Consider the following 57,671-nt stretch of genomic DNA (forward strand, 5'->3'; position numbering starts at 1 on the left):
GTGCGCTGGCTGATCAACCAGTGTTATGGCACCACGTGGGAGATCTTCCGCGAGTTTCCGGTCAGCGTGACGATGCGCGAATCGGTTGGACCAGCGCCAATGCAGAAGAAAAATACGCGTGGCTCGACGCGGTAGAAGGATTTGCCTAATCGTGGCGGTGCGATGTCTGGCGCGCGGATGCGCGCCGTCTCGGCTGTGTTATGCCGGCGCCGGGTCGAACTTGCGAACGAAATGGGGACGCGGCTACCAGCCATACGCGGCGGGGCTTTCCTCATAGTCGAACGGATATTTCTTCGAGTTTTTTTTCACGAGCGCCATCACGCGCTTGTTCGCGCTTTCACTTACGGATGTGGCAATCTTTTTAAGGTCGCCGTAATCCTTCGCAATACTGCTTTGCGGTTTTCCCTCATTAAACTTGCGTCAAATTTCTCTAAACTCCCTTGTAACAAGTTGTTACGGGGTGAGTGTGATGTTGGCCATTTTTCTGATCGCCTGTCCGATCGGCATCGCTGCGCTGTTTGGCTTCGCGCGCCATGTCGATCCGCAGACGGGACGTTTCAAACGATAGATTTTCGTCGCGCGTTCTTTCCGCGGCTGCGCCGTGGAGATTTTCGATTTGCGATTAACGTTCGCTAGTTTGTCGTTAATTCGAAAGGAGCAACCGTTTGCGTCCTTTCGGTTTGCTTTCCCTTTTTGTTTCCGTCAATAGCCCGCTTTACCTTTCAGTAAGTCTTGCCTTGGCGTGCCGGTTCGCGGCACGATGCGCGATTACCTCCGTTTTGGGTCGGCATCGCGTATGCAAGATTCTCTGCAGAAAATGGCGGCACGTGCCAGCGTGCTGAAGGGCGTTCTTCCTTTGAGCCGGATTGCGGCGGCGCGTGATGCGCTGGCCGGTGTGCAGCTTGCGTCGATGGGTATACCGCAGGTGCTCGGCTATGCGCGCATTGCCGGCATGCCGGCGGTCACCGGGCTCTATACGGTCTTCCTGCCGCTCGTCGCGTTCGCGTTTTTCGGCGCGTCGCGGCATCTGGTCGTCGCCGCCGATTCGGCCACCGCGACGATCTTCGCGAGCCGTCTGGAGACGATGGCGCCCGCGTCGAGTGCCGAATACGCGGCGCTCGCGGCGATGGTCGCGCTGCTGACGGCCGGGCTGCTGCTCGTCGCGCGCATCTTCAAGCTCGGTTTTCTCGCCGACTTCCTGTCGCGTACGGTGCTGGTCGGCTTTCTCGCCGGCGTCGGCGTGCAGGTCGGCATCGCGATGCTCGGCGACATGCTCGGCGTGCCCGGACATGCGACGCGCAGCGTGGATCAACTGCTGCTCGTCGTGAGCAAGGCCACGCAGATCAATCGGCCGACGCTGGCGATTTCGCTCTTCGTGGTGGCCGCGATTCTCGTCTGCAAGCGCTTCTGGCCGCGCCTGCCGGTGCCATTGATCGCGGTCGTCGGGGGCATTGCCGCGAGCGACGTGTTCGGATTCGCCGCGCACGGCATCTCGATCCTCGGACCGGTGGAGGGCGGATTGCCGCCGCTGCGGTTTCCGTCGGTGACGTGGCAGCAGATGCTCGATCTCGTGCCGGTCGCGGCGTCGTGCTTCGTGATGATCGTCGCGCAAAGCGCCGCCGCAAGCCGCGTGTTCGCCGAGCGCTATCACGAGCCGGTCGATACCAACGCGGACCTGCTCGGCATCGCGGCCGCCAACGCGGCGGCGGCGTTCTCCGGCGCGTTCGTGGTCAACGGCAGCCCGACGCAGACCGCGATGGCCGATCGGGCCGGCACGCGCAGCCAGTTCGCGCAGCTCGTGTTCGCGGCGGTCGTGGTGGCCGTGCTGCTGTTTTTCAGCCGCTATCTGCAGTATCTGCCGCACTGCATTCTCGCAAGCATCGTGTTTACGATCGCGGTCGGCCTGATTAATGTGCAGTCGCTCTTTTCGATTCGCCGCGAAAGTCCCGGCGAATTCGCGCTAGCGTTGTTCACGGCGGCGGCGGTCGTGCTGATCGGCGTCGAGCACGGCATCCTGGTCGCGGTCGCGTTGTCGTTGCTGCGTCACGTGCGACACAGCTACCGCCCGCACACGATGATGCTCGCGCCCAACGGCGACGGCATGTGGGTGCCGGTGCCGGCGGTGCCCGGCATAGAGACCGCGCCGGGGTTGATCGTCTATCGCTTCGGCGCCGATCTGTTCTACGCGAACGATCATTTCTTCGTCGACGATACGCGCCGCCTGATCGAGCACGCACCGAACGCGGTGCGCTGGTTCGTCGTCGATGCGAGCGCGATTACGGATGTCGATTATTCGGCGGCGCGCTCGGTGGGCGAGTTGTGCTCGGCGCTCAAGCGCGATGGGATCGAGGTGGTGTTTGCGCGGGTGAATCGCTATTTGCGCTCGGACATGGATCGGCATGGCATCACGCCGATCGTCGAGGAGCGCTGTATTTTCGGCACGCTGCATGAGGCGCTGAGCATGGCGGGAGTGGAGAAGCCGCATGAGCAGGTGAAGGGGGCGCCATAACGGGGAGGGGTGTCGTGCGGGATCGGGACGAACCAAAAAATGACGGCAAACGTTGTCTGCGCCTCATTTTTCGTTTCTTGCGTCGATTAAGCTGATGTTCCGCTGCGACTAGCAGATATCGATTACAAAAGCATGAACAGCTTCGATTCGACCATCGAAACTTATCTGTCCAGCATACACTTCGGTCATTTCGCGACCCAATCGATACAAGCCATCGCCGACCTGTACACCTTTAAAGGCCTGGTATTGATTGCCGTGCTGTGGTGGATCTGGTTTCAACAAGACGAACGCGCCGAACGGCGGCGCGAAATAGTGCTCGCGACGCTTCTCAGCGGTGTCGTAGCGCTCTTCGTCGGAAGGCTGCTGGCGCACTGGTTGCCATTTAGAGTGCGTCCCATCTATAGCACCGAACTTCATCTGCAGTTCGCAAGCGGCGCGACCAAGGCTGCGCAGTTGTCGGATTGGAGTTCGTTCCCAAGCGATCACGCCATGCTATGGATGGCCATCGCCACCGGCATTTTCCTCGTGTGGCGGGGCATCGGCGTGCTGGCGCTTCTCTATACCGCGGTGTTCATTTGCCTTCCGCGCGCCTATCTCGGCTTTCACTATCCGACCGATTTGCTGGTGGGCGCCGCGGTGGGAATCGCGATCACGTTGATCCTGACGCGCGAGGCGATCCGCACGCGCTACGCGACCCCGATGCTGCGATGGATCGAACGCCACCCGGGGCCCGCGGCGATGTTGGCCTTCATTCTGTGCCTCCAACTCGTCACGCAATTCGAAGAACTGCGCGCTCTGGCGTGCGGAGTGTTCAGACATCTGTGACCCGCCTGGCGCCTGCCTTCCCGTGAGCTGAGATTAGCGAGGCCCCTCTATTGCCATCTCATGCAATATTCTGTCTAATGAAATCAGAATAAAACGTCCGATTTATTCGGCTCGCTGACACAGTCGACGGGGGTTCACCTCATGTACTCTCTGCTGCCGCTCAAGGCCCAGGTGCGTCGTCACGCGCGAACGCTCGCCGGGTATTTTCCAGATCGATTTACGCGCGACGAATCGAGCGGTGTCGACATCCTCGGTGTGATGACGCCCAGGCTCCTGAACGGGAGCACACTGCTGAACCTCAACTACGGCGATGTGGATCGCTTCACCGACAAAACCCGCGCGACGGGCACCTTATTCGTCGCGATAGGCGACGACTTCGTGCGCGTCGCCACCTCGGTCAAAAGGCAAACCGGCGAGCGGGCCGTGGGCACGGTACTCGACCGCTCGCATCCCGGCTATCGGATGCTGCGCAGCGGGCAGCCCTACACCGGTTATGCGACGCTATTCGGCAAGCAATACATGACACGGTACGAGCCGATCCGGGACGGTTCCGGCGACGTGATCGGCGCGCTGTATGTCGGGCTCGACGTCAGCGAGGTGTGGAACCTGTCGATTGGAGGCAGGCTCGCGCTGCTGACTCTGGCCGCGAATACCGCACTCCTGTTGGGCTATGGTCGGCTGCTGCAGGCTGTAATCCTCCCGGACCAAGCGAGCCCCGCAGGGACGTCGCCCCCTTTCCTGCCGGCCGGGGTGATCGGCTTCGGGCTGCTCGGCGCGCTGCTGGTCAGCGCGCTGGTCTTCGTGACGACCCGGCGCGGTCTCGGCATGCAACTGCTCGAAGCGAAGGCCGCCGCGGAAAAACTGGCGGCTGGCGACTTGACCGCGCAAGTGCATGTCAGCCGGCGCGACGAACTCGGCCAGTTGATGCAGGCGATGAACGGCATCAGTGTCGGCTTGGCCTCGGTGGTCGGCAACGTGCGACGCGCGTCCGATATGATCGCGCTCGGCGCGCGCGAGATTGCGGCCGGCAACGCGGAACTGTCGTCCCGCACCGAGGCACAGGCCGGCTCGCTCGAGGAAACCGCTTCGACGATGGAACAACTGACTGCAACGGTCCGCGCCAATGCCGAACGCGCTTCGCACGCCAACCAACACATCGCGTCGGCCTCCGACCTCGCGGTCAAAGGCGGTACCGTGGTGGGCCATGTGGTAACCACCATGTCGTTGATCCGCGGCAGTTCACACAAGATCGTCGACATCATCAGCATGATCGACTCGATCGCCTTTCAGACCAACATTCTGGCTTTGAACGCGGCCGTCGAGGCGGCGCGCGCCGGCGATCAGGGACGCGGCTTTGCGGTCGTCGCCGCCGAGGTGCGCAGCCTGGCCCAACGCAGCGCGACGGCCGCCAGGGAAATCAAGGCGCTGATCACCGACTCGGTCGGCAACGTCAATGCGGGCGGCGAACTGGTCGACCAGGCTGGCCGGGACATGACCGAAATCGTCACGGCCGTCGACAGTGTGGTCACCTTGATGGGTGAGATTACGCACGCGAGCAACGAGCAAAGTACCGGTATCGGCGAAATCAATCGCGCGATCGGACACATGGACGAGATGACCCAGCAAAACGTTGCTCTGGTCGAGCAGGTGGCAGCCGCGGCGGCCAGCATGCAAGAACAGGCGTCCACGCTGGAAGATGCGGTGCAGGTTTTTCGGCTGGTAGGTGACGGGCCAAACTGAGATTCGCGGTCAGTGCCGCACTCAGCGGTGCATCCAATTGAACGGCGACGCGCGACGCGTACGCAGACGTTTCCCGCACTTTCCTGCACTAGAATGGGTTATTGCCGACGTCATAGACGTATCTGGTCAGCAACGACGTGCCGGCTTCTCGTTGGAGGAATGCCATGCCGACTTACCGGTACAGGTGTGAGAAGTGCGGTGAGATGTTCGAACATGCCGAGCATCTTGCTGAACATGAAAATGCTCATCCCGCTTGCCCGAAGTGCGGAAGCGAGAAGGTCCAGCACATACCCACGCCATTCGTGCCGAAAACGTCCCGAAAAAGCTGAACTCTGTCCTCGCGGTTCTCGCGGACCCTCGAACGTCGGTTCTGCCCCTGCCGACGGATCTGCGCTTGCCCACTCTCGCCGTCGCCCGTGCGATGACGTTTTCTGTAGGTTCTTACCGCTCCTGCCGCGCGGCCTCCGTGGCTGCCCCCAAGGTGCAAGTCGGGAGCGAGCGACTCTTCAAACCCGGCGAACCGTTGAAATAGCCCACGAATTGCCGAGAGCCGAAAAAAGTTCTGCACGAAAGACCAACGGACGAAAAGAAATCACTTTCGCACGGCCGACCTTCTGCACGGGTCTGGGCCGACGTATGCTGGAATCCAGATGACTCGACATTGATGCTCGCCATGGACCCGCGAGATGCGTTTGATATATCGCTGAGCGAAGTCGACTCGGCGTTCGAGGCCTTAGAACTTGCCCGTTCCACCTCGGGCGAGGATTCACTCGCGTACACCGAGGCGTGCGAGCGGTATCGCATGACGATTCTCAGATGGAAGTCAATTTACGCGTTACTGGTTGCCGACGGAGCGCGAACCATGATGCCAAACCTTGGTAACGGACGGCGCCTGCTCGTCCTCCGCAGAGGACATGAGCCGATCGCTGAATCCATCTTCGTTATCGCCCGGGTGCGAGGCTTCGCGTCCACGCTTGAGACGTGCGCTGATGCGGTACGAGGTCAAATCGCGAGCAATGCGCAATTGGCGGTCCTTGACGGCGACTGCCATCTTGCATCCAAGTTAAAAGCCATCGAGTTGATCAACAAGCACTGCCCGCAATGTCGCGTCGCGGTTCTGTCCAGTACGCTGTGTCCTTTCGCGGGGTGGCCAGGTGTCGATGCGGTCATCGACCGTTGCGCACCGCCAAAGCAGATGCTCGAGTGTTTCTGCCAACTGATTGATTCCCAACTCGACGAAAGCGCTATTCTTGCGGCCCCCCCCCCGATATTGGCCTATGGTCGGCATGACTCATAGCGCGCGCCGAAAGCCGACGGTAGGCGTAACAATGGTTCACGCTCAGCACGTTGAGCGTATTCTATGAAGCCTCGTGACGAATTCGTCGGCAGGCCGCGAGGGTCTCATGGATACGACAGAGCGGATCATCAAGTGGCGCGATCTACGGCATAGAGACAGCGTCGTCAGCGAACCGCGCAATCCGTTGCCCGCGGTGTGCGACGTATCGGTGACGAACGTGTGCAACGCCGCATGCGACTTCTGCGGGTTCTCTCGCGAGAAGAATCTGGCGGGGCCACGTCGCTATCTCGACCCTGATGAGTTCGCGCGCGCACTGCCGATCCTGCGCAGACGCCGGATTCGTTACATGACGCTGCAAGGCGGCGAGCCGCTGGTTCATCCCCAGATCGCATCGCTGGTGGCTTCGGCCACCAAGGCCGGCATTCAGTGCGGCGTGATCACGAACGGCTGGTTTCTTCCGCGCCACATCAAGCAACTGGCGGCGGCTGGCCTCAAGCGTCTGCTGATTTCCATCGATAGCGCGGACATGCGCGAGCATGAGCATAATCGCGGCCTGCGCGGTCTCGAGGCCCGCATCCGCGAGGGCATCACTCAGGCGCATAGCTTCGGCATCGAGGTGTGCGCATCGATTACGGTGAGCCGTCTGGTTCGTTACGAATCGCTTCCGGAGACGCTCAATCGGCTCGGCTTCGATGCGGTCGTTTTTTCCTATCCCCGGCGCGAGGCGTTTGGGTCGTCATCGCTCGTGTACGACGAAGACTCGAAACTCGTCGACCTGAACACCGACGAGTTACTCGACGCGTTGAACGCAATCGCGCGCCTGAAGAAGCACTTCCGCGTGATGGACCCGAGCGCTGCGCTGGACGAGGTCGCGCGGTTCGTGCGCGGTGAACGGCAACTGGTTCCATGTATCGGTGGCAGCAAGTACTTTTATATCGACTGGAACCTCGATGTCTGGCGTTGCGAGGCGTGGTCCGAGCCGATGGGCTCCGTGTTCGACCTCGACCGCCTGCCCGATCAACGGGAACCCTGCAATGCCTGCATGATGGGATGCTATCGGCATGCCAGCATTCTGATGCACGGTGCGATCGCCGTGACTGATTCGATGTACGCGCTGGGCCACGGTCAGCTTCGGACCGCTGTCAGTTTGTTGTTCCAGCGCAGCGTCGCGTATTCGCTGTGGGCGCTTTCAGTTGAAGAATTACCGCGCGCGTCGCTTATGTCGTTCGCGAGACGGATGGGCGGACGCCGTTCCACGCCGCAAACTGGATAGGTTCGATTCGCGCGATGCCACCGACGCGCGGCACGCGATTTGCGAAGGCCACCGGCAGCGAGAAAACCGTCAATGGGCCGATTCGATTGCCTAAGATCAAGTTACGCGCTCCGCGAGCAAGGCACCGCGGGTCGCGAACGTCTTTATCGTCGCGCAGCCCTTTTCCCGCGCGACTTTTCCACAAGGAGGTCACGATGAAATCAGACGACAAGGGCGACGTGCGCGCTTTCGTGCAAACGGCCGAGCAGGGTGGCGAGCATGTCTGGGTAATCACGCTGGTCGACTTCGCGGCCCGTGAGGTCAGACGCTCGCTCGTTTCGGACGAGACCTATGCGACCGCCGCCGCTGCCAGAGATGCGGGGCAGGCCCATCTAAAGGGCTTGGAGCAGGACCGCTAGGCCCACTCACCGCCGCCTTGTTTTCGCCCACGGAAGTACTAACGTTTGACTATAAGTAAACCGGCGGTAAAGGGGCGCAAGAGGGCAAAGCTCATGGCCAGTACGCAAGGAAGCACCGGATCGCCATTTTCGGCGTCCGTCGAAGCGGGCAGCTATCGCGTCACGCGACCGCAAAACGCAAGCGATGTGATCGATCTGCTGCAAAAGCGCGATATTCAGATCGTCGATCTGAAATTCACTGATTTGCCGGGCCTCTGGCAGCATTTCTCGATCACGCTTCCCGAAGTTCACGACGACCTGTTCAGCGCCGGCATCGGTTTCGACGGTTCATCGATCCGCGGCTTTCAGGAGATCCACGAGTCCGACATGCTGCTGCGGCCCGACCCGGCAACAGCCTTCGTCGACCCGGCTTGCGGTACGCCGACGCTGTCGATCATTTGCGACGTAGTCGATCCAGTGCTGCGACAGCCCTATTCGCGCGATCCGCGCTACGTGGCGAAAAAGGCGGAGAACTACCTGCGGCAGACGGGCATCGCGACGACGTGCTATTTCGGGCCGGAGCTCGAGTTCTTCATCTTCGACTCGATCCGCTTCGGCCAGGATCAGCACTGCGGCTACTACTACGTCGAGTCGGCCGAGGGCGACTGGACCACCGGTCGCGACGAGGGCGCATACGGCGGCGGCAACCTTGGCTACAAGCAGCACTATAAGGAAGGCTATTTTCCGGTGCCTCCTCATGACACGCTGCAGGAAATCCGCTCGGAAATCGCGCTGACGCTCCAGCAGGCCGGCGTGCAGATCGAAGTGCATCACCATGAAGTTGCGACCGCCGGACAGAACGAGATCGACATGCGCTTTGCGACGCTGACCCGCATGGCCGACAACGTGATGATCTACAAGTACATCTGCAAGAACGTCGCGCGTCGGCACGGCAAGGTTGCAACCTTCATGCCGAAGCCGCTGTTCGCCGACAACGCGAGCGGCATGCATTGTCACCAGAGCCTGTGGAATGACAAACAGAACCTCTTTTACGACGCGGGCGGCTGGGCGCTGACTTCCGACATGTGCCGCTGGTACATCGGCGGATTGCTTCAGCACGCGCCCGCGCTGATGGCCTTTTGCGCGCCGACGACGAATTCCTACAAGCGCCTCGTGCCGGGATATGAGGCGCCCGTCAATCTGGCGATGTCGCAGCGCAACCGCTCGGCCGCGGCGCGCATTCCGATGTATTCGGATTCGCCGAACGCGCGGCGCGTCGAGTTTCGCTGTCCGGACCCGTCGGCCAATGCGTATCTCGCTTTCGCGGCGATGCTGATGGCCGGCCTCGACGGCATCGAAAACAAGACTGATCCCGGCGAGCCGCTCGATCGCAACATCTATGATTTGCCGCCCGAAGAAGCGCGCAATATCCGGCAGGTGCCCGGCTCGCTCGAAGCGGCGTTGGCGGCGCTCGAAACGGACAACACGTTTCTGCGCAAAGGCGATGTGTTTACCGACGACGTGATTCAGACCTGGATCGACTACAAGCGCAGCCGCGAGATCGACACGATCAAATTGCGCCCACATCCATGGGAGTTTTACCTTTACTTCGATATCTAGAAGAACAAGCCTCGAACCTCAAAGCAGGATCGGCGCGCAAATCAGAAGAAATACCGCGATATAAATGACGCCAAAAATCAGCCCGAGTCTCCAGAAATCACCCGCAGGCAGATACCCGCTGCCGAAGTACACGGGACTCGGCCCCGTTCCGTACGGCGTCAGGATGCCCATGATCCCCAAAGTCAGCGACAGCATCAGCGCGAACGCTTCCATCGGCATGCCGGGAATAGTCGAGCCCACCGCCAGCATGACCGGCAGCATCGCCGTCGCGTGGGCGGTGACGCTCGCGAACATGTAATGCGTGAAGAAAAAGATCAGCACGAGGACGATCGCCGCCTCCGTCGGGGGAAAGCCTGCCATGTGGGTCGATATCGTCCCGGCGAACCATTTGACGAAGCCAGTCCTGCTGAGCCCGTCTGCGAGGGCGACGAGCGTCGCGAACCACACGAGGGTATTCCACGCCTGCTTGTTGCCGAGCATGTCGTCCCAGCTCACCACCTGGGTGACCAGCATCAGCGCGATCACCATCAGCGCGGCGGTCGTGGGATTGACGTAGTCGTCCGCAAAGACCCATAGCGCGAGGGCGATCAGTACCAGCACGGCGAGCATGATTTCCCGTCTGGTGAGCGGCCCCATTTCCTTCAGTTGCTGGGCAGCCCAGGCCGGCACTTCGGCGCTGTGCTTCACATGCGGCGGATAAAGCACGTAGGTCAGCAGCGGGATGGCCAGCAGCAGCAAGATGCCCGCGGGCGCGAAGGCCAGAAACCACTGTGCCCATTCGAGATCGACGTCGACCGTTTTCTTGACGAGTTCCGCGGCGAGCAGATTGGGTGCGAGCGCGGTGAGGAACATCGAGCTCGTCACGCAGGTCGTGGCGATAGCGGTCCACATGATGTAGGAACCGATGCGCCGCGCTGACGGATCGTTCGGCTTCGAGTCGTAAAGCGGCGGCAAACTGCGAATCACCGGAAAGATCGTCCCGCCGCTGCGCGCCGTATTCGAAGGGGTAAATGGCGCGATCACGGCGTCCGCCACCATCACCGCATAGCCGAGCGTGAGTGTCCGTCGACCCAGTGCCCGCACCAGCATCAATGCAATGCGCTTGCCGAGCCCGGTCTTCTCGTATCCGAGGGCGAACATGAAGGCGCCGAAGATCAGCCACACGGTGCCGTTCGAGAAACCGGAAAGCGCCCAACTGAGCCCCGCGTTCGCGACATTGAAACCAGGCTTGGCGAGTTGTGCGGGACTGAAGAACACCCACTCGCTGAATACCGCGACCAGCGTCACCGCGATAAGACCGATTGCGGCGCCCGGAATAGGCTCCAGCATCAGCCCGACGATCACGCCCGCGAAAATCCCGAAGTAATACCACGCGTGCTGCGCGAGACCGGGGGGCGCGGGAATCAGTCCGATCACGATCGCCACGATCAGAGGAGCGACGGCCTTCCAGAAAGTTTTCATGCCATGCCCCATTCTCATAACCGTCCTTGTGCTAAGGTTTATATGACCTTTTTTGCGCGTTCGCCAGTGAAGTGTTCACGGCATGCAAGGAGAGTGCGAGGCCATGGTTCGCGTGAGTATCGAAGGGCGCGAGATTCAGGCGCCGGACAATTGCTCGATTCTGCAGGCCATGGGGCATGCGGGGCAGACTCTCGTCGAGGGCGTCGGCTGCATGTCCCAGGGCGTGTGCGGCTCGTGCCGTGTAATGGTGCGACGCAGCGGCGAGCAGGAAGTCAAAACCGCGCTCGCCTGCGAGACCCTCGTCGAAGAGGGCATGCAGGTCGCCTTCCTCGATTACTTCACCGAATCGGAACGTCACCAGTATCGAATGGAAGAGATCGGCGACAGCTGGCAGGCGCTCGGCAAGATCGCCGAGATCTTCCCCGAAGCGGCGCATTGCCGTCATTGCAGCGGCTGTGACCGCGCCTGTCCGAAGGGGCTGGACGTGCAGCGAGGCGTGAACCTGGCGGTCGAGGGCAAGCTGCCCGCATCGAGCCAGGTGTTCGACGAATGCGTGATGTGCAACCTGTGCACGCTCGCATGCCCCGAGCATATCCGGCCCAACCATCTGGGCGTGTTCGTGCGCCGGATGATCGCGTCGCTTTCGCTGCGTCCGGCCAATCTGATGCGACGGCTGCAGCAGATCGAGAGCGGCGAGATGAAGATCGACTTCGATGCGCCTGGCGCGCAACCGCCGCGCTGACCGGAGCGAAATCATCATGTCCGCCGGCATACCCTACGAAAACGCGCGGCAGCGCTACCGCCCCGGGATGGCGGCCACGCTTCGCGCCGACGACGTCCCGGTCGATGAACTGCTGAAGGCTTATCACCCCGATCATGGGCCGCATGCGCGCGTCACGCTCAGTGTCGGGATCAATCGCGGCGAGCCGTGTCAGCCCGATCTCGCGCGCCATCTACAGGCTAACGCGCTGATCGACGATGTCGATATCGCCGGCGCGCAGCTGATGACGACCGATGTGCTGGTGATCGGCGGCGGCGGTGGCGGCTGCGCCGCGGCGCTCACGGCGGCGAAGCAGGGCGCACGGGTGATCCTCGCCACCAAGCTGCGTCTCGGCGACAGCAATACGGTGATGGCCGAAGGCGGAATCCAGGCGGCCATCGGCGAGGATGACAGCCCGCAACTGCACTTCGAGGACACGCTTCGCGCCGGACACTTCTGCGGCGAGCCCAAGCTCGTGGCCCAGATGGTGATGGACGGCCCCGATGTGATTCGCTGGCTGATCCAGCTCGGCATGATGTTCGATCTGGAAGAGGATCAGCCGATCGGCGGCAATCTGATGCGCAAGAAGCCCGGGGGCGCGTCGGCGGCGCGCATTCTGTCGTATCGCGACTATACCGGCCTCGAAATGATGCGCGTGCTGCGCGAGGCGGTGGACCTCGACCCGGGTATCGAGTTGTGGAACCGCTGCCCTCTGGTCGAGCTGCTGTCCGACGAGCGCGGCGGCTGCGCCGGCGCGGTGATCTACAACCTCGAATGGCGTACCTTCGTGCTGGTGCGTGCGCGTGCCGTGATCCTCGCCACTGGCGGCGCGGGGCGACTCCACCTGAATTCGTTTCCAACCTCGAACCACTACGGCGCCACCGCCGATGGCCTGGTGCTCGCCTATCGGATCGGCGCGCGCCTGCGCGAGCTCGACTCATTCCAGTACCATCCGACCGGCATCGCCTACCCGCACCATCTGGCGGGCGGCCTGATTTCCGAGGCGGCGCGCTCCGCCGGCGCGAGACTGCTGAACGGCGAAGGCGAACGTTTCGTCGACGAACTCAAGCCGCGCGACGTGGTCGCGTCGGCGATTCTGCGCGAGTGCGCACAAGGTCGCGGGATCGAGCGCGACGGCCAGGTCGGCGTGTTCCTCGATACGCCGACACTCGAAATCGAGCATCCGGGCATTCTGGCCAAACGCCTCGTCACGCTTCGCCATCTCGCGGACAAGTGCGGCATCGATGCGGCGCAGGAGCCCTTCCTCGTTTATCCCACGCTCCACTACCAGAACGGCGGCGTCGCCATCGACAAAGATGGCGCCACCAACGTCCCCGGCCTTTTCTGCGTCGGCGAGGTGACGGGCGGCATCCACGGCCGCAACCGCTTGATGGGCAATGCGTTGCTCGACATTTTGAGCATGGGCCGCCGTGCCGGCGCGAAGGCCGCGCAATCCAAAGAGTGGGTCATGACGAGCCGTGCCGGAATCGGTCACGTGCACGCGTGGCAGAGAGAGCTGACGCTGGCGGGACTGCCGCTTCACGTGAAGGCGCCGCAGCTCTTTCCCGCCTATGCTCATTTCGATCTGCGAGTCGATGCGGGATTGCGCGCGAGCGCGCGGGGTCGCGTGATCGGCGGCATCCGGTGACACGAACCACGGAGCACGCGATGCAAACGCTGAATCAGTGCTTGATGAGGGACGATTTCCGCGTCGGCGCCGACCTCGATGCATGGTTCGCGCGCGGCGGCGGCGAGGGACTCGCCAAAGCGCTCGACGACCCGGAGTCGATCATCGCCGAGCTCGCCCAGGCCGACTTGCGCGGCATGGGCGGCGCTGGCTTCCCCGCGCATCGAAAGTGGGCGCCGGTTGCGGCCGCCCCTGACGGCGACAAGTACGTCGTTTGCAATGGCAACGAAGACGAACCGGGCACCTTCAAGGATCGCTTTCTGCTCGAACACACACCGCATCAGGTGATCGAGGGCGCGCTGATCGCCGCGGTGGCGACGCGGGCCAACCATGTCGTCTTGTACGTGAATCCGCATCAGACGGGGTCTCTCGCCGCGACTCGCGAGGCGGTCAAGCAGTGGTCGGGACACCCGCAATTCGCCGCTATCGAGCGTTGGATCGGTGCGCCGCTGTCGCTCGGTGTCGTGCCCAGCTCGGGCTTGTACATCGGCGGAGAGGAGACGGCGGTGATCGCCAGCGTCGAAGGCGGCTTTCCGTTTCCGCGGCGCAAACCTCCTTTCCCGGCCGAGCAGGGTGTGCACGGCGCCCCGACCATCGTCAACAACGTCGAGACGCTCGCCCACGTGCCCGGGATTCTGCGCCACGGCGCGCAGTGGTATCGCGAGCTCGGAGTGGGGAATGCGGCCGGAACCAAGCTCTATTCTCTTTCCGGTGACGTGCTGCGTCCCGGTCTGTACGAACTGCCGATGGGCACGAGCCTCGAGACGCTGGTGTTCCAGCACGGCGGCGGCATGCTGCAGGGCAAGGAGTTCAAGGCGGTCTTCACGGGCGGCCCATCGAACACGCTATTGACGAAGCGCGATCTCGACGTGGCGCTGGATTTCGACTCGGTGCGTCAACGCCGTTCGCGTCTGGGGACGGGCGCGATGATCGTGGTGTCGGAAGGCACCAGCATCGTGCGCAAGGTCGCGGACTACGTGAACTTCTTCGCTCAGGGTTCGTGCGGGCAGTGCCCGCCTTGCAAGGGCGGTACGTTTCAGATGATGCGGCTTCTGAACCGGCTCGACACGGGCCGCGGCGTGCGTGCCGATCTGGATGCACTGGAGAACTTGTGCCGCGTTCTTCCCGGCAGCGGGCGTTGCGGTTTGATCGACGGCGCGGTGACGGTGGTGGAGAGTTCCATCGATCAGTTCCGCGCGGAATATGAAGCGCTGTTGATGGCGTAGGACAGCGCGGCCGGTATGGCGGCTAGAACGGCCAATACAACGGCGCAATGAACACGACCACCGCCATCGACCACAGCACGATCAGCAGGCCGATCCTCCAGTAGTCGCCGAACTCATACGCGCCCGGGCCATACGTGACGAGGTTGACCGGCGTGCTCATCGGCGTCATGTGCGCAGCGCCTGCCCCGAGCGCCACAGCGACCAGGAACGGCGTCGCCGACACGCCGAGTTCCTGCGCCGTGGCTACCGCGATCGGCACGGTCACGAGCGCCGCCGAGTTGTTCGAGATCACCTGGGTCAGCACCGCGGCCACGAAGAAGAGTCCTGCCAGCACCGCGCGCGGACCGCCCGAGCCGACCGCCTGGATCACGTAATCGCCGATCTGATACGCGAGCCCGGTATTCGACATCGCGGTGGCGAGAGGAATCAGCGCACCGACCAGCACGCAGGTGTTCCAGTCGATCGTGTACAGCTGGTTCAGTGTGATCACGCGCGTCAATACCATCGCGGTCACGCAAATCAGCGTCGCCACCGCGGGCGGTACCGCGTTCGTCGCGAGCAGGATGACCAGCACCGCGAGGATCACGAGCGCCTCGCGCGCGCCGCGACTCAGCGCGATGGTCTGGCGCCGTACCGTCTGCGGAGAATCGACCATCAGTATCTGCGGGTCGGAGAAGTGCTTGTCGAGCGCTTCCCATGTTCCTCTGAGCAGCAGATGGTCGCCCGCGAGCAGCGTGGTCGACGGCTCGGGCACGTTCTTGCCGCCGCGCTGTATCGCGAGCACGATCAGATCGCCTTCGTGCGTCGCCATGCCCGGAAACACGGTTTGTCCGATCAACCCCGAGCGCGGCGGTATCACGACTTCGGCGAGACCCGACGAGCGATTGAACAGCGCATTCGTGACCGCCTGCGCTTCGGAGAGCGGCTCGCGAATCGCGAGATGCAAGTCGTTCGCGAGCCTCGCGACGCCTTGCGCGTCGCCGCGCACCAGCAGGTGGTGGCCCTCGCTCGCATCTTTCTGCGCGAGTTCGGCGCCTTCATCGTCGGTCAGGCCCAGCACGCTGATACCGGGGTATTGCGACAGATCGATGCTGTCGAGCGTCTTGCCGATCAACGGCGAGCCCGCGCGCACGCGCAGCCGGAACACGCCGTCCGCGAGCCGGTATTGCTCGACCAGCGTGTGCGCGTGCTGGCTGAAATCGGCCGGCAGCGAATTCGAGCTGCGCCTGGGCAATAACAGCGGGCCGAGTATCAGAATGATCGCAAGGGTGCCGGCGAACAACGGCAGACCCACGATCGACCATTCGAAGAAGCGGATCGGCGCGCCACCGAGCGCATCGGCCGCGCTCGATGCGATCACGTTGACCGGACTGCCGAGCAACGTGAGCTTCGCGCCGGTCAGGCACGCGATCGACACGGGCATCATCAGTTGCGACGGCGCGAGCTGGGTCTGCACGCAGATGATGACCGCGATCGGCAGCATCGCGACGACGGCGCCGTTCATGCCGATCAGCGCAGTGGATACCGCGGACAGGATCAGCAGCGACGCGATCAGTCGCTTGCGGCTGCTGCCCGAATGGCGAATCAGCCACTGTCCCGCCCATGTGCCGACACCGGTCGTTTCGAGGCCGATGCCGATGCCGAGCAGCGCCGCGATGAACACGATCAGCGGATCGCCGAAGCCGCTCAACGCCTCGCGCATCGTCAGAACGCCGGTCAGATATAGCGCGATCAGCGACATCACCGCGACGACGGCGGCCGGCACCTTGTTCCAGATGAACAGCGCCATCGTCATGGCGAGGACCAGCGAGGTCACGGTCATCGGGTTCATCTGTTTTTCCCGTCGTATGGAGCCGCGTTGCGCGAGCGCGGCACCTCACCTGCCAGCCGTTTGCGGGAGCCGATACCGGTCCTCCTCAGTACCCGAGCGCGGCGCCGTCGCCGCGTGGATCGGCGCCGCCTTCGTAGAAGCCCTGTTGCCGATCGAAAGCGATCGCGTGTGCATGCCCCATGTTGTCGTTCCAGTCGGTGACCATCTGCACCGGCTGGCCGCGGCGCTTCAATTCGCGCACGACTTCGTCGGAGATGCGCCCCTCGAGCGACATGTTGCGCGACTTGGTGCCCCACGTGCGTCCCATCAGCCAGCGCGGCGCCTCGATCGCCTGCTGCACGTCGTAGCCGAAATCGACGATGCGGGTCACGAGCGCGGCCTGGGTTTGCGGCTGACCTTCGCCGCCCATCGAGCCAAAGGCGAGGCAAGGCCTGCCGTCGCGGGTCATCAGTGCCGGAATCAGCGTGTGGAAAGTGCGCTTGCCCGGTTGCAGGCAATTCGGGTGATGCTCGTCGAGCGAGAAGAACGCGCCGCGGTTCTGCATGATGATGCCGGTGTCCCCGCCGAGCACGCCGCTGCCGAAGTCGTGATAGATGGACTGGATCAGCGACACGACCATGCCGTCGTTGTCGGCCGCGCAGAAGTAGCAGGTGTCGCCGTCCGGCGCACGGCGGTCGTGCGGATACTGATAGGCGATGCCGGGCGGGACCGTCGCGATGTCGAGCGCGCGTTCGGGGTCGAGCAGCTTGCGGCGTTCGTCGCAGTACGCCTTCGTGATCAGCTGGTCGACCGGAATCGTCACGAAGCGCGGGTCCGTCAACCACTCTTCACGATCCGCGAACGCGATCTTCACCGCTTCGGCGAGGTGGTGATAGTAGTCCGCGGTGCCGTCGCCCCATGCAGCCACGTCGTAGCCTTCGATCAGGTTCAGGATCTGCAAGGGCGTAAAGCCCTGCGTGTTCGGCGGTAGCTCGTAGACCGTATGACCGCGATACGTGGTGCTGATCGGCGTGACCCATTCCGCGCGGTACGCGGCGAAGTCGACCGGTTGCAGCGGTGAGCCGGCGGCCCCGACGCCGGCGCAGATCCGCGTCGCGAGATCGCCTTCGTAGAAGCCGGCGCGCGGGCCCTGATCGGCGAGTTGCTGCAACGATCGCGACAGCGCGGTTTGCACGAGCTTCTCGCCGTCGGCCGGCACGCGGCCGCCCGGCATGAAGATCGCGGCCGTGTCCGGGTAACGCGTGAGGATCGGCACGTCCTGCGCGGTCCAGTCCGCGAGCGAGCGTGAGACCGGCACGCCGTCGCGCGCATAGCCGATCGCCGCCGCAAACAGTTCCGCCCAGGCGAGGCGCCCGAAGCGCTCGTGGGCGAGACGCCAGCCGTCGATCGCGCCCGGCACGGTCAGCACCGCCTGCGGGCCGCGCGCCGCGATTTCGTTGTCGGTGGCGATGCCGCGATAGTGGGCGAGCGTCGCGCCTTGCGCCGCCGGTCCGCTCGCGTTGATCGCGTGAATCTGTTCGCTGTTGCCTTCGGCGATCAGCCAGAAGCCGTCGCCGCCGAGCCCGGCCATGTGCGGATAGGCGACGCACAGCACCGCGTTCGCGGCGATCGCGGCATCGACCGCGGTTCCACCGCGTTGCAGCATCTCGACACCGGCCTGACTGGCCAGATAGTGTGGCGTCGCGACCATGCCATGCGGCGCGCGCGTGGGCGGCCGACCGGTGCGAGGCCCATTGGGATGACTCATGGTGAAAAGCTCCCCTGAGAACGAGCCGCCACAGCGGTCCCGGCGCGTGGCGCTTGCCGGGAGCGTTCGACGGCAAAGTAACGGCTGCGAAGGAACGGGCGCGCCGCGTCGATCAGGAAGCCCGATCGTCGAACTCGACGCCCGCGTCTCTCACCTTGTCGTTCGAGTGATCCATGAACCGCGTGATGATCGGCAACGCTCCGCCGGCGATCACGCAGAGCAGCCCCAGCCCCAACAGCAGCATGTTGCCGGTGACCGAGCCCCTGCTGGTGAGCGGAAAACCCGCGAACATCAGAAGCAGCGCCAGGGTTTCCGCAACGAGCTTGTCCATGCGAGTCACCTCACGCGAATATCACGAGCAGGATCGTGCCGATACCGGTCAGGATGGCGACAATGACCGTCCACGGAAGGGCCAGCTTCATCACCGCGCCCTCCTGTCCCTTGATGCCGCTGATGCTGGTGCCCAGCACGATATTGGCCGGGCCGATCGCGTTGCCATACGCGCTGCCCGCTGCCTGCGCGGCGATGATCGATTCGGTCGGCAGCGAATGCAGTTGCGCGACGTCGCTCTGCAGGCCGCCGAACAGTACGTTGGACGCGGTGCTGCTCGACGTCATGAACGCGCCCAATGCGCCGATCACGCTCGCGATGCCCGCATACACGAGCGGCGGCGACACGTCCGCGATACCGTGCGCGAGCACCTGGGTCTGGCCGCTATGGTCGAGCACCCGGCTCGTGACGAGAAAAGCGATCACCGGCAGCGATGCGGGCACGCCGTCGACGATCAGCGAGCGACCCAGATTCTCGCCGCCATGGCGCGATTGCCATGCACCGTAGAAGCCGTTCACGCGGTACACGATCCACACGACGATCGCGGAGATCAGCAGCATCGTCCCTGGATGGGTGAACGGCGAGAACGGCGCGTAACGCGCGACGGCCGCGTTTCGGACGCCAAATCCCGTGGTCACTTCGGGGAACGGCAGGCCGATGCGGAATTGCCGCATCGCATCGTTCAATGGGCCAATCAGCAGAATGCCCAGGGTAACGGCCGTCAGCACGACATACGGCAGGAATGCCATGCCGAGACTCATCACCGGCTCTTCGGTTTCGGTCTGCATGCCGACGGCGGCGGGGTCCATCGCGGGACGATCCGGGACCTCGGCTGCGGGAACCGGCTCCCTGAATCGACGCCAGCGCGACAGCGGATACAGGGCGACCATCGCAACGGTTGCGGCGAGGAACGTCGAGAGTTCAGGGCTCAGGAACGCGAAGATCAACTGGCCGAAGCCGAGGATCGTGCCGAGGATCAGGACCAGCGGCCATCCATGACGCACCGCTGCCCAGCGTCCGTATAGCCACACGATCAGCAGGCCGCCGAAGTACGTCGGAATAAGCAGCAGCACACACGATTCGAAAGCGGCGCGTCCCACGTCCTGAATGTCGGCTACCTGCAACGTCGCGAGCCAGCCGACGCCGAGGGTGCCGAAGAAGCGCGCCCATGCGTGCGCGATGATCGAGATGGCGGCGGCATGGACCGGTCTTACACCGATCGCGAGCAAAAGCGGGGCGACGACTGCAATCGGCGCGCCGAAACCGGCGATGCCTTGAAGAAAAGATGAAAACACCCAGCCGAGGCCGAGAATGACGAATAAATCATTTCGACTGAAACGGGAAATGCCGTGTCGAAGCGCATCGTAGCCGCCGGCCTGTTTGGTGATCTGATAAAGCAGAAGCGCGGGCCACATTACATAGAGAATGAATATGGCGTCCCATACGCCTTTGCCGCTGGCGACGGCCAAAGTCGTGATCGGAGTGCGGAATGCGAATACGGCGATCAGGCCGGCGACGAACATTGCGCCAGGTCCCGCCTCGGGCGCCCGCCAACGCAGCGGCACCAGAAAGACAAGCAAGGCAATGATTGAAAGTGTTGCCAGAATCCAGTGAATTAGATCGACCGGAAGGGTTATTTCATTCATCACGCTCCCTCTCGCAGTTGATACGCCTCGAATGCTGTGAGGGGGCACTATTCTGTATGGCCCGAACTAATAATAGTTCGTTTTCTTAATGCCGCAAGTTGACTGCAAAAGCGCGACTTTATTGCGCTGCGGAAATTATTGTTGGGTAATCGCGGCGGAATTCCATCTGCGACGACGATGCGCCGGATTTGAATAAACGATAACTAACGTTTTTAAATCGTCGTGGCGGAGGCGATCGTTTCGCGGTTCAATCGTCGACGAAATAATGACCGATAAAAAAACAGCCAGCCGCGAGCGCAGCGCCCAGCGCCGCGACCGTATAGGCAAGCCTGACACCGTGCCACAAGCTATCGAACCATTGATGCAACTGCGCCATCAGCACTGCCGCATTGCCGCCGATTTGCTGCAGCTCGATCTGATAGCGCGGATCGACCATGCTGTACATCGCGACCGCGCTATCGGGCGGCGGCACGCTGAGGTAGATGAGCGCCGCGACGATCAGGCTGACGACCAGGATCGCCGCGCCGAAGAGATAGAGCCGCTTTTGCAGCGGCGAGCGTGGGGTGGAGGAAGGTGCGTCGTGTTCGTTGCCGTTCATCGTTGCGTGGGAGGGGGGGCGCTAGCAGCCGTCGTGGATGGAGCCGAGCCGCCAGTATCGCAGAGCGCGGCCTCGCGGCGGCCGCGGGCGCCCAGGCCACGCTAGTTCTTCGACGTCAGCAGCTTGATCCCGGCAATCCCGAACATCACCGCGAGCGAGCCATCGAGCCAGCGCCGGATCGCCGTATAAACGCGCCGCGCGGATGCCGTCGAAAACAGCATCGCGTAGCTGCTGAACACCGTTGCGCCGATCGCCATGCAGCCCAGCACGACCGGCATCACGTGCGCGGCGCCGTGTACCGGCGACATCGCGAGCGACACGATCGACAGCCACACGAGCACCGCTTTCGGGTTCGTCAGATGCAGCAACAGGCCGCGCAGATAGAGCCGCCCGAGCGTTTCGTCGACGCGCGCCGCACTCGCGGCCGGCTTGCCGGCGCTCAACGCCGAGCGCGCGGACTTGTAGCCGAGCCACAACAGATACAGCCCGCCCGCGATCCGGATCGCCACCAGGCATTCCGAGTAGGTGGCGAGCACCGCCGACAGCCCGAGCGACGCGAGCAGCGCCCACGAGAACGAGCCCGTCACCACTCCGAGTGCGAACACCAGCGCGGCGCGCCGGCCCGCGCTCATCGCGAGCGACATGATCGCGAGATTGCTCGGCCCTGGGCTCGCGGTGCCGACGAAATAGGCGCTGTAGGCGATCAGGACATCGGCGGTGAGCACAGGGCTGGCGATCATGGCGGGCAAAGGTGAGGGCGGGGCGCGTGTTCGGCAATGCCATGCAACGCGCCACACCGCCGGTTGAATGAAGCAACGATTCTGCCGGCCGTCGCTCGCAGCTCACAGATACAGTTGCGCGTACGTGTGGCAGCACACTCGATTCGAAGCCGCATTGAACGCGGCGGGCCAGGCGCTCAACCGTCCGCTGCGCTCGCAATACACTCCGCCAACGCATCGGCGACCACCGGCCGGCTATGCCGCGGCCGCAGCACGAGCCCGATCTCACGCTCGAAGGTCGCATCGCCGAGTTCGAGTGCCACGACGCTCGCCGGCCATTTGCCGAGCCCGGCCGTATTCGGAATCAGCGCGACACCCATGCCGCGCGCGACCAGTTGCACGATCGCCTGCAATTCGTCGAGCTCGACCGCATCGCGCACGCTAAGGCGCGCGCGCCGCAGAAAACGATCGACGAGCCGGCCGCCGAACGATGCGCGGTCATAGCGGATGAACGGCTCGCTGCGCAGCAGTTCGCGCCACGAGCGGCCGCCGCGCGCGAGCTTTTTCGGCGCGAGCAGCACGAACGGTTCGGCGACCAGGGTGCGCCATTCGAGCTCCGACGGCAGCGCGAACGGCGGCTTGATGATGACGGCCAGATCGAGCTCGCCCGCATCGACCTGGCCGAGCAGCCCCAGCGACACGCCCGGCACCACGCGAATCCGCCAGCCGGGGCGGTCGTCGCGAAAGCGCGCGAGCGCGTCGGCCAGCAGCGATACCTGCGCGGACGCGATCGCGCCGACCCGCAGCATGCCGCTTTCGGCAGCACCTCCGCTGCGCTCGGAGAGCCGCGCGTAGAGCGTCATCATTTCCTCGGCGAGCGCGAGCGTTTCGCGGCCCGCCTCGTTGAGCGTCGCCGAGCGGCCGGTGCGGTCGAACAGCGGGAAGCCGAGTTCCTGCTCGAGCCGCTGCATCTGCGCGCTGACCGCCGATTGCGTGAGCCCAATGCGCGCGCCCGCGCCCGAAAACGTGCCGTACTGGCTGACGGCGATGAAGGTTTTCAACTCGCTGAGCATGATCGTTCAATCGATTTTGGTGGTGGTCAGGTCAAATATATATCGTTTCTCAACATTTTTATTCATGGTTAAACTTTGCTGCATCTGAGCCGATTGCCGGTCGTGCGAGCCGTGCCAGTCGTAATCCATCCTCACACCCAGCCAGCGAGACTTCCTATCATGAGCGTTGCCGAAACCGCTTTGCCGCCGTTCCATCTGGCGTTTCCTGTTCATAGCCTCGCCGCCGCGCGCGAGTTTTACGGCGAATTGCTCGGCTGCCCGGAAGGGCGCAGTTCGGACGCGTGGGTCGATTTCAATTTCTACGGTCATCAGATCGTCGCGCATCTGGCGCCGGACGAAGTCGGTCACCGTCATACCAGCGCGGTCGACGGCGACGCGGTGCCGGTGCGCCACTTCGGCGCGGTGCTGTCGATGGAGCAATGGCAGGCCGCCGCGGACAAACTGCAGAAGGCCGGCATCGAATTCATCATCGAGCCGCATGTGCGCTTCAAGGGCGAGGTCGGCGAGCAGGCGACGATGTTCTTCCTAGATCCGTCGGGCAATGCGCTCGAATTCAAGGCGTTCGCCGATATGTCGTCACTGTTCGCCAAATAAGCGTCGGGGCGTTGACGCCAGCGCACGGATAGCTGCAAATGACAAGGCCGGTCGACCATTCAGGTTGACCGGCCTTTTTCTGTGTTGCGAATAAAACTGAAAGCATGTTTCACAATATTTCGAACGAAAACCGTGCTGCGAATCAGCAAACGTTCCAATAACTGCGCGTAAATTTATTTAACAAACGTTTGCGGGTCGCCTAATTCGCTGCAAATCCGGCGAGAGCCTTTCGCCTTCAAAAATGGCGTATTTGCTTTCAATAAGCTTCCTGACAATTTCGCCATTCTCGCGCCATGCAGGTGTTGGTGCTACCGATCTAGCATAAGCGGAGATTCAATCCCTCCCTCCACCCGCATTTTCTCTGGCCCGTTTCAATGTGGATCGTCAACGTAGCGCTTAAGCGGCCATACACGTTCATCGTGATGGCGATTCTGATCGTGCTGGCGACGCCCTTCGTGCTGTTCACCACGCCCGTCGACGTGCTGCCGGAAATCAACATTCCGGTGGTCAGCATCATCTGGACCTACACCGGGCTGTCGGCCGAGGACATGGCTACCCGCATCACGTCGGTCAACGAGCGCAGTCTGACCACGACGGTCAACGACATCGAACATATCGAATCGCAGTCGCTGCCCGGCATCGCAATCCTGAAGGTGTTTCTGCAGCCGAACGCGAATATCCAGACGGCCATCGCGCAGACGGTCGCCGTCGAGCAGGCGCAATTGAAGCAGATGCCGCCGGGCGCCACCGCGCCGCTCGTCATCAGCTACTCGGCTTCGAGTATTCCGGTGATCCAGCTAGGTCTGTCGAGTCCGAAGCTCTCCGAGCAGGACTTGAACGACACCGCGCTGAACTTCCTGCGTCCGCAACTCGTGACGATTCCGGGCGCAGCCGTGCCGTACCCGTACGGCGGCAAATCGCGGCTGATCTCGGTCGACCTCGATACGCGCGCGATGCTGGCCAAGGGCCTGACGCCAGCCGATGTGGTCAACGCGTTCAATGCGCAAAACCTGATTCTGCCCACCGGCACGGCCAAGATCGGGCCGAAGGAATACACGATCGACATGAACGGTTCGCCACCGACGTTGGAAGGTCTCAACGACATTCCAGTGCGCACCGTCAACGGCGCGACGACCTACCTGCGTGAAGTCGCCCATGTGCGCGACGGCTACTCGCCGCAGACCAACATCGTGCGGCAGAACGGTCATCGTGGCGTGCTGATGTCGGTGCTGAAGAACGGCAATGCGTCGACGCTGTCGATCGTCGATACGTTGAAAGGCCTGTTGCCGGCCGCGCGCGCCGCGCTGCCGCCGGATCTGCAGATCACCGCGCTGTTCGACCAGTCGGTGTTCGTGAAGGCGGCGGTGCAGGGCGTGGTGCGCGAGGCGCTGGTCGCGGCCGCGCTGACCGCCGCGATGATCCTGCTGTTCCTCGGCAACTGGCGCAGCACCTGCATCATCGCGATCTCGATTCCGCTGTCCATTCTGTCGTCGCTGATCGTGCTGCACGCGCTCGGGCAGACGATCAACATCATGACGCTGGGCGGGCTCGCGCTCGCGGTCGGTATCCTGGTGGACGACGCGACCGTGACGATCGAGAACATCGAGCGGCACCTGCACATGGGCACCAATCTGCACGACGCGATTCTCGACGGCGCCGGCGAAATCGCGGTGCCGGCGCTGGTGTCGACGCTTTGTATCTGCATCGTGTTCGTGCCGATGTTCTTCCTGACCGGCGTCGCGCGCTACCTGTTCGTGCCGCTCGCGGAAGCGGTGGTATTCGCGATGCTCGCGTCGTACATCCTGTCGCGTACGCTCGTGCCGACGCTCGCGATGCTGCTGATGGGCCACGCGCACAAGCCCAAGGCGGGCACGAAGCCGAATCTGTTCATGCGTCTGTATCACCGCTTCGACGCCGGCTTCGAGCGGATGCGCGCGGCCTACATCATGATCCTGAGCAGCCTGCTGGTGCGGCGCAAGATGTTCGGCACGCTGTTTCTCGGTTTCTGCGTGCTGTCGATGGGCCTGTTCTTTGCGCTCGGCGAAGACTTCTTCCCGAGCGTCGACGCGGGCGACATCCGTCTGCACATGCGCGCGCCGACCGGCACGCGGATCGAGGAAACCGCGCGGCTCGCCGACGAGGTCGAGAAGGTGATCCGCGAAGTCGTGCCGGAGAGGGAGTTGGGCACGATTCTCGACAACCTCGGCCTGCCGTACAGCGGCATCAACCTGTCGTACAGCAATGCGGGCACGATGGGCACGCTCGACGGCGAGATCCAGATCGCGTTGAACGAAGGCCACGAGCCGTCGCAGATCTACATGGACAAGCTGCGCACGATCCTGCCGCAGCGATTCCCGGGCGTCGAGTTCTTCTTTCAGCCCGCCGACATCGTCACGCAGATCCTGAACTTCGGCCTGCCCGCCGCGGTGGACGTGCAGATTGCCGGCGCGAATCAGCAGGGCAACCTCGACGTCGCGCGCAAGCTGCTGAAGCAGGTACGCCTGATTCCGGGCACCGTCGACACGCATATCCAGCAGAAGCTCGACGAACCGGTAATCGGTCTGCACATGGACCGCACCCGTCTGCAACAACTGAACCTGACCGCGAACGACGTCGCGCAGAACGTGCTGGTTTCGCTATCGGGCAGTTCGCAGACGTCGCCGGGCTTCTGGGTCAACAACAGCAACGGCGTCGAATACAGGGTTCAGGTGCAGACGCCGCAGTACCAGGTGTCGTCGATCGACGAACTGTTGCGCACCCCGGTGTCGGCCACGATGAACGGGCCGACGCAACTGCTCGGCAACCTCGTGCAGGTGTCGCCGAAGAGCCAGTTCGCTGAGGTCTCCCACTACAACATCCGTCCGGTGATCGATCTGTATGTGAGCGTTGAAAAGCGCGATCTCGGCAGCGTGGCGAATCAGGTCGACAGGATCGTCAACGAGGTGCGCGGTACGCTGCCGCGCGGCAGCACGATCACCGTGCGCGGCCAGGTACAGACGATGCGCACTTCGTTCTTCGGGCTCGGCATCGGCGTCGCGATGGCGATCGTGCTCGTGTATCTGCTGATCGTCGTGAACTTCCAGTCGTGGGTCGATCCGCTGATCATCGTCAGCGCGTTGCCGGCGGCGCTCGCGGGCATCGTGTGGATGCTGTTCCTGACCGGCACCCATCTGAGCGTGCCGGCGCTGACCGGCGCGATCATGACGATGGGCGTCGCGACCGCGAACAGCATTCTGATGGTCGCGTTCGCGCGCCAGCGTCTGTCGGCGGGCGCGCCGCCGCTCACGGCCGCGCTCGAAGCCGGCGCGAGCCGGATCCGTCCGGTGCTGATGACCGCGTTCGCGATGATCATCGGCATGATTCCGATGGCGCTCGGTCTCGGCGAAGGCGCCGAGCAGAATGCGCCGCTCGGCCGCGCGGTGATTGGCGGCTTGCTGTTCGCGACCGTATCGACATTGTTTTTCGTGCCGCTCGTGTTCGCGGGAATTCATTCGTGGCTCGCGCGCCGTCATCACAACGGCGGCGGCGACAACGGCGGCGGAAACGGCGGCAATGGCGGTGGAACAGGCGGTGATGGCGGTCGAAGTGGCGGCCACAGCGGCAGCCCCACGCCGGAACACAGCAGTGCGGCGACGCCCGCGTAAAAGTTAAACGATGGTTGACTGAGATGACCGATAAAACTCATGCATCGCTAGCGATCCCCACGCGGGAAACCGAACAGGGAGAGCACTTGCTGCCGCCGCGCCATCGCGAATGGAGACACGCGAAGATCGCGATCCTGATCGTGTTCGTGCTGCTCGCGATCGGCACGCTGCGCACCGTGATCGCGAACGTGATGCAAAACCGCGAAGTCACGGCGACCGCGCAGCAGAACGCCACGCAGTACGTGAACGTCGTCACGCCGAAGCAGACCGACGGCGGCGGCGGCACGCTGCTGCCCGGCACGTTGCGCGGCTATGTCGAATCGCCGATCTATGCGCGTGCGACCGGCTATCTGCTGCACTGGTACGCCGATATCGGCGCCCGCGTGAAGCAGGGGCAACTGCTCGCCGAGCTCGATACGCCGGAAATCGACCAGGAACTCGCGCAGGCTCTGGCTCAGCGTCAGCAGATCAATTCGAGCCTCGCACTCGCGAAGAGCTCGCTGGAGCGCTGGCAGCAGTTGCGCCAGCGCGATGCGGTGTCGCAACAGGAACTGGACGAACGGCAGAGCACCTACACGCAAGACCTTGCGAATCTCGCAGCGGCCGACGCGAACGTCAAGCGTCTGCAGCAGCTTGAATCGTTCAAGCGGATCGTCGCGCCGTTTGCCGGCGTGGTCACGCAGCGCAACGTCGACGTCGGCGATCTGATCGACGCGGGCAGCGGCACGAGCCGGGCGCTGTTCGCGCTCGCGCAGTCGGACCCGTTGCGCGTCTATGTGCAGTTGCCGCAGGCCTACGCGCAGAACGTCGCGCTCGGGCAGAAGGTCGTGGTCACGCAGGCCGAGCTGCCGGGCCAGCAGTTCAACGGCACGATCACGCATATGTCCGGCGCGATCGACGTGCCCACCCGTTCGTTGCAGATCGAAGTGACGCTGCCGAATCCCGACGCCAGGCTGCGACCCGGCGCCTATGTGCAGGTCGAGGTGCCGGCCGCCGCGCACGAACGCCTGACGGTACCGGGCAACGCACTGCTGTTTCGCGCGGAGGGTCCGCGCCTCGCGGTCGTCGATGCGAAGGGCAACGTCAGCCTGCACAAGGTCGTGATCGCGGTGGACCTCGGGCAGCAGCTCGAAATCGAAAGCGGTATTGCGCCGACCGATCGCATCATCATCAATCCGAGCGACTCGATCGCCGATGGCGATCACGTGCAGGTGCAGCCGCTGCAGAAGAACGGCAAGGAGGCGTCGTGATGTTCGCGCCTTCCCGCCGGGGGCGCACACGCGGCATTGCGTTCACCGCGCTCAGCGCTTGCGCCGGCGCGGCCTTGCTCGCCGCCTGCACGGTAGGTCCCGACTATCAGCGGCCGCAGGCCGAGGTGCCGCCAGAATGGCACACCGATTCGTTCTGGCGCGTCGCCGCGCCGTCGCATGCGCCGATTGCGCCGGACTGGTGGACAGGCTTTGCCGACCCGACGCTCGCGACGCTCGAAACCCAGGCGCTCGCGCAGAACCAGACGCTCGCCGCGGCGAGCGCGCACTACGAGCAGGCCAAGGCAACACTCGCGAACACCAGCGCGCAGCGCGTGCCGGAAGTCAATTTCTCGGCCCAGGCCTCGCGCTTTCGCATTTCGCACGACCGGCCGCTGACCAACTACGCGACGCCGACTCAATCGACGGTACAGAACAACCTCCAGCTCGGACCGACGCTCAGCTACGACACCGATCTGTTCGGACGCATCCGTCGTGAGGTCGAGGGCGCCCAGGCGTCGGCCGAACAGTCTGCGGACGACCTCGCGAACGCGCGGCTCGTGTTGACGACGGATCTCGCCACCGACTACTTCTCGCTGCGTGAGCTCGACAGCGAGATCGACGTGCTGAACCAGTCGGTGAAGCTGCAGCAGAAGGCGCTCGATTACGTGAATACCGAGCACGACCTCGGTTCGGTGTCGGGCCTCGATGTGCTGCAGCAGAAATCGCAGCTGGATGCGACGCGTGTGCAGGCGCAGCTTCTGCTGAATCAGCGCGCGCAATTCGAGCATGCGATTGCCGCGCTGGTCGGCGTGCCCGCCCCACAGTTCGCGATCGAGCCGAAGGTGCTCGATATCAAGCCACCGACGGTGCCGCTCGGCGTGCCGAGCGACGTGCTGCAGCGGCGGCCCGACGTCGCCTCGGCGGAACGCGCGATGGCGGCCGCCAACGCGCAGATCGGCGTGGCCAAGGCCGCATTCTTCCCGAGCCTGACGCTGACGCCGGGCATCGGCTGGGAGAGCACCGAGTTCGCCAATCTGCTGAGCGCGCCGACGCTGATGTGGACGCTCGGCGCGGCGGTCGGCCAGGTGATCTTCGACGGCGGGCGGCGCGCGGCCAACGTCAAGTTCGCGAGCGAGGGCTACAAGGCGACCGAGGCGAATTATCGGCAGACGGTGCTGAGCGCGTTCCAGCAGGTGCAGGACGGCATCACCGGACTGTCGGTGCTCGACGGCGCGGCGAAGCAGTCGCGCGAGGCGGTCGAGGATGCGCAGCGGCTGCTGGCGCTCGCGAACGATCGCTATTCCGGGGGCCTCGTCGCGTATCTGAACGTGATCGACGCTCAGGAGTCGCTGCTGACGAGCGAGCGCACGGATGTGCAGATTCATGGGCAGCAGTTGACGCTGTCGGTCGCGCTGGTGAAGGCGCTCGGCGGCGGTTGGGATGGCGGCGCGCAAGGCAATTCGATGGCCGCGAATGAGGCCCATGCAAGCAACGCTGCGGCGATGCCGCAGCAGGCGCCTGCCGGCGGCGCGCAGCAGAAAGACATGCCGGCTGCTGCGCGCTGAATCGCACCGGCCGAGCTTCCATGCCGATGCAGTGGGATCGGCGCGAGGAATCGAGGGCGTTCGTATAATGCAAGGTTGACGCCACAATGTGGCATGGGGCAGCAGTAAGCGCTAAAGCGCTAACTCCTGCCGACAGGGGACGCGGATGAAATTGCTGATCGTTGAAGACGAGCACAAGGTAGTCGACTACCTGCGCTCCGGTTTGACAGAGCAGGGCTGGGTCGTCGACGTCGCGCTCGACGGCGAGGAAGGGACGCATCTGGCCACCGAATTCGATTACGACGTGATCGTCCTCGACGTGATGCTGCCCAAGCGCGACGGCTTCAGCGTGCTGAAGGCGCTGCGCATGCGCAAGTCGACGCCGGTCATCATGCTGACCGCGCGCGATCACGTGAACGACCGCGTGCGCGGCCTGCGCGAAGGCGCGGACGACTACCTGACCAAACCGTTCTCGTTCCTCGAACTCGTCGAGCGTCTGCATGCGCTCGCGCGCCGCACGCGTTCGCAGGAGTCCACGCTGATTTCGGTCGGCGATCTGTTCGTCGATCTGATCGGCCGCCGTGCGACGCGCGATGGCGTGCGCCTCGACCTGACCGCGAAAGAGTTTCAACTGCTCAGCGTGCTCGCGCGCCGCCAGGGCGACATTCTGTCGAAGACCGCGATCACCGAACTCGTATGGGACGTCAATTTCGACAGCCACACGAACGTCGTCGAAACCGCGATCAAGCGGCTGCGCGCGAAACTCGACGGCCCATTTCCGTCGAAGCTGCTGCACACGGTGCGTGGCATGGGCTACGTGCTGGAAGTGCGCGAAGAGGCCGAGTCATCATGAACCGCTCGATTGCCCGCCGCCTTGCGTCGATGTTCGCGCTGGTGGCGCTGTTCGTGTTTACGCTCGTCGGCAGCGGGCTCTTTCTGGTGCTGCGCTCGCAGCTCGAACATCATCTGCGCGAGTCGCTCGACGATCGCACGCAAATCGCGCGCATCATCGTCTCTCACGCGGTAACGCCCGAAAAATGGCGGATGGCCCGCGAAAAACTCACCGACATGACGCCGCATGACAGCAGCACCATGTACTCCGTGACGAGCGCGGAGCCGAACTTCCACTTCGGCACGCCGGTGCACGGGACCGTCACGAAGAGCTGGCCCGGCGGCTACGCGCGCATCGCGCCTGAGGGCGGCGGCCCCGACATGCTGACCTCGACGGTGATCTTGCCCGCCAATGGCGCGCGGCCTGAAGTGCAGTTGCAGGTCGCGGCGAGCTATTCGCCGAACTTGCGCACGATGCGCGTGTTCGGCTCGGCACTCGCGGCGCTGTCCGCGCTCGGCAGTCTCGCGGTGCTGCTGCTCAGCTACTCGGTCACGCGCATCGGCCTCCAACCGCTCACGCGTCTGACGCGCGACGCATCCGCGGTCAGCCCCAACAACCGTTCGCAGCGGCTCAATACGGCGTCATTGCCGCTCGAACTGAACGATCTCGCCAACTCGTTCAACGGCGCGCTCGAACGGCTCGACGGCGCCTACGGCCGCCTCGAATCGTTCAACGCGGACGTCGCGCATGAACTGCGCACGCCGGTCACGATCCTGATCGGCCAGACCGAAGTCGCGCTGACGCGCAACCGCTCGGTCGACGATCTGCGTCACACGCTGCAATCGAACCTCGAAGAATTCGAGCGGATGCGCGCGATCATCAACGACATGCTGTTCCTCGCGCGTGCCGACCAGGGCGAACGCGCGACGGGGTTGATCGAGGTGTCGCTCGCAGCGGAAGTCGCGCATACGCTGGAGTTTCTGGAGATTCCGCTCGAAGAGGCGCGCGTGCACGCGAAGCTGCAGGGCGATGCGTTCGCGCGCGTGAACCGCTCGCTGTTCGGCCGCGCGTGCACGAACCTGCTGATGAACGCGATCCAGCACTGCGAGCCGGGCGCGACGATCAGCGTGACGATCGCGCGCGGCGAAGGTGCGATGCGTGACCAGGTGCGTGTCGTGGTGGCGAATCCGGGCGAGCCGATCGCGCCGGACGTCCTCGAACATCTGTTCGACCGTTTCTATCGCGCGGAAGTGTCGCGTACCAATAGCCGCGAAAACCACGGGCTCGGACTCGCGATCGTGAAGGCGATCGCCGAGATGCATCGTGGCACCGTATCCGCGCACAGCGCGAACGGCATCAACACGTTCTCGTTTTCGGTGGCGGCGCCGGTGATATCCGCGTCGGGCGATCTACCGGCCGCGCGTGCGAACGCGAGCGCGAATGCCAATGCGAGCGCGAACGCGAACGCGGCCGGCGTCGCCGCCGATACCGCCTATTCGTCGCTCGCGAAAGGCAAGTCGGCCTGAACCGGCAGGCGCGGCTTCAGCGCCTGTTCGCTGGCCGAGCTCAGCGTGCTGATGCGCACGCCCAATAGCCGCAGCTTGCGGTTCAACTGCACGCGTCGCAAACACTCGGTCGCCGCGCGGCGGATTTCGGTCGCGTCGGCGGTCGGTTCGTCGAGCGTCAGGTCGCGCGTGACGGTGCGGAAATCGTCGTAACGCAGCTTGATGCCGATCGTGCGGCCCACGTAGCCCTTGCGCACGAGATCGTCGGCGACACGCACGCACAGCCCCGTAAACGCGCTCGATAACGCCGGCCGGTCATGGCGCGGATGCAGGTCGCGTTCGAACGTGGTCTCCCGGCTGATCGACTTCGGCTCCGATTCGACCACCACCGGCCGTTCGTCGTGACCCTGCGCGACTTCCATCAGCCACGCGGAATAGCTGCGCCCGAAATTGTCCTGCAATAGCCCGGCGTCGGCGGCGGCCAGATCGCCGACCGTCGCGAGGCCGAGCGCGGTCAGCTTCTCCGCCGCCTTCGGGCCGATGCCGTTGACCTTGCGCACCGGCAGCGGCCACACGCGCAGCGGTATGTCGGCTGGCGTGAGGATCGTCAGGCCGTCGGGCTTGTCGAGCTCGGAGCCGATCTTCGCGAGCAGCTTGTTGGGCGCGACGCAGATCGAACACGTGAGACCGGTGGCCTGTTGAACGGCCTCCTTGATGCGCCGCCCGATATCGGCCGGTTCGCCCGGCAGGTCGGTCAGGTCGATATAGATCTCGTCGATGCCGCGATCCTCGATGCGGTCCGTGAACGTCCTGACGGCCGCCTTGAAGAGGCGCGAGTAGTGGCGGTACGAATCGAAGTCGGTCGGCAGCAGGATCGCGTCGGGCGCGAGCGCGGCGGCCTTCATCATGCCCATCGCCGAAAACACGCCGAGCGCGCGTGCCTCGTACGTCGACGTGGTGACGACGCCGCGGCCCGCGTAATCGCGCAGCTTCGCGAAGCGCTTGCTGCCGTCTTCGAGCAGCTGCGGCGCGCTGTTGCGGCCGCCGCCGATCACCACCGCTCGGCCGCGCAGCTCCGGATAGCGCAGCAGTTCGACGGACGCGTAAAACGCGTCCATATCGAGGTGCGCGATGCGGCGGGATGGCGAATTCATCGGAATTGAAGCGGGCGATGGTAATGAACGAAAGCGGTGACGGCGCGCGTCGCGACGCCGCCGGCCCGTAATGGTACCTTGCCGCGCGCGCCGCCGGTCAGGGCCTGCGTGGCCGGCCGCATGGGCGTCGTTCAACGCAATGTTGAAAAAGCGGCTTCAGTAACTATCCTTCACACTAATCCGCAGGTTGCGTAGCGGGTCCCTGCGGGGCCGCAACCGCGCCGGCGGATTTCGCCGCGACCGTTCACCACCGGGCTCGACAGATGATCAAGCGCATGTCGCTGATTTCGGCGTATATCGCACTCGGCTGCGCCGCAACGGTGCTGCCGGTTCTGATCAGCATCTATATCGCGAACGAAGACGTCGCGCGCCGCGAGCAGCGAGATTTGCACCTGTACGCGGAAAAGGCCGTGATGCGCACGGAACTCGTCACGTATCAGGGCTTCGCCGCGATCGCGGACCTGCAGGCCGAGCACGCCGACCCGTGCTCGCCGGAATACCTGGAGAGGGCCGCCCACGTGATTTTCAACTACCGCTACGTGCGGGACGCGGGCGCGTACGGCGACGGGCGCTATCTTTGCTCGCCGCTATTCGGCGACGTTCGCAGCCAGGATGTCGCGCTGCCGCCGCCGCGCTGGCGCAGCAACGACGGCTACCTGGTCTGGTTCCAGCAAAAGAATCCGCTCAGCGACATGCGCGAGGATATCCAGATCGGGCGCAACGGCGAGTACGTGTCGATCGATCCGCAGTCATATGTCGATGTCATGGACCCTGCGGGAAGGCCGATCGCCACGATCAACACGGAGATAAATTCGATCGTCGCACTGTCGACCGGCGCGGACGCCGACGAGATGCTCCATGCATGGAAGCGGGCGGGGCGCGTCGATAGCGATGAATGGAACTACGCGGTGGCGCGCTCGGAGACGCGCGCCCTCGGCGTCGTCGTCAAAGGCCGGCGCACCAGCCTGCTCAGAGACTGGCCCGGCCTGCTGGCGACGTGGCTGTCGATAGGCGTCGCGATGGGCGCCGCGTTCGGCTGGTTCGCGTTCAAACGGATCTCGCGGCAGGTGTCGTTCCAGGCCTCGCTCGAATGGGCGATCTCGCACAAGACCATCAACGTCGTTTATCAACCGATCGTGAATCTCGCGACCAACGAGTGTGTCGGCGTCGAAGCGCTGGCCAGATGGAATCTGAACGGACGCGAGATCTCGCCGCATATCTTTATTGCGTTGGCCGAGCAGCATGGCCTGATCCAGTCGTTGACCGACCTCGTGTTCGATGAGGCGCTGCAAGATCTGACGGAGCTGTTGCGGTCGCGGCCGTCGTTCTACGTGTCGGTCAACGTCAGCGGCGAGGATCTGCGCACGCCACGCTTTCTGAACCTGATTACCGCGAGGCTCGCCGGAACCGGCCTGCGTCCCGCGCAGATCAGGATCGAAGCGACCGAGCGCAGTTTCCTGAACGCCGATGTGACCCGGCAGACGATCGCGGCCTTCAGAAGCGCCGGCCACCCGGTCTATATCGACGATTTCGGCACCGGCTATTCGAGCCTCGCCTATTTGCAAACCTTCATGATCGATGTGCTGAAGATCGACAAGTCGTTCGTCGACACGATCGCCCAGGAGGCGGCGTCGAGCATCGTTGCGCCGCATATCATCGAGATGGCGCACGAATTAGGGGTGGAAATCGTCGCGGAAGGGATCGAGCGCAACGAGCAGGTCGAGTATCTGGTGCGCCGGGGCGTTCAGTATGGGCAGGGCTGGCTGTTCGCGAAGGCGATGCGCCGCGATGAGCTGGTCGCGTGGCTCGAGGCGCGCCGCGCGTCGCATGCGCCGGCGCAGCCCGCGATCCAGTAGTTCGGCGCCCGGCCGGGCCGGGCGCGATGCGCTTATTGCTTGATGCCTTCGGCCTGGATATGCAGCGTGGTCTTCATGTTGAAGCCGTACGCCTTGCCGAAGTCGATGCCGAAATCGTCGCGATTGAACGTCGCGACCGATTCGGTGCCGCACACTTCGCGCTTCAGCATCGGGTGCTGGATGCACTTGAACGATTCGATCTTCAGGTTGACCGGCTTGGTGACGCCGTGCAGCGTCAGCGTGCCGATCACTTCGACCGGCTTGTCGCCGTCGAAGCGGATCTGCGTGCCCTTGTAGGTCGCGGTCGGGAACTTCGCGGTGTCGAAGAACTTGTCGCCGAGCAGTTCTTCGTTGAGCTTGTCGTTGCCGATGCCGACCGAGCTCAGGTCGATCGTTGCCTCGACCGTACCGGTCTTCGCCGCGCGATCGAGCACGACGGTGCCGTTGGCTTTCTGGAACTTGCCGCGCCAGATCGAAAGGCCGCCGAAGTGGTCGGTCTCGAAGCTCGGCGACGTGTGCGTCGGATCGAGCAGGTAGGTTTCGGTGGCGGCCATCGCGTTGAACGAGCATGCAGCGGCGAGCGCGCCGGCGGCGAGCAGGAGGGATTTCTTCAAGTTGGACTCCAGGGGTCTAAAGGTAATGCGGTGCTGCTGTGTTGAACGCTATTTCGTTGCCGCGACCAGATGAAATTTGATGACGACTTCGTCGGCGACCACCGACGTGTCTTTCCATTCGCCGGTGCCGACGTCGAACTGCGTGCGCTTGATCGGCAACGAGCCGTCGAAGGTTTGCGTGGCGCCCTGGCTCGCGATCACGACCGGCACGACGACCGTTTGCGATTTGCCCTTGATCGTCAGCTTGCCGGTGACCTTGTACTGGTTGCCGCCGGCCGGCGCGATCGAGCTCGACACGAAGGTCGCGCTCGGGAACGCGCCGCTGTCGAACCATTCCTTGCCTTGCGCCTGTTTGTTGTAGTCGTCGGCGCCGAGGTCGTAGCTCGCGGTGTCGATCGACAGGTTCGCGCTGCCCGCGGCCGGCTTCGCCGGATCGAAGTTCAGCTGAGCGGAGAACTTCCTGAACTTGCCGTCGACGGGCACGTTCATCTGTTTGGTCGTCGCGATGACGCTGCTTTTCGCGAGGTCGACGTCGGCGTGCGCGAGGTTCGCGCCGATGAGCGCAAGCGCCGCGAAAGAAGCGAGCGCCGCGCGATGAGCGGAGAGATAAAAGGGTGTATTCATGATGGTACGCATCCTATCCGAGCTTCGCGGCCTGATTGCACACCGCGAGGAATTTGATTGCCAACCAGTCGTAACCAATCGACAGGGGTTATGCCTTTCTTCAAGCTGTCATGTCGTTATGCGTGGGTCTTCAGAAACGGCACCATGCGCGCGAGCAAGCCGTCGCGATCGACGAACTGATGTTTGAGCGCCGCGAGCACATGCATCAGCACCAGTGCGAGCAGCGTGTAATTGAGCAGCACGTGCACGGTGCGCAGCGTGGCCTTCAGCGCCTGATCGGGACCGATGATGGTCGGCAGCGGCACGATGCCCAGATACACGACCTGAATGCCGGCCGCCGAACTGTAGAAGTAGCCGGACAGCGGAATCGCGAGCATCAGCAGATACAGCAGGCCGTGCACCAGATGCGCGGCGGCCTTCTGCCATGCGGGCGTTGCGGCATCGAGCGCGGGCGCGCGGTGCGTCGCGCGCCACAGCACGCGCAGCAGCGCGAGCGCGAACACGGTCACGCCGATCCATTTGTGCCACGAGAAGTATTTGAGCTTCGTCGGCGTGAAGCCGGGGATATCGGTCATGATCCAGCCGATGTAGAAGCCGCAGATCATCAGCGCGGCGATCAGCCAGTGCAGCGCGATTGCGGCGCCGTGATAGCGCGTCGGGGCGGAAGCCTGTGTTTGCATTGTTTTCTATCCGTTGCTCGCGAGAAGCCGCGTGAGACTGCGGATAGTAGGGATGCCAATAGAAACTGAATAGGGGGTGCGCGGGAACAGATTGTTTCTTCGTTGACGTTAATTGGTTTGAAAGGCATGCGCGTGACAAGGCACGCCGACTGCCGTGGACCGGTCGCTGCGGCAACCGCTGTGGTAACTTGTGGCCCCGAACAACAAGGTTGCGCGCGCTTTGCGCAGCCACCGACATAACCCATTATCCGGTCTTTAAGCTGTGAATTCCGTTTTTCTCTCCTGGGGCATTGCCGCGGCCGCCACCGCCGGCGTGATTACACGGCCGTTCAAATGGCCCGAAGCCGTGTGGGCCGTCGCGGGCGCGGTGCTGCTCGTGGTGCTCGGCCTGTTGCCCTTGCATCTCGCAATCGAAGCGATCGGCAAGGGCACCGACGTCTATCTGTTCCTGATCGGCATGATGCTGCTATCCGAAGTCGGCCGCCGCGAAGGGCTGTTCGACTGGGTCGCGGTGCTGGCGGTCAATCATGCGCGCAGTTCGCCGCGCAAGCTGTTCGTCCTCGTGTATCTGTTCGGCGTGGTGATCACCGCGTTTCTTTCCAACGACGCCACCGCCGTCGTACTGACGCCCGCCGTGTTTGCGGCAGCGAAGAAAGCGAAGACGCCGCCGCTGCCGCTGCTGTTCGTTTGCGCGTTCGTCGCCAATGCGGCGAGCTTCGTGCTGCCGATATCGAATCCGGCCAACATCGTGCTGTACGGCAATCACACGCCGCCGCTGGGACCGTGGATGCTGCGCTTCGCGCTGCCGTCGGTGCTGTCGATCGGCGCGACCTTCGTGATGCTGCGCTGGACGCAACGCGACGCGCTGGCTGGCGTCTGCGAGGCGAATCTCGAGGCGGTCGAGCTGTCGGCGAGCGGCCGGGTCGCGCTCGCGGGCATCGCGGTGACGGCCGGCGCGCTGCTGACGGTCTCCGCGTACGACATCCAGCTCGGTCTGCCGACCGCGATCCTCGGCACGCTGACCGCGCTCGTCGTGCTGATCAAGGAGCGCAAGTCACCGCTGCCGATGATCCGCGAGATTTCGTGGAACGTGCTGCCGCTCGTCGCCGGGCTGTTCGTGCTGGTCGAGATGCTCGATCACACCGGCGTGATCAGCACGTTCGCGGGTGCGCTGCGGCGTGCGACCGAACACAACGAAATGGAAGCGGCCGCGTGGGCCGGCACCAGCATCGCGGCGCTCAGCAACCTGATCAACAACCTGCCGTCCGGACTGATCGCGAGTTCGACCGTGATGCAGGCGCAAAGCCCCGAGCGCGTGATCGACGCGTTCCTGATCGGCGTCGACCTCGGGCCGAACCTGTCGATCAGCGGCTCGCTCGCGACGATCCTGTGGCTCAACGCGATTCGCCGGGAAGGCGAAGACGTCGGCTTCATGAAGTTCCTGAAGGTCGGTGTGCTGGTGATGGTGCCCGCGCTCGTGCTGGCGCTCGGGGCCCGGATTCTAACGGGCTGAACGGACGCCGGACCGGTCGTCCAGCCGCGGGCCTGCGCGGGAGCCGCCGCGCATCGCGCCGGCGAACTGATCCAGTTGTGCGCCGACCGAGCGCAGCCTCGCTTCGAGGTGGGCGATGCGCTGGCGTTGAGCGGGCACCATCGACGACCGGTTCAATGCATGCAGCCGGCGATGCCAGTACGACAGCGGAAAACGGTCGCGCGCTGAAAGTGCGTTGAAAACGACTTCGAGGTGGGCAATTTCCCTGTCGATATCTTGGTAACTCATCACAAAGGTCCAGGAAAGAAGTGGGATAGGGGCGCGCGAAGCTAAAAGCGACAGCAAGCTCCGTTCCATCCCGCCTATATGTAGTCGAAATCAGCCGTGAAGACGCAAAGCGGTCCATCGGGCGCGCGCCTGGCGCGCTGCGCGATGGTAAGAAGCGGCAAACTCCATGCAAGCTTTACGCGCGGCGTCCCCACGCGCCGCTGCGGCGCTCTGCCTTTCAATCGGACAACGGGAATTCACCAGGCGTGCCCGCCAGGCGCGTGTCCTATGCTGAGTCAACGGCGTGGCGCGGTCGTGGGCGATCGAGACCGCCCCGCGCGAGGGCCCCGAAACGCGCTTTCAATGCGGCGCGTTCACCAGCGGTTGCGCATAGCTGACCGTCGGCGCGGGCACCACCGCATAGTTGGGCGCGGGCGGCACGACCACGGCGGCGGCTGAGGTGTTCGCCGGCAGTTCGGGCGGCGCCGCAACGATGGTCGCGGCCGCGACAGGAACGGCAACAGGCGGTGCCGATACGTACACGGGATTCACCGGTACCGGGTAGTAGACCGGCCGCGGCGGCGGCGCATAGACCACGGCGGCGGGCAGATACACGACGACTCTCGCATAGGCAGCGGAAGAACAGGCGAGACCGATGGCGGTGAAAGTCGAAGCGCAGGCGAGACGAATACTCATTTGTGACTCCTGATGCGTGAAAGCCGACGGACGGCAGACGGAACGATACGCAGCAGGCCCCCGGAACGAAACCGCAAACTCATTTCATTCGATGTCACGCTGCACCGGCGCGAGGCGCCGTGACATGATTCGACATGATTCTTGAATTGCGATTGCGCGGCGTCTGACCAAGAATTCGGCCTGTCATCGAAACGGATCGCGGCACCCAGGCAGGCGACGGTCGATGTTCCAACCGAAGGAGTCAGTCATGAAGAAGTTGCTCGCCACCCTGTTGCTGTGCTGCGCGTCCACCGTCACGTTCGCTCAGGCCGCCGCGCCGCAAGGTATCACCCAGCAGCGCATGGAGCGCATGGAGCAGCAGTTGCAGACGCGCTTTTCAACCGCTAACACCACGCACGACGGCAAGCTGACCCGCGACCAGGCGGCGGCCGGCATGCCGATGCTCGCGCGTCACTTCGACGAGATCGATACGCAGAAGGCCGGCTACATCACGCTGCCGCAGATCGAGGCGTTCATGCAGGAGCACGCGGCCGCGCGCTGAGCAGCTCGGATATCGAGGAGCTTTCGAATGGAACGCCCCGCCAGGATCATCGTGCTCGACGACGAAGCCGAGTTGCGCAACATGCTGCTGCGCTTCCTGCGCGGCCACGGTTTCGACGTGCGCGCGGCCGAGGACGGCAAGCGTCTGAACCGCTACCTGGAGCGCGAGCCGTTCGATCTGCTGATACTCGATCTGATGATCGGCGAAGAGGACGGCCTCGAGATCTGCGCGAAGCTGCGCGCGCAAGGGCAGACCTTGCCGATCCTGATGCTGACCGCGAAGGGCGATCCGCTCGATCGCGTGACCGGCCTCGAAACCGGCGCCGACGACTACCTCGCCAAACCGTTCCTGCCGCGCGAACTGGTGGCGCGAGTCAACGCGCTGCTGCGCCGCCAGAAGATGGCGGCCGGCGACGTCACGGTGACCTCGCAGCGCGTGCGTTTCGGCGACTTCACGCTCGACGTCGGCAAGCAGGAGCTGTCGCGCGCGGGCGAGCCGCTCGAGATTCATTCCGCGCAGATGCTGCTGCTGGTTGCGCTCGCGTCGTCGCCGAATCGCGCGGTGAGCCGCGACAACCTGCTCGCGCGTGCGCGAGGGCGCGACCATGACGCGCTCGATCGCAGCATCGACGTGCAGGTGCTGCGGCTGAGGCAGATCGTCGAGGACGATCCGTCGAAGCCGCGTTTCATTCGTACCGTCTGGGGCGTCGGCTACATGCTCGTCGCCGATGTCGAATCATGATGCGCTCGCTGTCACGCAGGCTGCTGCCGCGCACGCTGCTCGCGCGCAACATCGCGCTGTTGATCGCGCTCGTGATGCTGAGCCAGATCTGCTCGATCGTCGTGCTGCTGCATTACGTGCAGCGGCCACGCGTCGAGCGCGCGGCGGCCGTGTTCGCGACTTACGTGACGACGCTCGACAACCTGCTCGCGGCGACTCCGCCCGCCTCGCGCGCGGCGCTGACCGCACGACTCGACGCGCGCGAGCAGTTGCCGCCCGAAGCGACCGACACACCGCCGCACGATCTGTTGCACGCGTATCGCACCTATCAGCGCGGCGTGTTCATCGACAGCCTGCAGAAGCACCTACCCGCGGATATGCCCACGCGCTGGCAAACCGAGGGCGCACAGCGCTTGTGGATTCGCATGCATGGGTCGCTTGCCGGCGCCGGCAACGCGGCGGGTTTGGCGAACGCGCCATACTGGATTGCGCTGCCGGTTCCCGAGGACGCGCAGGGCAGCGGCCTCGAAGTGGCGATCTTCCTGTCGCTGGGGCTCGGCGTGCTCGCCGCGCTCGCCGGCTACGCGATCCAGCTGCATCTGAACGAACCGTTGCACGAGCTCACGCAAGCGGCGCGCCGCGTCAGCGCCGGCGACCTGCCCGCGCCGCTGCCGACCGACGGCCCCGCCGAAATCGCCGCCGTGGGCAGCGCTTTCAATCAAATGACGCGCGCGTTACGGGACGCCGAGGCGACGCGCGCGCTGATGCTCGCGGGCATCTCGCACGACATCCGCACGCCGTTGACGAAGCTGCGCCTGTCGATGGCGATGGCGATGCCGCAGGGGGCCGACAGCAGCTTCGTGATCGCCGCCGAATCGTATCTCGATCAGATCGAGACGATCCTGCAGCAGTTCATGGATTACGCGGGCAGCGGCGAGCGCGAGCAAGCGCAGCCCGGCGACCTGAATGCGCTGATCGAACGGCTCGCGGGCGACTTCGCTGGGCTCGGGCACGAGTTCGAACTGTCGCTGGGCAGTTTGCCGGCCGTTCGATATCGGCCGATCAGCATGATGCGGCTGCTGATGAACCTGATGCAGAACGCGATCGTCTACGGCGGCAGCGGGCTTGCGGTGCGCACGTGGGCGACGCAGGACACGGTAACGGTGGCGGTCGCCGATCGCGGCAAAGGTTTGACGGCGGAGGAGTTGGAAAAGCTGAAGGCGCCGTTCCAGCGCGGCCGCAATGCGCGTACGCACAGCGGCGGCACGGGGCTGGGTCTGTCGATCGTCGAGCGGATCGCGCGGCTGCACGGCGGCAGCCTGCAGTTTCATCCGCGCGACGGCGGCGGCCTCGAAGTATGGGTCGTATTGCCGGTCAAGGCGCCATAAGCGCAAGACGGGAGGAGGGCGCGGCGCTCTTGCCGCTCACTCGCGATCCAGCCACGCGTCGAGCCCGACGCGAAATGCGACGCCCGCGATCACCGGCACCGTCAGCATCAGGATGATGCCGAAGTTCGGGATCTCGTCGCCGTACATGATCGGGTTGTACAGCACGACGCCCGACACGATCGCGAACATCAGCACGCCAATGGCGACCATCAGGAGATTGCGCACGGACAGGGACAGCGTCTTGCGCTTCGGCTTGTCGTTCGTGTCGTGAGCGCCGGGTGCTTCGTCGTGTTGGGCAGGCATGATGGTTCTCGTGGCAAAAAATGCGGCATCGGAAGCGGCCGCGGCGACTACCGCGCCCGGCATCATACCCGCGCGCGCACGGCTGATGCGGTTGGGCCGCGCCGTTGCGGGTACTCATCCTTACCAACAATATATGCCATTCCAGGCCGCGACTTCACGCGTCGGCCTGCGGCCCCGCCGCAGGCGCCGAATCCGCGCCAGCCGCCGATGCGAGCGCGCAGCCGCTCAGGCCGAGCTCGTCGAGAATCGCGCTCATCAAGCCCGTGCGGCGCCATTGCAGCCACCTGATGTAGCACGTCTGCGACGGCGGAAAGGTGCCGGGCAGCCGATGCCATTTCTCGTTGCGCGTGACGACCCACAGGATCGCGTCGAGGATCTCGCGCGGAGGACGCGCGGGCCGTCCCAAACGTTTCTTCGGGTCCTGCTGGAACAGATGACTGATGCGCGCCCACGCGTCATCGGAAAGAGGAAGATCTAGCATGCCGCCAACGCCTAACTGACCGGTTTGTGGCGATCTTACGGTTTGGGCGGTTCATTCTAATTCCGGATTTACGCGTGGTTTGGCCCGCTGAACCGCCGATTGCTTCGCCTCCGATGATGCTAGCGTCGCCTTTGGCGGCCTACACCCGCAACCCGCGACTCTTCAGCCGGTAAACCAGCTGCGGCCGCGTAATCCCCAGCGTGCGCGCGGCCGCCGACAGATTGCCCTGCGCGCGCTGCACCGCGCTTTTCAGCAGCGCGGTTTCGATATCGTCGAGCGAGGTCGGGTCGATGTCGCCGCTCGCACCCATCAGCAGATCGTTCACTTTTCTGACCACGCGTTCCACCTCGCCGGTGCCGCCCGCCTGCTGATCGAGCAGCGAGCCCGACGGCGTCAGCGAGCCGTTGGTGCCGAGGCCGAACATTTGCGCGTCGATGGTTTCGCCGCTCGTAAACAGATGACCGATGTCGATCGCCCCGCCGTCCGGCGCAAGTATCACGCCGCGCTCGACGAGGTTCTCCATCTCGCGGATATTGCCGGGCCAGCCGTAGCTCAATAACGCATCGAGCGCGCGGCCGGTGAAACCGGTCACGTCGCGCGCATGACGTTCGCGATATTTATGCAGCGTGTGATTGAGCAGCACCGGCAAGTCCTCGCGCCGCTCGCGCAGCGACGGCACGCGAATCGGAAACACGTTGAGCCGGAAATACAGATCCTCCCTGAAGCGTCCCGCGCGAATCTCGTCCTTCAGATCGAGGTTCGTCGCGGCGATCACCCGTACGTTGACGCGGCGCGTCTGCGTATCGCCGACCCGTTCGATCTCGCCCTCCTGCAGCGCGCGCAGCAGCTTGCCCTGCGCGGTCAGGCTCAGAATGCCGATCTCGTCGAGAAACAGCGTGCCGTCGTCGGCACGCTCGAAGCGGCCCGGGCGGCTGTGCGTCGCATCGGTAAAGCCGCCGCGCTCGACGCCGAACAACTCCGACTCGATCAGCGCCTCCGGGATCGCCGCGCAATTGACCGCGACGAACGGCCCCTCGCTGCATGCGCTGATCCGATGCAGCGTGCGCGCGCACACTTCCTTGCCGACGCCGCTCTCGCCGAGAAACAGCACGGTCGCGCGCGTGTTCGCGACGCGCCGGATCATATGGCAGACCGCGTTGAAACCGGGCGACGCACCGACCATGTTGTCGTCGCCGAATGCAGTCGGCGTGGGCGGCTGGGTGCCACCGAGCAGGGCGACGGCGGGACCGTGCCTGACGTCACGTTTGACCGCCGCCGCCGACAGTCCCTGCGTAAACGACTGCGCCTGCATGAAGCGCAGATCGTCGGCGGCTTCGTCGCCCCATTCCTCGACCGGTTTGCCGACGATCCGGCATTGCGACTGCCCGAGCGCGCGGCACTCGACCTCGCGATAGACGATCGGGCGTCCCATGAACACGCTCGTATAGCCCGACGCATACCCGATCTGCGTCCAGCACACGGGCTCCGCGCCGATCCCGTAGATACGGATGTGCTCCTCGTCTTCCGCGCAGTTCTTCCAGATGAACTCGCCGTAGTACTGGCCTTTTTCGACGTCGATCTCGAGCCGCACCGGCTCGACCACGGTCATGCCTTCGAGCATGTGCAATTGCGGGCCGACCGCGAACATTTCGGTAATCGAACTATCGGGGCGCGCCTTGCGCGCGAGTTCGGCGTCGCGCGCGCCTGAGTTGTAGCCCATGCGCGTGAGCAGGCCGCGCGCCGCGTCGATGCCGAGACTGTCGATCAGCTCGCGACGCATCGCGCCGACCGAGCCCGTGTGCACGAGCAGCATGCGCTGATCGCCGAGCCAGATGCGTCCGTCGCCGGGCGAGAAGTGCAGCCTCGACATCAGGTCCGCAATGTCCGGATAGCGCAGGCTGTCCACACAGTCGCCCTTGGGCGAGACCATCGACATGCGCGGGCTCGCCGCGGGCTTGCTTCGGGTGGCCATCTGAATTCGTCTCCAGCTACTGGTCTGTGTGATTGCCGGCAAATGCTGGCCGTCAGTATGCAATGCCGCGCGCGCGGCTGCATGGCGAATCGCGCGCCGAGCGTCTTCGGGTGTTCCCTGATAACGAATTGATCGGTTGCTCGACGCGTGCAAGCGGCCGGTTTCGATCATTTGATCTAGCCCAAGCCCGTGCGCGTTTGGCCGTGTCTGCGTCGCGCGAATGGCCGTTTGGTGTTCGGGCATTGATTCACAAGGGATTGTGCGCCTGCCGCCGCGCGGCGCGCGCTCTTTCCAGATTCGTTGGCATAGCGGTTGCATTAATAGACGCGCTGCCGCCGATTTCAACCAAAGCGTGCAGTGACAGATAACGCAAAACATCTGGAGACAGTGATGCCCTCGCATTCACCCCACGCCGAGCCGCTCTCGCGACCCTTCGACGTCACGCGGCGCTATGTCCGTGTGCGTGAGCAGCGTGACGACGGTTTCGTCGAGTTCGATTTTTCGATCGGCGATCCGGGCCTGAGCGTCGAACTCGTGATGAGCGCTCACGACTTCGCGTCCTTTTGCGCGAATCATCGCGTGTGCCAGTTGAGCGACGACGAAACGGCGGCGCTCGATCTCGAACAGCTGAAGTGGCGCTACGGCGAGCCGGGCGTCACCGAATGAAGCGCGCATGACCGTCGAAGGCCCCACATAACAGACAAGGAGACACCCCATGCAGATCGACATCAAGACGTCCTCGGTCCAGCAGATCCGGCAGACCTTCTCGCATGTCGCGAGAAGGCTCGGCGCCGATAAACCGGCGTCGCGCTATCAGGAAGCGACGCTGGATTTGCAGCCCGAAGACAACTTCCATTACCGGCCGCTGTGGCAGCCGGGCTTCGCGCTGTACGACAAAGGCCGCACGGCGATCCGCATGAACGACTGGTACGCGTTCAAGGACCCACGCCAGTACTACTACGGCGCGTACACGATCGCACGCGCGCGGCAGCAGGATGCGATGGAGAAGAACATCGAGTTCGTCACGCGGCGGCGTCTGCTCGCCGATCTGCCCGACGACGCGAGAGCGCGTATCGCCGCGCTGATGGTGCCGCTGCGCCATATCGAATGGGCGGCCAACACCAACAACTGCTTCGTGACCGGCTACGGCTGGGGCACCGCGATCACCCAGGCGACGATGTTTCATGCGATGGACCGGCTCGGCATCGCGCAGTACCTGTCGCGTATCGGTCTGCTGCTCGATGGCAATTCGGGTGCGTCGCTCGTCGAAGGCAAGGCGCATTGGCTCGACGATCCGATGTGGCAGGGGCTGCGCCGCCGGGTCGAGGACACGATGGTCGTGCAGGACTGGTTCGAAACCTTCGTCGCGCAGAACGTCGTGCTCGATGGTTTGCTGTATCCGCTGGTGTATCGGCATATCGACCAGCGTTTGTCGCGCGACTACGGCGCGGCAATCGGCATGTTGAACGAGTTCGCGAGCAGCTGGTACGACGAAACGAGCCGCTGGGTCGATGCGACGTTGAAGAGCGCGGCGGCGGAGTCGACGGATAACGCCGTGCTGCTCGGCCGGTGGATCGCGCAGTGGCGCTCGCGCGTGCTCGATGCGTTGTGTCCGCTGGCGGTAGAAGCGCTCGGCGCGGAGGAAGCCGAAGCAGCATTCAGCGATATCGCCCAGGCGTTCGATGCGCGCATGCAAAAGCAGGGCGTGCCGCTCATGGCGGAGCCCGCAGGACAGCAAACCAAGGAGCCCCAGCATGGCTGATTCCGTATTCATCGCGTTTCAGACCAACGACGACTCGCGTCCGATCATCGAAGCGATCGAAGCGGACAATCCGCACGCGGTGGTCAACGCGTTTCCGGCGATGGTCAAGATCGACGCGGTCGGCCGACTCGTGATCCGGCGCGAGTCGATCGAGGAGCGCATTGGCCGCGACTTCGATCTGCGCGAGCTGCAACTCAATCTGATTTCGCTCGGCGGCAACATCGACGAGACCGACGACGAATTCATTCTCGAATGGAAGGCCTGAGCGGCCGCGATCAATCGCATGGGAGACGCACGATGAGCACCACGAATACGACGCCGAAAAAACTGAGCATCAAGGAAAACTACGCGATGCTGACGCGCGGCCTTGGTTGGGACACGACCTATCAGCCGATGGACGAGGTCTTTCCGTACGACCGCTTCGAAGGCATCAAGGTCCACGACTGGGACAAATGGGAAGACCCGTTCCGTCTGACGATGGACGCCTACTGGAAATATCAGGGTGAAAAGGAACGCAAGCTGTACGCGATCATCGACGCGTTCCAGCAGAACAACGGCCAGTTCAACGTGACGGACCCGCGCTATATCAATGCGCTGAAGCTGTTCCTGACCGGCGTGAGTCCGCTCGAATACGCGGCGCACCGCGGCTTCGCGCTGGCCGGCCGCAACTTTCGCGGCGCCGGCGCGCGTATCGCGTGTCAGATGCAGGCGGTCGACGAGCTGCGCCACGCGCAGACCCAGGTTCATACGATCAGCCACTACAACAAGTTCTTCAACGGCTTTCACGACTTCAAGCATATGCACGACCGGGTCTGGTATCTGTCGGTACCGAAGTCGTACTTCGAAGACGCGATGAGCGCGGGCCCGTTCGAGTTCGTCACCGCGATCTCGTTCTCGTTCGAATACGTGCTGACCAATCTGCTGTTCATGCCGTTCATGTCGGGCGCCGCCTTCAACGGCGACATGGCGACGGTGACGTTCGGCTTCTCCGCGCAGTCCGACGAATCGCGCCATATGACGCTCGGTCTCGAAGTCGTGAAGTTCCTGCTCGAACAGGACCCGGGCAACGTGCCGATCATCCAGAAGTGGATCGACAAATGGTTCTGGCGCGGCTACCGGCTGCTGACGCTCGTCGCGATGATGATGGACTACATGCTGCCGAAGCGGATCATGTCGTGGCAGGAGGCATGGGAAACCTACTTCGAGAAGAACGGCGGCGCGCTGTTTCATGACCTCGAACGCTACGGCATTCGCATGCCGAAGTATCACGAGGTCGCATCGAAGGAGAAGGACCGTATTTCGCACGAGGCGTGGGGCATCTTCTACAACTACACGCACGCGGCGGCGATGCACACGTGGATTCCATCGGATGACGAGATGAATTGGCTCGCCGAAAAGTATCCGGCGACGTTCGACAAGCTGTATCGCCCGCGCTTCGAGTACTGGCGCGAGCAGCAGCAAGCGGGCAAGCGCTTCTACAACAACACGCTGCCGATGCTGTGCCAGATCTGCCAGGTCCCGATGGCCTTCACCGAGCCCGACGACCCGACCAAGACCTGCTACCGCGAAAGCGATTATCTCGGCAACAAGTATCACTTCTGTTCGGACGGCTGCAAGGACATCTTCGACAACGAGCCCGAGAAATACGTGCAGGCCTGGTTGCCGGTGCATCAGATCTATCAGGGCAACTGTTTCGAGAAAGATGCGGACCCGTCAGCCGCCGATTTCGATCCGCTCGCCGAAGTGCTGCGTTATTACCACATCAACGTCGGCGCGGACGGCCACGAATTCGAGGACTCGCCCGACAGAAAGAACTGGCTGCGCTGGACCGGCAAGCCGAGTCACGGCGGCGAAGGGACCACGGAAGGGACCTCGGAACGAGCCACCGAAGCCGCCGCGCAAAGCACGCCAGCCGCGCAAGCCGCGTGACGCTCGGCTACGTCCACCGAATACCAAGGAGACACACCATGTCAGTTATCGCGCTCGGAGAAGGTTATACGGGCGAAGTGAAAGACCGCGAGGAGAACTTCCACGGCAACCGGCTGCTGTTTATCGGCTGGGAAGATCATTTGATGTTCTGTGCGCCGCATTGCATTCCGGTGCCGCCGTCGATGACGTTCGCGACGCTCGCGAACGACGTGCTTCCCGGCATCTATTCCGCGCATCCGGACTGGGAGAAGGTCAAGCTCGACGACATCGAATGGTTCCGCTCGAACGAGCGCTTTACGCCCGCGTTCGATCGCACGCTCGAAGAAAACGGCTTGCTTCACAAGGCGCTGATCCGTTTTCGCACACCGGGTCTGACCGGTATCCGCGGCTCGTGCAGCTAGGCCGCGCGCTCACCGGATCAGAGAAAGAGGAGAGCCCGACATGAGCTACCAGCTAACCATCGAGCCGATCGGCCACACGATCGACATCGGCGACGATCAGACCATTCTCGACGCCTGCCTGCGCGCCGGCGTGTGGCTGCCGCATGCGTGCTGCCACGGTTTGTGCGCGACCTGCAAGGTGCAGGTGGTCGACGGCGAGATCGAGCACGGCAACGCGTCGCCGTTCGCGTTGATGGATTTCGAGCGCGACGAACGCAAGTGCCTCGCGTGCTGCGCGACCGCGCAATCGGATCTGACGATCGAAGCCGATATCGACGAGGACGTCGACGCGCGCCACTTTCCGGTCCGCGATTTCACAGGCCGCGTGAAGGACAGCATCGATCTGACGCCGACGATCAAGGGCATCTTCGTCGAGCTGGACGGCGACGGCATCGAGTTTCAGGCGGGGCAGTACGTGAACGTGCAGATTCCAGGCGAAGACACGCCGCGCGCGTTTTCGCTCGCTGGCAAGCCGGGTTCGTCGACGCTGATCGAACTGAACGTGCGGCGCGTGCCGGGCGGCAAAGGCACCGGCTATCTGCACGAAGCGCTGAAACCGGGCGACGCGCTGCGTTTCAGCGGCCCGTTCGGCCGGTTCTTCGTGCGTGCGTCGGACCCGCAGCCCGTGATCCTGATCGCGGGCGGCTCGGGATTGTCGAGTCCGCGTTCGATGCTGCTCGATCTGCTCGAACAGGGCGACACGCGGCCGATCACGCTGGTGTACGGCGCGCGCGATCGCGCAGAGCTTTACTACCACGACGAGTTCACCGATCTGGCCGAGCGGCACGCGAATTTCACCTATGTGCCGGCGCTGTCGAACGAGGCCGACGGCAGTGCGTGGGAGGGTTTTCGCGGCTTCGTCCACGACGCCGCGAAGGCGCATTTCGGCGGCGATTTTCGTGGCCACAAGGCGTATCTGTGCGGACCGCCGGTGATGATCGAAGCGTCGATCCGCGCGCTGATGCAGGGGCAGCTGTTCGAACGCGACATCTACACGGAGAAATTCCTCAGCAATGCGGACGGCGCCGAAGCGCTCGCGAAAAGCCCGTTATTCAGGTCGATCTGAAGCATCATGAACACACGTGCGCCACGGCGGCAAAGGTTCGGGGTTTGGACTAGGACGCCGCTTCGGTGTGATCGAGCCATTGCGCGAGCTCGTGTCGCAACTGCGCGATATCGAGCGGCTTGCCGAGGAGCCGCGCACCCGGAATCGCCGCTCCGATCTCCGCGCTGCGACCGTAGCCCGACACCAGCAGCACGCGGATTGCGGGCTGTACTTGCCGCACCGCGCGCGCGAGTTCGTCGCCGGACATACCGGGCAGCTTGAGGTCGGTCAACAGCACGTCGTAGCGTTGGGTGCTCGCGAGCGGCAGCGCTGCTTCCGCGCTGGCGACCGCGGTGCACGCGAGACCTAGCGCGCCGAGCAGTTCGCCGAGCGCCTCGCGCGATTCGGTGTCGTCCTCGACGAACAGCACGCGTGCGGCTTCCTGGGCCGCGCGCGGCTGGGTCGCCTTTTGCGGTTTTCTCTTCGGCTCTTTTTTCAACCCTTTCGGCGGCGCCTGCGTCGCGCCATACATGGTGGCGCTTTCGTACGCCGCGGGCGGCACGCATGCGGCGATACGCGTCTCTCGCATGTCGGCCGCGCGGTCCGCGCGCGCCGCGCCCGCGCGTAGAACGTTACGCACCAGACGGGCGAGATCGTCGCGCCGGTACGGCTTGGACAGCAGCGTGATACCCGCGTCGAGCTTGCCGTGGTGGACGATTTCGTCGCGCGTATAGCCCGATGTGAACAGCGTGGGCAGCGGCGGAGTGCGCGCGGCCGCGCGTTGCGCGAGCTCGACGCTCTTCAGCTTGCCGGGCATCACGACGTCGGTAAACAGCAGGTCGATCGGCACGTCGCTGTCGATGAACTCGAGCGCCGCGTCGCCGTTCGACGCGGTCAGCACCTTGTAGCCGAGCTGCGCGAGCATTTCGACCGCGGTCAGCCGCACGTCGGCATCGTCCTCGACGACGAGTATGGTTTCGCCGCCGCCGACCGACGCCGCGGTGCCGTCGACGGTCTCCGGCGTCTCCGCTTCGCAGCAGCGCGGAAAGAACAGCGACACCGTCGTGCCGTGTCCCACTTCGCTTTCGATCGACACATGTCCGCCGCTTTGCCGCGCGAAGCCGAACACCATGGACAGGCCAAGGCCGGTGCCGTGGCCGTCGGGCTTGGTCGTGAAGAACGGTTCGAACACGTGTTGCAGCACTTCGGGCGGCATCCCCGAACCGGTGTCGGCAACCGAGAACTCCACGTATTCGCCGGGCGACAGCTCCGGTTTGCCGCGGCAGAACGCGGCGTCGAGCGTGCGGTTGGTCGCGCGCACGGTGAGCGCGCCGTCGGCGCGCATCGCGTCGCGCGCATTGATCGCAAGATTGAGCAGCGCGTTTTCGAGCTGATTGCGGTCGACCTGCACGTTCCACAGATCGTCGCTGAGCACCGTGTCGATCCGCACCGTTTCGCCGAGCGCGCGGTGCAGCATTTCGCTCATGCCGGTCAGCAGGCGGCGCGGATTCAGCACGGTCGGTGACAGCGGCTGACGCCGCGCGAACGCGAGCAGATGCGCGGCGAGCTTCGCGCCGCGTTTGACGGCATCGGTCGCGGCGGATAGACGCCGCTGCGTGACGGGGTCGTCATCGGCGTCGGCGGCGAGCATCTGCAGATTGCCGTTGATCACCTGCAGCACGTTGTTGAAGTCGTGTGCGACGCCGCCCGTCAGGCTGCCGATCGCTTCCATCTTCTGCGCCTGGCGCAACTGCTCCTCGGCGAGCGCCCGCGCGGCGATCGAATCGGCGACGCGCTGCTCGAGTGTTTCGGTTAGCTGAAGAAGCTGCTGTTCGGCGATCTTGCGTTCGTGAATGTCGATCAGCACGCCTGGAAAGCGCGTCGGTTCGCCGTGTTCGTCGAACTGGCAGCGGCCGTTCGCCTGCACCCACATATAGCCGCCGTCGGGACGCCGGATCCGGTACTCGGCGCGAAACGGCTCGCCGCTGCGGATCGCTTCGGCGGTCAGTCGATCGTTGAGCTGCTGGTCATCGGGATGGATCATCTGCGTGGCGGCATCGCGCGCGACGCCTCTCGAAGCTGTATCGCGCCCAAACGAAAAGGTGCGCGCGAAGCGTTCGTCGCCCGTGACCTCGCCCGTGCGCACGTCGAGCACCCAGGTGCCGAGCACCGCGCCGGTGTTCAGTGCAAGTTGCAGGCGTTCGTTGGTCTCGTGCAGTTCGGTTTCGGCTTGCTGGCGCAGCCGTTCGGTTAGCACCCGCCCGGTGGTTTCGACGACCATCGACAGCACGCCGGCCGGCGCGCCGCTGTCGCCTGCGACCGGGCTGTAGTACAGATCCATCCACACGTCTTCCGGCTTGCCGTCGCGCAGCAGCACGAGCGCCTTGTCGCGATACGACAGCGTGCCGCCGGCGAGACAGGTGACCATGACGTGATGATTGAAGTCGGCCACTTCGGGCCAGCCATCTTCGACCGGGCGGCCGAGCAGATACGGATGCCGGCCGCCCGCGAAGACCGCGTAGGCGTCGTTGTAGATCATGTAGCCGGGCTCGTCCCACAGCAGCACGAGCGGCATCGGCGACGCGAGCATCGTCAGGACCGTCGAGGTCAGACTGCGCTGCCAGTTTTCGATCGCACCGAGGCTGGTCGCGCGCCAGTCGAATTCGCTGATGCGTCGCGCCATCTCGCCGCGCCAGCCGGCGCAGCCGTAGTCTTGTGCCGGAAAAGGCATGCAGCGCTCCACCTGAATTCACGTCGAAAATGGTCGGCTCGGGACCGAAGCTTCGCAGGCTTCGCGCAGTCTCGCGAGCTGCAATTATTGTATGGCACATCGCCGTACCGTTTACGCTTCGCGGACGCTATTCGGGGTTTTGCCGGGTAAGCAGCCCTGTCCGAAAACGTACCGATTCGGCACATCGTTCGATGCACGGGCAACATTTACCGCGAGGCGCGTTTGCAGCGCAGCGAAAGCGGAAGAAGCGCCCGCATTTCCGGCATGGATCGATACGCGACGTACGCGCTATGCGAGGGAATGCGAATGAACGTGAGGCGTCAGTTGGACAACGACAGATACTGCGACGTCAACGGCACCGGCGGAAACGGCTGCAAGCCGGTCTGCTTGTTGAAGCTGTAGCGCACGTACACGGCCGCGAGCCACTCGCGATACTGATAAGCGTTGCCGAGCGACGCGGTTGCCCCGACCGCGAGCTGCGGCGCGAGCTGATATTCGCCGACGCCGCTGATCGAATACGACACGCCGGTCTTGCTCTGGCCCGGGTAGACGGCGGTCAGACCGTTGCCGAGGGATTGCGCGGCGGCGGCCGCGTCGCCCTGGCGCGACGAGCCGTCGTTCAGCGGGAAGTAGTTCGACGCATCCTCGCGGTAATGCTGCACGCCGATCGAGCCCTTCACGTCGTACGTGAACAGGCCTGCGCGGCCCGACCATTCGACCGGCAGATTCAGGATCACGTACTGCTGCGGACTGAAGTAGCCGCCCTGGCCGTACGTGAAGAACGACAGATTGCGGTTGTAGCCCATGATCGTCGTGTTTACGCCGACCGTCAGCGTCTGGTCGGCGTCTTTCAGCAGACGCGTGTAGACGCCTCCGCCGCCCTTGACCGCGTTGTTGCTCGGCACGTTGGTGCCCATGTAGTGCTGATACGCCGCGTTCACGTACAGGCCGCTGGTGCCGTCGTCCCACGTGAGGCTGGCGCGCACGCCGTTCGACGTGACGCCGCCCCATTCGAGGCCGGCGGCCGCATCGCGCGCGCCCGCGTACGACAGCAGGCTGTCGGTCACCGCGCGCCGCGCGACCGCGATCGAGTACGACACCTTGTCGGTGATGCCGCCGTTGTACTGCGCGCCGCCGACGACGTTGGTCTCGCGGAAGCCGATCGGTGTCACGCCGATATCGCCGCTGATGCTGCGGCTGTCATAGCCGACCGACAGGCCCACGCCGCTCGCGGTCTGGCTGCCGTAGTTGTTGGTGCCGTTCACCGCCGCCGATTCCGACGACGCGGTCGAAAGCCCCGCGCCGAAGCGCGCGAGCGTCGACGTGCTGTTCGACGCGGTGCCGGCGTCGAGCGTGACCGGGGTCGCGGTCACGACCACGTGACCGTTGCCCGCCTTGATGCGCCCCTCTACCGGCGCCTCGATGTCGGTCAGCGCCGACAGGCCGTCCTCGCCGACGCGATTGCGGAAGATCAGGCCGCCCGACACGGTGCTCGACTGCTCGCGATTGATCTGCGCGAGCTCCTCGGCGACGCCGAGCGTCTGCGCGTTCGCGACGTTCGGCTGCGGGTTGTTGCGCGCGTTGCTGCCGGGCGGGTAGTACGGCTGCGCGTAGCCGGCCGGCGGTTGCGGAATGTACGGCTGCTGCGCGTAGTAGCCCTGGTTCGGGTAAGGCTGCTGCGGTTGATAGGGCTGCTGCTGCGGGTACGGCTGATATGGCTGATACGGCTGCGCATAGCCCTGCTGCTGCGGATAGGGCGGCGGTTGCTGCGCATAGACCGGCGCCGGTTGGCTCGTTTTCGCGGTGCTCTTCTTCGTGTTCTTCTTCGCGCTGGTGCGTGTCGATCCGTACGGCAGCGGCGTCGTCGACGCGGCGTTGGCCTGCGCTTCGCGAGCGGCCGGCGACATCGGCCAGGGTGTGGCCGCATAGCCGTCCTGCGCGCCGTAGGGCTGCTGCGGATACGCCTGCTGCTGCGCATAAGGCTGCGGCTGCGGATAACCCGCGTTGTACTGCTGCTGCGGCATCGGCATCGGCTGCGTGGGCGCCGGGCCTTGCCCCGGATAAGGCTGCAACGGCGCGCCGGACTGGCTCGAGCCGTAGGATTCCTGGCCGTAGCCGCCGACCTCGGCGGCGGAGCGGGGTGCTCCATACGGTGCGGCGACGGGCGCGGGTTGCGCGGCAGGCGCGTTATAGGGCGTCGCGGCGGGCGCCGTATAAGGCGCGACATACGGCGCGGGCGGAGGGGGCGGCGGATAGTTCGGCACGGTCTGCGTCGGCGAGGAAGACTGCGTGTTCAGGAACGGGAGCGCGGGACGCGCGGCATTATCGGCGTCGCTCGAAGTCGCGATCGCCGTCTTGCCTTCGAATGGATTGGTGCCCGGTAGCGGCGTCGCGCCGATCTGGCTCATCGCCGCTTCCCAGCCGCGCGGCACGTTGCCGCCTGCGGTACGGGGCGCATTCGCGACCAGCGGCGTATTGGCCGCGACCAGCGAGCGTTGCAGATAGGTCGACGCGAGCGACAGATTGCCTTGGGCGCGATACATGCGGCCCACCGTCGCGAGCACGCCCGGATCGTTGGGTGCGAGGGCGAGCGCCTGGTTCGCGAGCGTTTCCGCGTAGCTGAACTGCTTCGAGCCGGCCGCGGCCGAGATCGCCGCCTGCAGCAGGCTCAGGTCGTCGGGGCGGCGCTGCAGCGCGACGCGGAAGCTCGTGAGCGCGTTGCGGTCGTCGCCCGCGCTCGCATACATGCGCCCGAGCGCGGCCTGCAGGTCGGGGTTGTCGGGCATCGCGGCGAGCCACGGCGCGATCACCTCGTAGGCGCTCGCAAGATCGCCGCGCAGGCGTACTGCGTCAGCCTGTCGGATCACGATGCCGAGATTCAGGTTGTTGAAGTCGGTGCGCTGCTGCGGCGTCAGTTGCATGCTCTGCAACTGGCGCATCACATTGCCGAGCTCGGCCTGCTGGCCTGCCGCGGACAGAATGCCTGCGTATTGCAGCAGCAGATCGGTGTTGCCGGGCGCCGCGCTCATCGCTGCGCGCACGAGACTCAGCGCGCGAGTCGGATCGCCGGCCTGCTGGTACGCGCTGGCGATCACGCCGATCAGCTCGGGATTGTTGCCGGCCACCGGCTCGGCGGCGCGCAAGGTCGCGATGGCCTGCTGCGTCTGGCCGTTCTTCGCCATGCGCGTCGCGAGATCGGCCTGCTGATGCACCCACAGCCGATGCTGCAGCGTCGTCATCGCGTCGGTGCGCTGCGCGGGCGCAATGCGGTCGAGCTGCGCGAGACCGGTCGACCAGTCCTGCGTTTCCGCCGACAGCAACGCGCTCGCGTACAGCGCATCGGTCATGTCCGGATGGGTGGCGAGCAGGCCGTCCATCATGCTGCGCGCATTCGCGACCGCGCCCTGGCGCACGTAGATGCGCGCGAGGTCGAGCCGCAGCCACGGATCGTCGGGCTTGTTCAGCAGCGCGTCCTCGAACAGGCTGCGCGCGGTGCCGAGATCGCCACGCGCTTCGGCCGCGCGTGCCTGCGCCGCCTGTGCTTCGCCGCGCAAACGGTCGATGCCGCCGACCTTCGCTTGCTGCTCCGCGTTCAGCTGATTGGCGAACTGCAGCGCCTCGTCGGCGCGGCCCTGCGCGGCGAGCGCGCCGACGAGGCCGCGAATCGCGTCGGGGTTGTCGGCCTGGCGGCGCAGCGCCATCCGGTACGCCTGCTCGGCGCCGGCCGGGTCGCCGGTCTGAAGCAGCATTTCGCCGAGCTGCACCTGCGCGGTCACGTCGGACGGATTCAGCGCGATCGCGCGCTCGAACAGCGCCTTCGCCTTCGCGAACTCGCCATTGCTGCGCGCGCCGATCGCTTCGCTGGTGTAGGTCCAGTAGGTCGCGCTGTCGAGCGCGGTTTTCCAGCGCGCCGGATTGGGGCCGCGCGAGGCGCGCTCCAGGTAGTTGCGCGCGTCGGCGAAATGCTCCTGCTTCAGCGCGGCGATGCCCATGCCGCCTAGCGCGTCGGTATCGTTAGGACTGTTTGCGAGCACCGACGAGAACCTGGCGCGCGCGGTCACGATGTCGTCGCGGTCGAGCGCGGCGAAGCCCTCGGCGATCACGCGGCCGCGCGCGTCGGCGGCGGCGTTTTGCTGCGCGCGGGCACGCGCCGCGGCGTCCTGCTGCACCATCGATTCGTAGCGGGCCTTCACGGCGGCATCTTCACCGGCGGTCTGGAAGAACGACTCGTACAGCGCGGCGTCGGAGGGTCGCGCGTCGAGCCATAGCAGCGCCTGGCGCCAGCTCTTTTTCGCCGCCGCGCCGACCGAGGTGTCGCCCGCGAGCTTCTGCAGCCGCGCGATGCCGTCGCGCCGCGTGACGTCGCGATAGGTCAGATGCTGCGCGTACGCGAGCGCGAAGCGCGGGTCGTTCGGGTTGTCGTGCGCGAGCTGTTCGAGGCCGCGGCGCGCTTCGTCCCAGCCCTGCGGCGTCGCCGACAGCGCCTGGTAGTACTCGAGCTGCAACTGCGGCGTGGCGGGCTTGCCGGTCAGCGCGCGCTGATACTCCTGCGCCGCGCTCGCGCTTTGTCCGGCTTGCGCGAGCCGGCGCGCTTCGTTGATCGTCTGATCGCGCGGGCTGGTCTGGCCCAGCCGGCGGCCGAGCTCATCGAGATTCGGATAGTTCGGCGCGGCCGCCTTCAGCCGCGCGAGGTATTGCTGCGCGCCGGCCGCGTCCTTGCGGTCGGCCAGCACCATGCCCATGCCGAACAGCGCGTCGGGCTGCTTCGGATCGATGCTAAGCACCTTCTGCCACGCCTGCTCGGCGAGGTCGCCGCGCCGATGCGACTGCCAGTACTTGCCCTGATCGATCAGCACGCTCAGCGGATCCTTGGTCGCCTGCGCGAGCG

48 protein-coding genes (2 of these 48 only partly in view) are annotated in these 57,671 nt (G+C 64.4%); 29 read left to right on the forward strand and 19 right to left on the reverse strand.

Annotation, left to right across the window (positions count from 1 at the left end):
* The 9 genes from GCT19_RS20530 to glnA form a co-directional block, all read left to right on the forward strand.
* Positions 1-135 carry the 3' portion of a LacI family DNA-binding transcriptional regulator gene (locus GCT19_RS20530; RefSeq protein ID WP_152852959.1) on the forward strand. Its footprint begins 918 nt before the window's first position, so the window shows 135 of its 1,053 coding nt (coding positions 919-1,053); its start codon lies beyond the left edge, outside the window; the stop codon is at positions 133-135.
* A 661-nt stretch (positions 136-796) separates the two neighbouring features.
* The gene (locus GCT19_RS20535; protein ID WP_152852960.1) at positions 797-2,509 is read left to right on the forward strand and encodes a SulP family inorganic anion transporter; all 1,713 of its coding nucleotides are present in this window, start codon (positions 797-799) and stop codon (positions 2,507-2,509) included.
* A gap of 132 nt (positions 2,510-2,641) precedes the next feature.
* A complete protein-coding gene (locus GCT19_RS20540) occupies positions 2,642-3,334 on the forward strand; it encodes a phosphatase PAP2 family protein (RefSeq protein WP_152852961.1) in 693 nt (230 codons plus the stop codon).
* A 141-nt stretch (positions 3,335-3,475) separates the two neighbouring features.
* Positions 3,476-5,074: a methyl-accepting chemotaxis protein gene (locus tag GCT19_RS20545; RefSeq protein ID WP_152852962.1), complete on the forward strand. Its 1,599-nt coding sequence runs from the start codon at positions 3,476-3,478 to the stop codon at positions 5,072-5,074.
* Between the two features lie 164 nt (positions 5,075-5,238).
* Complete coding sequence (locus GCT19_RS20550; RefSeq protein WP_018433560.1) at positions 5,239-5,403, forward strand: FmdB family zinc ribbon protein; 165 nt, start codon at positions 5,239-5,241, stop codon at positions 5,401-5,403.
* A 335-nt stretch (positions 5,404-5,738) separates the two neighbouring features.
* Positions 5,739-6,371 (forward strand): hypothetical protein, encoded by a 633-nt coding sequence (locus tag GCT19_RS20555; protein WP_193727429.1) that lies wholly within the window; start codon positions 5,739-5,741, stop codon positions 6,369-6,371.
* Positions 6,372-6,477: 106 nt separating this feature from the next.
* Positions 6,478-7,644 (forward strand): radical SAM protein, encoded by a 1,167-nt coding sequence (locus tag GCT19_RS20560; RefSeq protein ID WP_152852964.1) that lies wholly within the window; start codon positions 6,478-6,480, stop codon positions 7,642-7,644.
* Between the two features lie 194 nt (positions 7,645-7,838).
* A complete protein-coding gene (locus GCT19_RS20565) occupies positions 7,839-8,042 on the forward strand; it encodes a hypothetical protein (RefSeq protein ID WP_013091358.1) in 204 nt (67 codons plus the stop codon).
* 93 nt (positions 8,043-8,135) lie between these two features.
* Positions 8,136-9,641 (forward strand): type I glutamate--ammonia ligase, encoded by a 1,506-nt coding sequence (gene glnA / locus GCT19_RS20570; RefSeq protein ID WP_152852965.1) that lies wholly within the window; start codon positions 8,136-8,138, stop codon positions 9,639-9,641.
* An 18-nt stretch (positions 9,642-9,659) separates the two neighbouring features.
* Here glnA and GCT19_RS20575 read toward each other — a convergent pair whose 3' ends face one another.
* Positions 9,660-11,102, reverse strand: a complete 1,443-nt coding sequence (locus tag GCT19_RS20575; protein ID WP_026228302.1) for an anion permease — start codon at positions 11,100-11,102, stop codon at positions 9,660-9,662.
* Positions 11,103-11,205: 103 nt separating this feature from the next.
* Here GCT19_RS20575 and GCT19_RS20580 point away from each other — a divergent pair, with 103 nt between their 5' ends.
* From GCT19_RS20580 to GCT19_RS20590, 3 genes are read left to right on the forward strand one after another with little or no spacing between them, the layout of a single operon-like run.
* Positions 11,206-11,844 carry a 4Fe-4S dicluster domain-containing protein gene (locus GCT19_RS20580; protein ID WP_152852966.1) on the forward strand — a complete coding sequence of 213 codons (639 nt, stop codon included), beginning with the start codon at positions 11,206-11,208 and terminating at the stop codon, positions 11,842-11,844.
* 16 nt (positions 11,845-11,860) lie between these two features.
* A complete protein-coding gene (locus tag GCT19_RS20585; RefSeq protein ID WP_152852967.1) occupies positions 11,861-13,510 on the forward strand; it encodes an FAD-binding protein in 1,650 nt (549 codons plus the stop codon).
* A 20-nt stretch (positions 13,511-13,530) separates the two neighbouring features.
* On the forward strand, positions 13,531-14,775 hold the full coding sequence (locus tag GCT19_RS20590) for a complex I 51 kDa subunit family protein (RefSeq protein WP_018433553.1): 1,245 nt from the start codon (positions 13,531-13,533) through the stop codon (positions 14,773-14,775).
* 22 nt (positions 14,776-14,797) lie between these two features.
* Here the strand turns inward: GCT19_RS20590 and GCT19_RS20595 are convergent, their stop codons facing one another.
* The 7 genes from GCT19_RS20595 to GCT19_RS20625 all read right to left on the reverse strand — a co-directional run bounded on the left by GCT19_RS20595 (position 14,798) and on the right by GCT19_RS20625 (position 22,719).
* On the reverse strand, positions 14,798-16,606 hold the full coding sequence (locus GCT19_RS20595; protein ID WP_152852968.1) for an SLC13 family permease: 1,809 nt from the start codon (positions 16,604-16,606) through the stop codon (positions 14,798-14,800).
* An 85-nt stretch (positions 16,607-16,691) separates the two neighbouring features.
* A complete protein-coding gene (ggt, locus tag GCT19_RS20600) occupies positions 16,692-18,353 on the reverse strand; it encodes a gamma-glutamyltransferase (protein ID WP_152852969.1) in 1,662 nt (553 codons plus the stop codon).
* 112 nt (positions 18,354-18,465) lie between these two features.
* Positions 18,466-18,684 (reverse strand): hypothetical protein, encoded by a 219-nt coding sequence (locus GCT19_RS20605; RefSeq protein WP_013091366.1) that lies wholly within the window; start codon positions 18,682-18,684, stop codon positions 18,466-18,468.
* 10 nt (positions 18,685-18,694) lie between these two features.
* A complete protein-coding gene (locus GCT19_RS20610; RefSeq protein WP_026228300.1) occupies positions 18,695-20,329 on the reverse strand; it encodes an L-lactate permease in 1,635 nt (544 codons plus the stop codon).
* 247 nt (positions 20,330-20,576) lie between these two features.
* On the reverse strand, positions 20,577-20,927 hold the full coding sequence (locus GCT19_RS20615) for a hypothetical protein (protein WP_152852970.1): 351 nt from the start codon (positions 20,925-20,927) through the stop codon (positions 20,577-20,579).
* Between the two features lie 101 nt (positions 20,928-21,028).
* Complete coding sequence (locus tag GCT19_RS20620) at positions 21,029-21,667, reverse strand: LysE family translocator (RefSeq protein WP_152852971.1); 639 nt, start codon at positions 21,665-21,667, stop codon at positions 21,029-21,031.
* A gap of 176 nt (positions 21,668-21,843) precedes the next feature.
* A complete protein-coding gene (locus GCT19_RS20625; RefSeq protein ID WP_152852972.1) occupies positions 21,844-22,719 on the reverse strand; it encodes a LysR family transcriptional regulator in 876 nt (291 codons plus the stop codon).
* 159 nt (positions 22,720-22,878) lie between these two features.
* Here GCT19_RS20625 and GCT19_RS20630 point away from each other — a divergent pair, with 159 nt between their 5' ends.
* The 6 genes from GCT19_RS20630 to GCT19_RS20655 all read left to right on the forward strand — a co-directional run bounded on the left by GCT19_RS20630 (position 22,879) and on the right by GCT19_RS20655 (position 32,109).
* Entirely contained in the window at positions 22,879-23,313 is a 435-nt protein-coding gene (locus tag GCT19_RS20630) for a VOC family protein (protein WP_008918388.1), read from the forward strand.
* A gap of 374 nt (positions 23,314-23,687) precedes the next feature.
* Positions 23,688-26,957, forward strand: a complete 3,270-nt coding sequence (locus tag GCT19_RS20635; RefSeq protein WP_018433545.1) for an efflux RND transporter permease subunit — start codon at positions 23,688-23,690, stop codon at positions 26,955-26,957.
* 23 nt (positions 26,958-26,980) lie between these two features.
* Positions 26,981-28,207, forward strand: a complete 1,227-nt coding sequence (locus tag GCT19_RS20640; RefSeq protein ID WP_152852973.1) for an efflux RND transporter periplasmic adaptor subunit — start codon at positions 26,981-26,983, stop codon at positions 28,205-28,207.
* On the forward strand, positions 28,207-29,772 hold the full coding sequence (locus GCT19_RS20645) for an efflux transporter outer membrane subunit (RefSeq protein ID WP_152852974.1): 1,566 nt from the start codon (positions 28,207-28,209) through the stop codon (positions 29,770-29,772). Before GCT19_RS20640 ends, GCT19_RS20645 begins: the two co-directional genes overlap by 1 nt.
* 145 nt (positions 29,773-29,917) lie before the next feature.
* Entirely contained in the window at positions 29,918-30,604 is a 687-nt protein-coding gene (locus tag GCT19_RS20650) for a heavy metal response regulator transcription factor (RefSeq protein WP_013091374.1), read from the forward strand.
* Positions 30,601-32,109, forward strand: coding sequence for a heavy metal sensor histidine kinase (locus GCT19_RS20655; RefSeq protein ID WP_152852975.1), 1,509 nt, complete (start codon positions 30,601-30,603; stop codon positions 32,107-32,109). The genes GCT19_RS20650 and GCT19_RS20655 overlap by 4 nt, the downstream gene beginning before the upstream one ends.
* Here the strand turns inward: GCT19_RS20655 and dinB are convergent.
* Positions 32,076-33,242: a DNA polymerase IV gene (dinB, locus tag GCT19_RS20660; protein ID WP_152852976.1), complete on the reverse strand. Its 1,167-nt coding sequence runs from the start codon at positions 33,240-33,242 to the stop codon at positions 32,076-32,078. The two genes, GCT19_RS20655 and dinB, sit on opposite strands and share 34 nt — an antisense overlap.
* A 275-nt stretch (positions 33,243-33,517) precedes the next feature.
* On the opposite strand from dinB, the gene GCT19_RS20665 reads away from it, so the two are divergent.
* On the forward strand, positions 33,518-35,098 hold the full coding sequence (locus tag GCT19_RS20665) for an EAL domain-containing protein (protein WP_227749297.1): 1,581 nt from the start codon (positions 33,518-33,520) through the stop codon (positions 35,096-35,098).
* Between the two features lie 32 nt (positions 35,099-35,130).
* Here GCT19_RS20665 and GCT19_RS20670 read toward each other — a convergent pair whose 3' ends face one another.
* The 3 genes from GCT19_RS20670 to GCT19_RS20680 form a co-directional block, all read right to left on the reverse strand.
* Positions 35,131-35,712 (reverse strand): YceI family protein, encoded by a 582-nt coding sequence (locus tag GCT19_RS20670; RefSeq protein WP_152852978.1) that lies wholly within the window; start codon positions 35,710-35,712, stop codon positions 35,131-35,133.
* Between the two features lie 48 nt (positions 35,713-35,760).
* Positions 35,761-36,336, reverse strand: a complete 576-nt coding sequence (locus GCT19_RS20675; protein ID WP_152852979.1) for a YceI family protein — start codon at positions 36,334-36,336, stop codon at positions 35,761-35,763.
* 116 nt (positions 36,337-36,452) lie between these two features.
* Complete coding sequence (locus GCT19_RS20680; protein ID WP_152852980.1) at positions 36,453-37,016, reverse strand: cytochrome b; 564 nt, start codon at positions 37,014-37,016, stop codon at positions 36,453-36,455.
* Between the two features lie 262 nt (positions 37,017-37,278).
* Here GCT19_RS20680 and GCT19_RS20685 point away from each other — a divergent pair, with 262 nt between their 5' ends.
* Positions 37,279-38,529 carry an arsenic transporter gene (locus GCT19_RS20685; RefSeq protein ID WP_176136459.1) on the forward strand — a complete coding sequence of 417 codons (1,251 nt, stop codon included), beginning with the start codon at positions 37,279-37,281 and terminating at the stop codon, positions 38,527-38,529.
* On the opposite strand, the gene GCT19_RS20690 is transcribed toward GCT19_RS20685, so the two are convergent.
* Positions 38,518-38,853, reverse strand: coding sequence for a hypothetical protein (locus tag GCT19_RS20690; protein ID WP_408582390.1), 336 nt, complete (start codon positions 38,851-38,853; stop codon positions 38,518-38,520). The genes GCT19_RS20685 and GCT19_RS20690 overlap by 12 nt on opposite strands.
* 282 nt (positions 38,854-39,135) lie before the next feature.
* Positions 39,136-39,471: a hypothetical protein gene (locus tag GCT19_RS20695; RefSeq protein WP_018433534.1), complete on the reverse strand. Its 336-nt coding sequence runs from the start codon at positions 39,469-39,471 to the stop codon at positions 39,136-39,138.
* Between the two features lie 247 nt (positions 39,472-39,718).
* Here GCT19_RS20695 and GCT19_RS20700 point away from each other — a divergent pair, with 247 nt between their 5' ends.
* From GCT19_RS20700 to GCT19_RS20710, 3 genes are read left to right on the forward strand one after another with little or no spacing between them, the layout of a single operon-like run.
* Entirely contained in the window at positions 39,719-40,012 is a 294-nt protein-coding gene (locus GCT19_RS20700; protein ID WP_018433533.1) for an EF-hand domain-containing protein, read from the forward strand.
* A gap of 27 nt (positions 40,013-40,039) precedes the next feature.
* Positions 40,040-40,753 (forward strand): response regulator, encoded by a 714-nt coding sequence (locus GCT19_RS20705; RefSeq protein WP_018433532.1) that lies wholly within the window; start codon positions 40,040-40,042, stop codon positions 40,751-40,753.
* Positions 40,750-42,120, forward strand: coding sequence for an ATP-binding protein (locus tag GCT19_RS20710; protein ID WP_152852981.1), 1,371 nt, complete (start codon positions 40,750-40,752; stop codon positions 42,118-42,120). Before GCT19_RS20705 ends, GCT19_RS20710 begins: the two co-directional genes overlap by 4 nt.
* A 36-nt stretch (positions 42,121-42,156) precedes the next feature.
* Here GCT19_RS20710 and GCT19_RS20715 read toward each other — a convergent pair whose 3' ends face one another.
* The 3 genes from GCT19_RS20715 to GCT19_RS20725 form a co-directional block, all read right to left on the reverse strand.
* Positions 42,157-42,423: a hypothetical protein gene (locus tag GCT19_RS20715; protein WP_026228296.1), complete on the reverse strand. Its 267-nt coding sequence runs from the start codon at positions 42,421-42,423 to the stop codon at positions 42,157-42,159.
* A 154-nt stretch (positions 42,424-42,577) separates the two neighbouring features.
* Positions 42,578-42,904 (reverse strand): transposase, encoded by a 327-nt coding sequence (locus tag GCT19_RS20720; RefSeq protein ID WP_152852982.1) that lies wholly within the window; start codon positions 42,902-42,904, stop codon positions 42,578-42,580.
* A 139-nt stretch (positions 42,905-43,043) separates the two neighbouring features.
* Positions 43,044-44,876, reverse strand: coding sequence for a sigma-54-dependent Fis family transcriptional regulator (locus GCT19_RS20725; RefSeq protein WP_227749298.1), 1,833 nt, complete (start codon positions 44,874-44,876; stop codon positions 43,044-43,046).
* A 390-nt stretch (positions 44,877-45,266) separates the two neighbouring features.
* Here GCT19_RS20725 and GCT19_RS20730 point away from each other — a divergent pair, with 390 nt between their 5' ends.
* The 6 genes from GCT19_RS20730 to GCT19_RS20755 are packed head-to-tail and all read left to right on the forward strand — an operon-like array spanning position 45,267 to position 50,073.
* The gene (locus GCT19_RS20730; RefSeq protein ID WP_152852983.1) at positions 45,267-45,542 is read left to right on the forward strand and encodes a phenol hydroxylase subunit; all 276 of its coding nucleotides are present in this window, start codon (positions 45,267-45,269) and stop codon (positions 45,540-45,542) included.
* 49 nt (positions 45,543-45,591) lie between these two features.
* Positions 45,592-46,638 carry an aromatic/alkene monooxygenase hydroxylase subunit beta gene (locus GCT19_RS20735; RefSeq protein ID WP_152852984.1) on the forward strand — a complete coding sequence of 349 codons (1,047 nt, stop codon included), beginning with the start codon at positions 45,592-45,594 and terminating at the stop codon, positions 46,636-46,638.
* Positions 46,631-46,903, forward strand: coding sequence for an MmoB/DmpM family protein (locus tag GCT19_RS20740; protein ID WP_018433525.1), 273 nt, complete (start codon positions 46,631-46,633; stop codon positions 46,901-46,903). Before GCT19_RS20735 ends, GCT19_RS20740 begins: the two co-directional genes overlap by 8 nt.
* 32 nt (positions 46,904-46,935) lie before the next feature.
* On the forward strand, positions 46,936-48,567 hold the full coding sequence (locus GCT19_RS20745) for an aromatic/alkene/methane monooxygenase hydroxylase/oxygenase subunit alpha (protein WP_152852985.1): 1,632 nt from the start codon (positions 46,936-46,938) through the stop codon (positions 48,565-48,567).
* 38 nt (positions 48,568-48,605) lie between these two features.
* A complete protein-coding gene (locus GCT19_RS20750) occupies positions 48,606-48,968 on the forward strand; it encodes a phenol hydroxylase subunit P4 (RefSeq protein ID WP_152852986.1) in 363 nt (120 codons plus the stop codon).
* A gap of 40 nt (positions 48,969-49,008) precedes the next feature.
* Positions 49,009-50,073, forward strand: a complete 1,065-nt coding sequence (locus GCT19_RS20755; RefSeq protein WP_018433522.1) for an NADH:ubiquinone reductase (Na(+)-transporting) subunit F — start codon at positions 49,009-49,011, stop codon at positions 50,071-50,073.
* A 49-nt stretch (positions 50,074-50,122) separates the two neighbouring features.
* Here GCT19_RS20755 and GCT19_RS20760 read toward each other — a convergent pair whose 3' ends face one another.
* On the reverse strand, positions 50,123-52,783 hold the full coding sequence (locus GCT19_RS20760; RefSeq protein ID WP_152852987.1) for a response regulator: 2,661 nt from the start codon (positions 52,781-52,783) through the stop codon (positions 50,123-50,125).
* 320 nt (positions 52,784-53,103) lie between these two features.
* Positions 53,104-57,671, reverse strand: the 3' portion of a protein-coding gene (locus tag GCT19_RS20765) for a cellulose synthase subunit BcsC-related outer membrane protein (protein ID WP_152852988.1). It continues 85 nt past the right edge of the window; 4,568 of the gene's 4,653 nt are visible here — the last part of the coding sequence; its start codon lies beyond the right edge, outside the window; it ends in the stop codon at positions 53,104-53,106.

The organism is Paraburkholderia atlantica (assembly GCF_009362785.1).
Lineage (GTDB): Bacteria > Pseudomonadota > Gammaproteobacteria > Burkholderiales > Burkholderiaceae > Paraburkholderia > Paraburkholderia atlantica.

Excerpts from the sequence above, each read along its gene's own strand:
- GCT19_RS20725 (WP_227749298.1), bottom strand. The coding sequence starts at position 44,876 with ATGGCCACCCGAAGCAAGCCCGCGGCGAGCCCGCGCATGTCGATGGTC.
- GCT19_RS20760 (WP_152852987.1), bottom strand. The coding sequence starts at position 52,783 with ATGCCTTTTCCGGCACAAGACTACGGCTGCGCCGGCTGGCGCGGCGAG.
- GCT19_RS20700 (WP_018433533.1), top strand. The coding sequence starts at position 39,719 with ATGAAGAAGTTGCTCGCCACCCTGTTGCTGTGCTGCGCGTCCACCGTC.
- GCT19_RS20720 (WP_152852982.1), bottom strand. The coding sequence starts at position 42,904 with ATGCTAGATCTTCCTCTTTCCGATGACGCGTGGGCGCGCATCAGTCAT.
- GCT19_RS20630 (WP_008918388.1), top strand. The coding sequence starts at position 22,879 with ATGAGCGTTGCCGAAACCGCTTTGCCGCCGTTCCATCTGGCGTTTCCT.
- GCT19_RS20735 (WP_152852984.1), top strand. The coding sequence starts at position 45,592 with ATGCAGATCGACATCAAGACGTCCTCGGTCCAGCAGATCCGGCAGACC.
- GCT19_RS20730 (WP_152852983.1), top strand. The coding sequence starts at position 45,267 with ATGCCCTCGCATTCACCCCACGCCGAGCCGCTCTCGCGACCCTTCGAC.
- GCT19_RS20625 (WP_152852972.1), bottom strand. The coding sequence starts at position 22,719 with ATGCTCAGCGAGTTGAAAACCTTCATCGCCGTCAGCCAGTACGGCACG.
- ggt (WP_152852969.1), bottom strand. The coding sequence starts at position 18,353 with ATGAGTCATCCCAATGGGCCTCGCACCGGTCGGCCGCCCACGCGCGCG.
- GCT19_RS20555 (WP_193727429.1), top strand. The coding sequence starts at position 5,739 with ATGCTCGCCATGGACCCGCGAGATGCGTTTGATATATCGCTGAGCGAA.
- GCT19_RS20695 (WP_018433534.1), bottom strand. The coding sequence starts at position 39,471 with ATGAGTATTCGTCTCGCCTGCGCTTCGACTTTCACCGCCATCGGTCTC.
- GCT19_RS20585 (WP_152852967.1), top strand. The coding sequence starts at position 11,861 with ATGTCCGCCGGCATACCCTACGAAAACGCGCGGCAGCGCTACCGCCCC.
- GCT19_RS20580 (WP_152852966.1), top strand. The coding sequence starts at position 11,206 with ATGGTTCGCGTGAGTATCGAAGGGCGCGAGATTCAGGCGCCGGACAAT.
- GCT19_RS20665 (WP_227749297.1), top strand. The coding sequence starts at position 33,518 with ATGTCGCTGATTTCGGCGTATATCGCACTCGGCTGCGCCGCAACGGTG.
- GCT19_RS20675 (WP_152852979.1), bottom strand. The coding sequence starts at position 36,336 with ATGAATACACCCTTTTATCTCTCCGCTCATCGCGCGGCGCTCGCTTCT.
- GCT19_RS20740 (WP_018433525.1), top strand. The coding sequence starts at position 46,631 with ATGGCTGATTCCGTATTCATCGCGTTTCAGACCAACGACGACTCGCGT.
- GCT19_RS20610 (WP_026228300.1), bottom strand. The coding sequence starts at position 20,329 with ATGAATGAAATAACCCTTCCGGTCGATCTAATTCACTGGATTCTGGCA.
- GCT19_RS20620 (WP_152852971.1), bottom strand. The coding sequence starts at position 21,667 with ATGATCGCCAGCCCTGTGCTCACCGCCGATGTCCTGATCGCCTACAGC.
- GCT19_RS20745 (WP_152852985.1), top strand. The coding sequence starts at position 46,936 with ATGAGCACCACGAATACGACGCCGAAAAAACTGAGCATCAAGGAAAAC.
- GCT19_RS20595 (WP_152852968.1), bottom strand. The coding sequence starts at position 16,606 with ATGAACCCGATGACCGTGACCTCGCTGGTCCTCGCCATGACGATGGCG.
- GCT19_RS20545 (WP_152852962.1), top strand. The coding sequence starts at position 3,476 with ATGTACTCTCTGCTGCCGCTCAAGGCCCAGGTGCGTCGTCACGCGCGA.
- GCT19_RS20540 (WP_152852961.1), top strand. The coding sequence starts at position 2,642 with ATGAACAGCTTCGATTCGACCATCGAAACTTATCTGTCCAGCATACAC.
- GCT19_RS20680 (WP_152852980.1), bottom strand. The coding sequence starts at position 37,016 with ATGCAAACACAGGCTTCCGCCCCGACGCGCTATCACGGCGCCGCAATC.
- GCT19_RS20715 (WP_026228296.1), bottom strand. The coding sequence starts at position 42,423 with ATGCCTGCCCAACACGACGAAGCACCCGGCGCTCACGACACGAACGAC.
- GCT19_RS20645 (WP_152852974.1), top strand. The coding sequence starts at position 28,207 with ATGTTCGCGCCTTCCCGCCGGGGGCGCACACGCGGCATTGCGTTCACC.
- GCT19_RS20615 (WP_152852970.1), bottom strand. The coding sequence starts at position 20,927 with ATGAACGGCAACGAACACGACGCACCTTCCTCCACCCCACGCTCGCCG.
- GCT19_RS20755 (WP_018433522.1), top strand. The coding sequence starts at position 49,009 with ATGAGCTACCAGCTAACCATCGAGCCGATCGGCCACACGATCGACATC.
- GCT19_RS20655 (WP_152852975.1), top strand. The coding sequence starts at position 30,601 with ATGAACCGCTCGATTGCCCGCCGCCTTGCGTCGATGTTCGCGCTGGTG.
- GCT19_RS20640 (WP_152852973.1), top strand. The coding sequence starts at position 26,981 with ATGACCGATAAAACTCATGCATCGCTAGCGATCCCCACGCGGGAAACC.
- GCT19_RS20605 (WP_013091366.1), bottom strand. The coding sequence starts at position 18,684 with ATGGACAAGCTCGTTGCGGAAACCCTGGCGCTGCTTCTGATGTTCGCG.
- GCT19_RS20635 (WP_018433545.1), top strand. The coding sequence starts at position 23,688 with ATGTGGATCGTCAACGTAGCGCTTAAGCGGCCATACACGTTCATCGTG.
- GCT19_RS20560 (WP_152852964.1), top strand. The coding sequence starts at position 6,478 with ATGGATACGACAGAGCGGATCATCAAGTGGCGCGATCTACGGCATAGA.
- GCT19_RS20550 (WP_018433560.1), top strand. The coding sequence starts at position 5,239 with ATGCCGACTTACCGGTACAGGTGTGAGAAGTGCGGTGAGATGTTCGAA.
- GCT19_RS20565 (WP_013091358.1), top strand. The coding sequence starts at position 7,839 with ATGAAATCAGACGACAAGGGCGACGTGCGCGCTTTCGTGCAAACGGCC.
- GCT19_RS20535 (WP_152852960.1), top strand. The coding sequence starts at position 797 with ATGCAAGATTCTCTGCAGAAAATGGCGGCACGTGCCAGCGTGCTGAAG.
- dinB (WP_152852976.1), bottom strand. The coding sequence starts at position 33,242 with ATGAATTCGCCATCCCGCCGCATCGCGCACCTCGATATGGACGCGTTT.
- GCT19_RS20590 (WP_018433553.1), top strand. The coding sequence starts at position 13,531 with ATGCAAACGCTGAATCAGTGCTTGATGAGGGACGATTTCCGCGTCGGC.
- GCT19_RS20650 (WP_013091374.1), top strand. The coding sequence starts at position 29,918 with ATGAAATTGCTGATCGTTGAAGACGAGCACAAGGTAGTCGACTACCTG.
- GCT19_RS20710 (WP_152852981.1), top strand. The coding sequence starts at position 40,750 with ATGATGCGCTCGCTGTCACGCAGGCTGCTGCCGCGCACGCTGCTCGCG.
- glnA (WP_152852965.1), top strand. The coding sequence starts at position 8,136 with ATGGCCAGTACGCAAGGAAGCACCGGATCGCCATTTTCGGCGTCCGTC.
- GCT19_RS20750 (WP_152852986.1), top strand. The coding sequence starts at position 48,606 with ATGTCAGTTATCGCGCTCGGAGAAGGTTATACGGGCGAAGTGAAAGAC.
- GCT19_RS20705 (WP_018433532.1), top strand. The coding sequence starts at position 40,040 with ATGGAACGCCCCGCCAGGATCATCGTGCTCGACGACGAAGCCGAGTTG.
- GCT19_RS20575 (WP_026228302.1), bottom strand. The coding sequence starts at position 11,102 with ATGAAAACTTTCTGGAAGGCCGTCGCTCCTCTGATCGTGGCGATCGTG.